This window comes from Streptomyces smaragdinus (genome assembly GCF_009604385.1).
GTDB classification, from domain to species: Bacteria; Actinomycetota; Actinomycetes; order Streptomycetales; family Streptomycetaceae; genus Streptomyces; species Streptomyces smaragdinus.
Genome location: NZ_WEGJ01000026.1, coordinates 1 through 57,671 on the forward strand (window position 1 = coordinate 1; position 57,671 = coordinate 57,671).

The window sequence follows — 57,671 nt, forward strand, 5'->3', positions numbered from 1 at the left end:
GGGCACGGGCGCCGGGTCGGGGCGGGGGGCGGCGTGGTGGTGGTGTGCGCGGTCGTCGTCGTTCATCTGCCTCACGCCCCTCACGCCCGGAAGACGTGGCGGCGGATGGCGGCCACGTTGGAGAAGATCCGGATACCGAGCACGACGACCACGCCGGTGGACAGCTGGGCGCCGACGCCGAGCTGGTCGCCGAGGAAGACGATCAGGGCGGCGACGACCACGTTCGACAGGAACGACACCACGAAGACCTTGTCGTCGAAGATGCCGTCGAGCATGGCCCGCAGTCCGCCGAAGACCGCGTCCAGCGCGGCGACGACGGCGATGGGGAGGTAGGGCTCGAACGCCGTGGGCACCTCGGGCCGGACGAAGAATCCGACGACGACTCCCAGGATGAGCCCCAGTACCGCGATCAAGACGTGACCTTCCCCGCCGGCCCGGCCGGCTGTGCGTTGCGTACGGTGAGGCCGGCCGCGGCCGGCAGACTGACCTTGTCCTGCGTCGAGATGCTGGTGCGGATCCCGTAGTTCTCCTGCAGCACGTACAGGTACCGGCCGTCCGCGCCGTTCTGGAAGGTGTCGCTGAGCCGGTCGCCGTCGCCGATCGCGAGCAGCGTGTACGGCGGGGCCAGCGGCCGGTTGTCGACGACGATGGCGTCGCCCGCGGCGCGGATCGCGGACAGGGCGGTGAGCCGCTGGCCGTTGACCGACACGGCCTCCGCGCCGGCGGCCCAGAGCCCGTTCACCACCTTCTGCAGATCGTGGTCGCGCAGTCGTCCGGTGTCGGTGAAGCCGGTCGACCGGCGCGGTCCGTCGCCCCCGGCGGAGGCGGTGGTCTCCGCGTCGTCCACGACGAGCCTGACGCCGGGACCCTCCACGTCGATCGCGCCGGAGAGCAGGCCGAGGCGCTCCAGGGCGGCGGCGCCCTCGTTGTCCAGGGCCTTCGAACGGCTGTCCTCGAGGTCCTGGCGCAGCCGGTCGACCTCGCCGTGCAGGTCGTCCGCCTCGGCCGTCTCGTCCTCGACGCGGTCGATGAGGTTGGCCCGCTCCTCGGCGATCACCGGGGCCGCGTCGTGGGCCTCGGTGGCGGCGACGGTGACGATCAGGGCGGCGATCATCAGTCCGGCGGCGACCACGAGGCGGGTGCCGGTGGAGCGGGGGGCGGTCTTCTCGCGGCGGGCCGCCTCGGCGTAGCCGTCGTCGAGGCTGTGCTCCATGATCTCCGTGAGCAGGGACATGGAGGCGTCCGGGCGCGGGCGCGCGCTGCTCCGTTCGGGTCCCTGCTGCGGCATGGCGCACATCCTGACACGGGCGGGGTGCGCGGACGAACTCCGGGTCACCGATCGGGACTGGCGTTCGAATGGCCGGCTGTACGCGTACGGCCGCGCGCACGACCGGCGCCGGATCCCGTCGGTTCGGGGATCCGGCGCCGGGACGGTCCGTACCGCTGGCTGCCGGAGTCCTAGCCGCCGGCGCCCTGGCCGGCGCTGTCCACGACCGCCGTCCACTCGTCCAGCAGCGCCTGGGCGGAGGCGTCGTCCGGGCCCTCCGCCCACAGATGGGTGACGGCCTCCGCGGGATCGGGCAGGACGAGCGTCCAGCGGCCGTCCGCCTCGACGACCCGGACCCCGTCGGTGGTGTCCACCGACCGCGTCCCCGCGGCCTCCACGACCCGCCGCATGACCAGACCCTTGACCGCCCACGGGGTGGCCAGATCACGACGCCGGACATGGGCCCGCGGGATGCGCGCGTCGATCTGGCTGAGGGTGAGCTGGGTCCGGGCGACCAGACCGATGAGCCGGGCGAAGGCGGCGGCGCCGTCGAACACGGAGGAGAACTCCGGCACGATGAACCCGCCGCGGCCGTCGCCGCCGAACACCGTGCCGTCCTGGCGCCCCACCCGGGTGAGGTCGTCGGGCGACGTGGTCGTCCACTCCACCTGGGTGCCGTGGTACGCCGCGACCTGCTCGGCGATCCGGGTCGTGGTCACCGGCAGCGCGACGCGCCCGCTGCGCCGCTCGGCGGCCACCAGGTCGAGCAGCACCAGCAGCGCCCGGTCGTCCTCCACGATCCGGCCCAGCTCGTCCACCAGCGACAACCGCTCGCCGACAGGGTCGAAGCGCACCCCGAAGGCGGCGCGCGCGGAGGCGACGATCTCGCCGAGGCGGACCAGGCCGGCCCGCCGGGACTCGGGCGTCTCCGTGGGCCGGGACTCGTCCAGGCCCGGGTTGATGGTGAGCGAGTCGACCTTGAGGCGGCCCAGCAGGCTGGGCAGGACCAGGCCCGCGCTGCCGTTCGTGGCGTCGACGACGACCTTCAGGTCCGACTCGGCGATGCCGGTGGTGTCCACGGCGCGCAGCAGGGCGCCGGTGTAGCTGTCGAAGACGCTCGCGGGGAAGCTGAGGTCGCCGATCTCGCCGGGGAAGGCGCGCCGGTACTCCTGGCGGGCGTAGACCCGGTCGAGCTTGCGCTGGGCGCCCTGGGACAGGTCGGCGCCCCGTTCGTCGAGGAACATGATGTCGACGGAGTCCGGCACCCCGGGCGTGGTGCGGATCATGATCCCGCCGGCGCTGCCCCGGGCGGTCTGCTGGCGGGCGACGGGCAGCGGTACGTTCTCCAGGTCCCGGACGTCGATCGCGGAGGCCTGGAGGGCGGAGATGACCGCCCGTTTGAGCGCGCGGGCGCCGCGGGAGTGGTCGCGGGCGGTGGTGACCGTCGAGCCCTTCTTGAGCGTCGTGGCGTACGCGCCGGCCAGCCGGACGGCGAGCTCCGGGGTGATCTCGACGTTGAGGATGCCGGAGACGCCGCGGGCGCCGAAGAGATGGGCCTGGCCGCGGGACTCCCAGATCACCGAGGTGTTGACGAACGCGCCCGCCTCGATGGTCTTGAACGGGTAGACCCGCACATTGCCCTGGATGATCGATTCCTCGCCCACCAGGCACTCGTCGCCGACGACCGCGCCGTCCTCGATCCGGGCCGCGCGCATCACGTCGGTGTTCTTGCCGATGACGCAGCCGCGGAGGTTGGAGTGCCGGCCGATGTAGACGTTGTCGTGGACGACCGTCTTGTGCAGGAACGCACCGGACTTGACCACGACGTTCGACCCGATGACGGTGTGCTCGCGCATCTCCACGCCGGACTCGACCTTGGCGTAGTCGCCGATGTAGAGCGGACCGCGCAGCACCGCGTCGGGGTGCACCTCGGCGCCCTCGGCGACCCAGACGCCGGGGGAGATCTCGAAGCCGTCGAGGTCGGTGTCGACCTTGCCCTCGAGCACGTCGGCCTGCGCCTTGACGTAGCTCTCCAGGGTGCCGACGTCCTCCCAGTAGCCCTCGGCGACATAGCCGTAGATCGGCTTGCCCTCCTTCATCAGCTGCGGGAAGACGTCGCCGGACCAGTCGACGGAGGCGTCCTTCTCGACGTAGTCGAAGACCTCCGGCTCCATGACGTAGATGCCGGTGTTGACCGTGTCGGAGAAGACCTGCCCCCAGGTGGGCTTCTCCAGGAAGCGCTCGACGCGGCCCTGGTCGTCCACGATGGTGATGCCGAACTCCAGCGGGTTGGGGACCCGGGTGAGACAGACCGTGACCAGGGCGCCCTTCTCCTTGTGGAAGGTGATCAGGTCCGTCAGGTCGAAGTCCGTCAGCGCGTCCCCGGAGATCACGAGGAACGCGTCGTCCTTCAGGGCGTCCTCGGCGTTCTTCACGCTGCCGGCGGTGCCCAGTGGTCGTTCCTCGTTGGCGTAGGTGAGCTCCATGCCGAGCTCCTCGCCGTCACCGAAGTAGTTCTTCACCAGCGAGGCGAGGAACTGCACGGTCACCACGGTCTCGGTGAGCCCGTGCTTCTTGAGCAGCCGCAGTACGTGTTCCATGATCGGGCGGTTCACGACCGGAAGCAGCGGCTTGGGCATGCTCGAGGTCATCGGGCGAAGACGTGTGCCTTCCCCGCCGGCCATCACGACGGCCTTCATGTCGGAGTCGTCCTCCTTGGCAGCAGACGGATTCAGCCCCTGGGGCGTCAGGAGCTGACCGACCTCACCGCCAAGTAGGCCACGGAAAGCACGGGCGGGCACCCGGTCGCGAGCTGCGCCGTCGTCGGCGGGCTAGTCGGCCGCGGCGTCCGCCCGGACCAGCCGGCGGACCTGAACCACGTAGAGGATCCCTGCCCACCAGTACAGCGCCGTACCCCAGCCAGCGAACGCCCATCCGAAAATAGCAGAGAGTGATTGCAGCCAGCCACTTCCGTCACTGAGGAGGAGTAGCGGGAAGGCGTACATCAGATTGAGTGTGGCGGCCTTGCCGAGATAGTTGACCTGCGGCGGCGGATAGCCGTGGCGGCGCAGCACCAGGACGGCGACGGCGAGCATCGCCTCGCGGGCGACCAGCAGCGCGGTGAGCCACCAGGGGAGGATCTCGCGCCAGGTCAGGCCGACCAGGGTGGAGACGATGTAGAGGCGGTCCGCGGCCGGGTCGAGGATGCGGCCGAGGCTGGAGACCTGGTTCCAGCGGCGGGCCAGCTTGCCGTCGAGGTAGTCGCTGATCCCGCTGAGGGCCAGGATGAGCAGCGCCCAGCCGTCGTTGTCCGGGCCGTCGAATTCCGGCCAGAGGATCAGCCAGAGGAACAGCGGCACGCCGACCAGGCGCGCCATGCTGAGGATGTTCGGGATGGTGAGGACCCGGTCCGTCTGGACCGCCGTCTCCTGGACCTCCACCCGGGGGCCTCCTGCTGTCGAATCGGCTGGCTGATCGCGTGTCGCAGGGCTGCGGCCGCACCCTGACATTACCGGCCCGCCCCGCCGCCCCGGCGCACGGGTCCCCGCTGGTCGGGGCCCCGGTTGGCCGCGTTCCGCGCGGAACGCCGGCGCCCGGTTGGTTACGCTGCCCAGGCGGCCCGCAGCCTTGCGCCGGTCAGCGGCGGCGCCGGCCGCCAGGACCTTGGAGGCAGGATGACCACCGTCACGTCCCCGCTCACCGGAAAGGCCGTCCCGCTCACCGCCGTTCCCGATCCCGTCTTCTCCCAGGCGATGGTGGGTCCCGGCACCGCGATCGACCCCGACCGCGCCCCGGGAACGGCCGTGGCTCCGGTGGACGGTGTGGTCGTCTCCCTGCATCCGTACGCCTTCGTGGTGGTGGACGCGGGAGGGCACGGGGTGCTGACGCATCTGGGCATCGACACGGTGCAGCTGAACGGGGAGGGCTTCGAACTGCTGGCGCACAAGGGTGACCGGGTGATCCGCGGGCAGGGGCTGGTCCGCTGGGATCCGGCGGCGGTGGAGGCGGCGGGCAAGTCCCCCCTCTCGCCGGTGGTGGCCCTGGAGGCGGGCGCCCGGGCGCTGTCCGCGCTGGTGGAGAGCGGCGCGGTGCGGGCCGGTGACAAGCTGTTCGACTGGAGCTGAACCGCCGGGCGCGGTACGGAAGGCTGAGGGTGATGGAGACGACCCTGCAGGGCGTGGGCGTGAGCCACGGGGTGGCGATCGGCGAGGTGCGGCGCATGGGCACGGCGGTGCTCGAGCCGCCGGCCAAGTCGGTCCCGGCGCAGGAGGCGCCGCGCGAGCAGGAGCGCGCCCGCCAGGCCGTCGAGGCGGTCGCCGCGGACCTGCTCGCGCGCGGCAATCTGGCCGGCGGCGAGGCGCAGGCGGTGCTCGAGGCGCAGGCGCTGATGGCGCGGGACCCGGAGCTGGCCGCGGACGTGAACCGGCGGATCAACGTGGGCAGTTCCGCGGAGCGGGCGGTGTACGACGCGTTCGCCTCGTACCGCGAGCTCCTCGCCGGGGCCGGGGAGTACATGGCCGGGCGGGTGGCCGATCTGGACGACGTGCGCAACCGGATCGTGGCGCGGCTGCTCGGCGTGCCGATGCCGGGGGTGCCGGACAGCGACGAGCCGTACGTGCTGCTCGCCCGTGATCTGGCGCCGGCCGACACGGCGCTGCTGGACCCGTCCCTGGTGCTCGGCTTCGTCACCGAGGAGGGCGGGCCGACCAGCCACAGCGCGATCCTGGCGCGGGCGCTGGGGGTGCCGGCCGTGGTGGCGCTGGCGGGCGCGGTGGAGCTGGCGGAGGGCACGGTCGTCGCGGTGGACGGCAGCACCGGCGAGGTGTTCGTGGCACCGTCGGCCGAGCGGCGGGCCGAGCTGGCCCGCCGGGCCGAGGAGCGGCGGGTGGCGCTGGCGGCGGCGACCGGGCCGGGGGCGACGTCGGACGGCCACAAGGTGCCACTGCTGGCGAACATCGGAGGTCCGGGAGATCTGCCGGCCGTGCTCGAGGCGGGCGCGGAGGGCGTGGGGCTCTTCCGTACCGAGTTCCTGTTCCTCGACGACGCCGCCGCGGCGCCCTCGAAGGACAAGCAGATCGCGGCGTACCGCGAGGTGCTGGAGGCGTTTCCCGGGGGCCGGGTCGTGGTGCGGGTGCTGGACGCCGGTGCCGACAAGCCGCTCGGCTTCCTGACCCCGGCCGACGAGCCCAACCCCGCGCTCGGCGTGCGGGGGCTGCGCTCGCTGCTGGACCATCCCGAGGTGCTGCGCACCCAGCTGGAGGCGCTGGCGGAGGCGGCGCGGGGGCTGCCGGTGTACCTCGCGGTGATGGCGCCGATGGTCGCCGACCGGCAGGACGCCGCGGCGTTCGCCGAGGCCTGCCGGGAGGCCGGGCTGCGGGCGAAGTTCGGCGCGATGGTGGAGATCCCGTCGGCCGCGCTGCGGGCGCGGTCGATCCTGCAGGAGGTCGAGTTCCTGTCGCTGGGCACCAACGATCTGGCGCAGTACACCTTCGCCGCGGACCGGCAGGTGGGCTCGGTGGCACGGCTGCAGGACCCGTGGCAGCCGGCGCTGCTCGACCTGATCGCCCTGGCGGCCGAGGCGGCCCGGGCGGAGGGCAAGAGCTGCGGGGTGTGCGGTGAGGCGGCGTCGGATCCGCTGCTGGCGTGTGTGCTCACGGGGCTCGGGGTCACCAGCCTCTCGATGGGTGCGGCGGCGCTCGCGTACGTACGGGCGGCGCTGGCCGGGCACACGCTCGCGCAGTGCGAGCGCGCTGCGGCCGCGGCGCGTGCCGCGGATTCGGCCGCGGACGCGCGCCGGGCGGCGCGGACGGTGCTCTCCGGCGAGTGACGCGGGCGCCCGGGTGCCGGGCGGGCGGGAGGCGGACGGCCCCGGCGCCCGCCCGAACCCGGGCCCGGGTCGCGGGCTCAGCCGCCGGGTTCGGCGTCCGGATCCGCCCCCGGCCGGGTGTCGGGCTCCGATCCCCTCGGCCGGCATCCCGGGGGCGGCGGCGGGACGGCATACCCCGCCCGGTAGTCGACGTCCGGCTCCGGGGGGATCGGCTCGCCCGTCGCCGCGTCCTCGCAGTAGGCGCTGAACACCTCGCCCTCCGACAGCGGCTGGAGCCAGCCGTGCGCCAGCCGCCAGCCCCGCACCTGCTCCCGGCCGCCCGCCGCGGCGGGGAGGCTGCGCATCACCACGCCCCCGGCGCCGTTGCGGGCGAACGCGACGGCCAGCACCGTACAGAAGTCGAGGGCGTCGGTCTCCTCGAAGACATGGCCCCCGGCGGGGTCGGGCTCGGCCTCCAGCACGGCGGTCAGCGCGCCGTCCCGCACGCTGCACACCAGATGGTGTCCGCCGGGGGCGAGCCCGTCGACCAGCCGGGTGAAGGCCGCGACCGCCCGGTCGAAGCCGGCCCGGGCGAGGTCCTCGCCGCAGTCCTCGCAGCTGCCCAGCACCGCCAGCTCCCGGGTGGCGCGCTCCCAGATCCGCATCCGGGCGTCCTCGTGCCGCAGGTCGTGCAGCAGCCGGGGCATGGTCTGGCCCTCGTACGTGACCGTGGCGCGCAGCGGCGCCAGCTGGGCGGTGTAGACGGTCCGGGACTCGCCGGCGCCGGGATCGAGTCCGCGGCGGTCGCAGTACGCCTCGTACTCCTCCGGGTCGAAGCGGGCGACCGTGACATGGACCCCCTGGCTCGCCAGGGCGCGCAGCAGGGCCGCCATCTGGTCCAGATACGTCCCGTGGTCGTCGAAGCCGAAGCCCGGGCGGGCCCGCATGGCCGCGAAGTCGTCCTCGTCGGTCAGGACGGCGACGATGCTGGGCGCCTCGCGGCGCAGCCGGCGGCGCGCGCTCCGGTCCGTCCGCCCGCCTTTGCGGCCCTGGCCTCGCCCGGGTCCGTCCGGACAGTTCTGTCGGGTATCCACGGCGATTCCCCCTCCACGTAGTGCCACTGTTCGCTACGCAGAGTAGTATTCGCCACTGACAATCCGTGATCCCCGCAGGTCGGACGGGGTGCTCAACCGCGCGACCGGCCCAGCTCCTCGTAGAACCGCAGCAGGTCGACGCGGTCCACGGAGCCGGGGTTGACGGCCTTCTCCAGCGCCGTGCCCTGCAGCAGCCGTTTGACGGGGACCTCGAGGCGCTTGCCGGTGAGGGTGTGCGGGACGGCCTCGACCTCGATGATCTCGTCGGGGACATGGCGCGGGGAGAGGTTCTCCCGGATCGTCTGTTTGACCCTGGCCCGCAGACCGTCGTCCAGGGCGGCGCCCGGAGCGAGGTGGACGAACAGGGGCATCCAGTAGCCGCCGTCCGGCTCCTCCACCCCGATGACCAGCGACTCGCGGATCTCCGGGAGGCGCTCGACGGCCTCGTAGATGTCCGCGGAGCCCATCCGTACGCCCTGGCGGTTGAGCGTGGAGTCCGAGCGGCCGTGGATGACCACGGTGCCGCGGGAGGTGAGGGTGATCCAGTCGCCGTGGCGCCAGACGCCGGGGAACATCTCGAAGTAGCTGTCCCGGTAGCGGCTGCCGTCGGGGTCGTTCCAGAAGCCGACGGGCATGGAGGGCATCGGCCGGGTGACAACGAGTTCGCCGACCTCGTCGACCAGCGGCCTGCCCGCCGGGTCCCACGACCGCAGATCGGTGCCCAGGCCCGGGGCCTGCAGTTCGCCGATGTACACGGGCAGCGTCGGCACGCCGCCGGCAAAGCAGCTGCACACGTCCGTGCCGCCGCTGACGGACGCGATCCACATGTCGGTCCCGGCGGCGGCGAACTCGTCGTGGATCCAGCGGAACCCGTCCGGCGGCAGCGGCGAGCCCGTCGTGGCGACGCACCGCACCCGGCTCAGGTCGTGGTCGGCGGCGGGGCGTACGCCGGCCTTCTTGCAGGCCATGACGTACGCCGCCGAGGTGCCGAAGAACGTGGCGCCGGTCCGCTCGGCCACCTGCCACTGGGCGCCGGTGGACGGATACCCGGGGCTGCCGTCGTACAGCACGACCGTACTGCCCACCAGCAGGCCGGAGACGAGGAAGTTCCACATCATCCAGCCGGTGGAGGTGTACCAGAAGAACCGGTCGCCGGGCCCGAGGTCGCAGTGCAGGGAGAGCTGCTTGAGGTGTTCGACGAGGATGCCGCCCTGCGACTGCACGATCGCCTTGGGCAGTCCGGTGGTGCCGGAGGAGTAGAGCACCCACAGCGGGTGGTCGAACGGGACCTGCTCGAAGGAGAGCTCCTCCTCGCGCGTGGTGAGGGCCGTCCAGTCCAGCGCGCCGCCGGGCGCCGGGGTGCCGAGCAGCGGGATGTGCACGACGGCCCGCAGGGTCGGCAGTTCGCGGCGCAGCTCGGCCACGGTGTCGCGGCGGTCGTGCTCCTTGCCGCCGTAGCGGTAGCCGTCGACGGCGAACAGCACGACGGGCTCGACCTGCTGGAAGCGGTCCAGCACGCTGCGCGCGCCGAAGTCCGGGGCGCACGACGTCCACACGGCGCCGACGGCCGCCGTCGCCAGCAGCGCGGTGACCGCCTGCGGGACGTTCGGCAGATAGCCGCTCACCCGGTCCCCGGGCCGCACCCCCAGCCGGCGCAGCTCGGCGGCCAGCGACGCGACCTGCGCCCGCAGCTCGCCCCACGTCACGGGGGCGGGGTCGCGGTCCTCCGTCACGTACAGCAGGGCCGGCTCGTCGGCGGCGCCGGGGCGCAGCGCGTGCTCGGCGTAGTTCAGCGTGGCGCCGGGGAACCAGCGCGCCCCCGGCATGCCGGCGGAGCCCAGCACCGTCTCGTACGGCGTGTCGAAGCGCACGCCCGCCCACTCGGTGAACGCCGCCCAGAACCGCTCGAGCTCGTCGACCGACCACCGGTGCAGCCGCGCGTAGTCCGCGCCGTCGCCCGCCGGCGCGGGGGCGCCGTGCCGGGCGGCCGCCCAGGCGTGGAAGCGGGTGACGCGGGCGTCCGCGATCCGGTCGGGCCCCGGCTGCCACAGGGGCTCGGGCGCGGCGGCGGGCTGCTGCTGGGTGGTGGACATGGCTGGCGGCTCCCGTGCGTACGCGTCGTGGGTGTCGTGGGTCTCCCCGCACGCGCGGTGGCGGGCGGACACGGGCCGGCGGCCCTCGGGCGGTCCCAGGCAGGACGATGTCACATGATCGATATGTACACCAGGGCACCCGCCTCCACCCCCGGGCCCGGGGCGGTGTGCCCCCGCCACATACCCGGTGGGCACGGCGAGTGACGACGGGAAGGCGGCTTCGCGGTGAACAGGGACTGAACTGTTTACGGTCCCCGGGCCGCGGATGGCACTGTGAGCTGCATGAAGGTTCGGTCCCTGGTGCGGGGTGCACGGCTGATCGGCTGGACGCGGGCGGCGCGGGCGCTCCGGTCGGCCCGCGCGACACGCCGCGACGACCGGGACCTGTCGCGGCCCGCTGCCGAGCGGGCCAGGGTCCCCGGTCTCCTGCGCGACGCCCGGCCGCGGCCCGGCGGCGGGACGATGCGGTTCGCCCGTTCGACGCTGGAGATCCGGGTGACGGTCGGCGGCGCGGTCTTCCTCGGCTGGGACGGCGCCGCGCCGGAGCCCTCGTACGCGCTGGCGGGCGACTGCCCGGAGCCCGACGCGCGGGCCCATCTGGAGCCCGACAAGGACGGCGGCTGGCAGGTCGTGTCCGAGCGGCTGACGGTCGCCGTCTCGCGGCACGGGGCGGTGGAGGTGCGGACGCCGGGCGGGCAGTTGCTGCGCCGGGAGCAGCCGCCTCGGTGGTGGGAGAGCTCCGCGGGGGACGTCCGCTGGGTGCTGCACTCGCGCGTGGCGCCGGACGCCCGGTTCTTCGGGCCGGGCGGACGCGCGGGCGGGGACTTCCGGCTCTGGAACACCGGCCCGGGCGGCGATCCGTCGCCGGTCACGATGCCGGTGCAGTTCGTCGTCGCCGACGACGGATGCCATCTGATGTTCGTCGACAACAGCTGGGACGGGCGGTGCGCGCTCACGCAGGGCGCGGAGGGCGGCGGTTCCGGCCACGACCGGCCGGGGCGCGGCGAGTTGCGGATGACGGGCGGCCCCCTGCGGTACTGGGTGCTGGCCGGTACGCCGGCGCGGCTGCTGCAGGGCTGGACGGCGCTGACGGGTGCGCCCGTGGTGCCCCCGCGGTGGGCGCTGGGCCATCAGCACGCCCGCCGGGGCGTCGCCGGCGCGGCGGAGGTGCGCCGGGTGACGGCCGGCTACCGGGAGCGGGGGCTGCCGCTGGCGGCGGTGCATCTGGACGCCGGCCACCGGGCGTTCGCCGCGGACGACGTCCGCTTCCCGCGGCCGGCGGAGCTCGCGCGGGAGTTGCGGCGCGAGGGCATACGGCTGGTGTCGGCCGTCGGCCCGGGTGTGCCCGCCGTCCCGGGTGATCCGGTGTACGACGCGGGGCTGGCGATCGACGCGTTCGTCCGCGATCCGGCGGGGCGGGCGGTACGCGGGGGGGCGCGGCCGGGGCCGGTGGTGTTCCCCGACTTCACCGATCCGCGGGTGCGCAAGTGGTGGGGCGGGCTGTACGCACAGCGGCTGGAGCAGGGCTTCGACGGCTTCCGGCACGACCTGGACGAACCGTCGTCCCTCGCGGCGTCCGGCGGCGGCACCCTCCCCCGCCGCGCCCGGCACGCGCTGGATGGCCGGGGCGGCGACCACCGCGAGGCCCACAACGTGTACGCCCTCACGATGGCGCGGGCCGGCTACGAGGGGCTGCGCGAACTGCGCCCCGACCACCGCCCGTTCCTGGTCTCGCGCGCCGGGTGGGCGGGCCTGCAGCGGTACGGGGGCGCCTGGTCCGGGGAGATGGCGACCGGCTGGCCGGGGCTGCGGGCGTCCCTCGCCCCGGTGATCGGGCTGGGGCTGTGCGGGGTGCCGTACTCGGGACCGGACACCGGCGGCCCGGACGGGCGCCCCTCGCCGGAGCTGTATCTGCGCCGGCTCCAGCTCGGCGCGTATCTGCCGCTGTTCCGCACCGTCGCGGCGGGCGGGGCCGGAGGCGGGGAGCCCTGGGAGTCCGGGCCGGCGGTGCTGGAGCACGTCCGCGACGCGCTGCGCGAACGGGAGCGGCTGCTGCCGTACTTCGCGACCCTCGCCGTGCAGGCGCAGCGCACCGGTGCCCCGTACGTGCGGCCGCTGTGGTGGCACGAGCCGCAGCGGCGGTCGCTGCGGGACTGCGCGGACGCCTTTCTGCTGGGCGACGATCTGCTGGTCGCGCCGGTGCTGGAGGAGGGCGCGCGGACGCGGTCGGTGCCGCTGCCGGGGGGACGCTGGTACGACACGCGTGACGGACGGTCGTACGACGGTCCGGGGCGCGTGACCGTACCGGCGCCCCTCGGCGAGGTCCCCGTGCTGGCGCGGGCCGGCTGCGTGCTGCCCGTCGCGGGGCCCGACGGGGGCGTGGAGCTGGAGGTGTGGGCGCCCGCGCCGGGGCGGGGCGGCGGCGGGACGGTCGCCGTCGGGGCGCCGGACGGCTGGGAGCCGGTGGAGGTCGAGCAGTACACCGTCAGGCGCGCGGGGCGGGTGCACGTCGCGCGGGCCGACGGCGGACGGCCGCGGTACCCGGTACGGGTGCGGGGCATCTGACCGTACGGGCGAGGGCCCGGCCTGGGACAATCGAGGGGTCATGCCGACCTCCGCCGCCGCGCGGCGCGCCCTGGCGCTGACCGTCGCGGCCCTGTGCGCCGTCCCGGCCGCGCCGCTCGCCGCCCGGGCGGCGGACCCGCGCGACGACCGGGCGCCGCCGGGATTCGCGGCCCTGGACGACGTGGCCCCCACGGTGCTGCAGGACATGCGCTACGCCGGCCCGCACAACTTCACCGGCGCGCCGGTGCCCGGCTACGACGAGCCCGTGTGCCTCCTCACCCGCCCCGCCGCCGAGGCCCTGGCCCGCGCGCAGCGGGCGCTGCGCCGCAGCGGCTACTCCCTGAAGGTCTACGACTGTTATCGCCCGCGGCGCGCCGTCGACCACTTCCTGCGCTGGGCGGCCGACCCGCACGACACCCGGATGCGCCGGGAGTTCTACCCGGCCGTGGACAAGGGCCGCCTCTTCGCGGACAGGTATCTGGCCGCCCCGTCCGGGCACAGCCGGGGCAGCGAGGTGGACGTCACCCTCGTCCCGCTCGGTGCGCCCGCCTCCGCCCGCTACCGGCCGGGGCAGCGGCTCGTGCCGTGCACCGCGCCGGACGGCGAGCGGTTCGCGGACAACTCGGCGGACATGGGCACCGGTTACGACTGCTTCGACCCCCTGTCCCGCACCCTCGACCCCCGCGCCGGGGATGCGGCGGCGGCGAACCGCGCGCTGCTGGCGCGCACCCTCGAGCGGGAGGGCTTCGTCAACTTCCCCGACGAGTGGTGGCACTTCAGCTTCCGCCCCGAGCCCTTCCCCCACACCGCCTTCGACTTCCCCGTCCGGCGCTCATCGGTTCACGGCGGCCGATAGGACCCCCGCGGCCGGCCCGTACGACTCGATCACCACCGGCGCCCCCAGCGCCTCCGACACCGCCGCCGACCACGCCCGGGGATCGCGCCCCGGATCGACGAGACGCCCCGGCACGGCACACAGCAACCGCTCCGTCAGCAGCGCCTGCCGCGAAAGGTCACCGGGAGGACCCACCGGAAGCCGTTCGACGGTCCGCCCGTCCACGTCGTACGCCCCGACCAGACGCAGCCCCGGACAGTCCGCCACCCGGTCCAGATGCGTGACCGCGAGCCCGTCCACTCCCCCGCAGACCCCGACGGCGTACGCGTGCGCCACCGCGTCGAAGTGCCCCACCCGGAACGCCCCCTGCCACCGCCCGGTCCCGTTGTGCGGCTCCGGCAGCACGGCCGCCAGCGCCGGATCCTCGGTGACCAGCGGCCCGGGACCGTGCCGGGTGGTGTACGTCCGTACGACACCGATCCGCCGGGCCGCCCCCGCCCGCCCGGCCTCCGCCAGCAGCGTCTCGGCGTTGGCGAAGGTCGTCGTCGACCAGGTGGTGTACGGATGGAAGCCGTGCCACTCGTCCAGCAGCACCCCCTGCGCCCCCTCGAAGACCACCGGCCCGCGGTCCAGCAGCCGCCCGAGATGGTCCCCGTCGACCAGCCGCACGGCCCGCCCGAACTCCGCGTACGCCGCCGCGCAGTCCTCCACCGGCGGCGCCCCCAGCGGCCCCAGCTCCGCGGTGAGCCGGTCCCGCAGGAGAATCAGCTTCCGCAGCAGCCGCAGCCGCGAGACACAGTCACCGGCCACCGGCGCGTCGTCCGGGTGCGCCAGCGCATAGGCCGCCGCCTCCCCGATCCCCATCCCGCACGACCCGTGCCGCCCCGCGCCCCGCGCGAGCTCCCGCAGCCGGCCCGCGGCGGCGTGGTACGGGGTGGTGAGCGGCGCCCGGCGGTCCACGGTGAGCAGCCGCAGCGGCGCCGCGATCCCGAGCGCCGCCAGATGGTCCGCCTCCGCCGCGAGGGCCGGCGGGTCGACCAGCGTGAACCGCGACAGATGGGTGACCGCCCCGGCGAGGGTGCCGGACCCGAACTGGGCGAAGGTGTGGTGCCGCCCGTCGGCGGTGACCACGTTGTGCCCGGCCTGCGCTCCCCCGTTGAAGCGGACGACCGCGTGCACCGGCTCCCCCCTGCAGAGACGGTCCACGACGGCGCCCTTGCCGGCGTCCCCGTATCCGAGGTCGACGACGATCGTGTGCTCGCTCACCGGTGTCCCCTGAACGATTCGAGGGCACGCCCGACGACCGGAGCCGCGTCCGAACCGACGTCCCTCAGATCGGCCAGCCCGCCCGCCAGATCGATGGCCTCCTCGCCGAGCCCGACGGTCAGCGCGATGGTCTCGCAGACGGCGTTCAGGTCGTCGAGCTCGACGACGTTCTGCCCGAGCAGCCCGCGCCAGGTGTCCAGCACGGCCCGGTTGCCGAAGTACGAGGTCCCGGCGGGCAGGATGTAGAACACCTCGTACGTCCGCCGCAGTTCGGCCAGGATCGCCGTGGTCGGGATGTCCTCGCCGATCCGGTCGCCGATCACGTCGCGCACCTCACGGGCCTTCACCCGGCCGTAGGGCATCTCGTCGCCGACGATGAACAGATAGCCCTTGCGGCGGCGCTTCTCCCAGCAGTCGAGGGAGGTGTGGCGGGCCATCGCGTACATCGCGAGCTCGTAGCTCTCGGTGGCCTGGCCGCCGCCCCCGCCCTCCAGCAGGATGTGGCCGAGGTCGTCGTCCATCCGGTTGTCCGACTCGAACTGGCCGAGCTGCAGCGGCACCCGGTCGCAGGTCGCGTCGCCGATGGCGCCGAACAGCAGCTGCGGGTCGCGTACATAGCCCTTGCGCAGCAGCAGCCCGAACAGGCCCGGCAGCTTGGCCTGGAGGACCTGCGGCACCCGCCGCATGGAGCCCGTCACGTCGAACAGCACCGCGATGGGCACGGACGCGGGATGCTCGGCGGAGTCGCGGCTCTCGCGGATCCGCAGCCCGTACGGGTCGAGCGACCGGTGCGCGCGCCAGTGGTGGCGCGGGGTGGCCGACATGTGGTGGTCGCTGTACGCGAAGGCGCCGACGCCCTGCGCGGCGCGGAACCGTTCGGCCGCGTCGTAGACGTCGTGGGACCAGCGTCCGCTTCCCATGGTGTTCCCCCTTCGATCGATTCACGTGGTCCGGCCGGTCAGCGCACGCTGTCCTCGCGGTCGGGCCGCAGCAGTGCGGGATGCAGCAGCCGGGCGTCGCCCGCCCGGTAGAGGCGGGCGCGGGGTCCGCCGCGGGAGCCGGCCCGGTCGGCGGTGGCGCCGGTGGACTCGACGAAGCCGGGGACGGAGAGCACCTTGCGGTGGAAGTTGCCCGCGTGCAGCTCGGCGCCCCAGACGGTCTCGTAGACGGCGCGCAGCTCGCCGACGGTGAACTCCTTGCTCAGGAACGCGGTCGCCAGCGGGGTGTACTCGATCTTCGAGCGGGCGCGTTCGAGTCCGTCGGCGAGGATGCGGCGGTGATCGAAGGCGAGCTCCATCCCCTCCGCCTCCGCGACGGGTGTCCAGCGCGCGTCGGCGGCGTCGCTGCCGGCGTGCGCCTCGGGCAGGTCCGGGGCGAAGGCCAGATACGCCACCGAGACGACCGCCATACGCGGGTCGCGGCCCGGATCGCCGTAGGTGCCGAGCTGCTCCAGATGCACCCGGCCCAGGCCCCGCTCCTCGTCCAGGCCCGTCTCCTCGGCGAGTTCGCGCGCGGCGGCCTCGTCGAGCGTCTCGGCCCCGGCCTGCACGAACCCGCCCGGCAGCGCCCACGCCCCGGCGAAGGGCTCTCCGCCGCGGCGGACGAGGAGCACATTCAGCACGCCCTCGCGCAGGGTCAGTACGACCACGTCGATGGTCACCGCGAACGGCGGGTACGCACCCGGGTCGTAGCTCGCGAGGTAGTCCTCGTCCGGCACAACCGCCTCCCAGTTCTTCTCACTTCGAGTCTTTCTCGATACGAGAATAACTCAGGGCGCACCGCTGGGGAAGAAGTCACGCGGATCAACTTCCGGGCAGGCCCACGACAACGGCCGCGCCCCGCTCGACAGCGGGACGCGGCCGTCACGGGAACGGACCGCTCACATGGCCCGCAGCCGTTCGATGAGCTGGCGCAGCAGGAACTCGTCGGAGGCGCGCGCCCCGTCGGCGGCGCCCGCCTCCTCCCCCGGTGCCGCGTCGGCGGCGTGTTCCGCCGGTCCCTGGACCGGCGGACGGGGCCGCGCCACGGGCTGGGCGTCGTCGTAGTACGACGCCGGTACCGCGGCCATCATCACTCGTCCGTGGCGCGCGGAGCGGCCGCCAGATGGTCGCCGACCCGCTTCACCAGGAGGGTCATCTCGTACGCGATCTGCCCGATGTCGGCCGCCGCCTCGGCCATCACGGCGAGACAGCTGCCGCTGCCGGCGGCGGTGACAAACAGGAACGCCTCGTCGAGTTCGACGACCGTCTGGCGCACCGCGCCCGCTTCGAACCGGGTGCTGATGCCCTTGGCCAGACCGTGGAAGCCCGAGGCGAGCGCCGCGAGATGTTCGGCGTCCTCCCGTTCGACGTCGCGGGACACCCCCATCGCGAGTCCGTCGCCGGACAGCACGAGGGCCATCCGGACGCTCGGGACCCGTTCGACGAGGTCGTCCAGCAGCCAGCTCAGCCGGTCCTGGTCGGTGGACTGGGGGCCCGGGGGGTCGTGCGGGGTCACGGGCTGTCTCCTTTCGGGGGGTGCGCGGTGGGGTCTGTCTTCGCGAGTTCGAGGGTGTCGGTGACGGGGTCGGTGTCGGACGGATGGCCGGCGGGTCCGGTGTCCGCGCGCCGTTCGGCGGCCTCGTTGGCGGCGCGGGCGCGCTGCCAGCCGCTCTGGATGGCGGACATGGTGCTGCGCACCTCGTCGGCGTCGCGCTCCTCGCGGCGCTTCCCGGCGACCGCCTGGGCCGCCTTGACCTGACCGCCGCCCGCGGGCCGCGGCGCACGGCGCGGCAGCGGCGACCGCCCGCCCGCCGCCGCGGCCGCCCGCCGGCGCCGGGACGGGGACGGGAGCGAGGGCTGCGCGGGAGCGGCCGGGGCCGGTACGGGCCGCTCCGGCGCGCCGTGCGGGTACGGCTCGTCCCGTACCGGCTGACGGGCCGGGGCCCGGACGGGGGCGGGCCGCGGCCGGCGCTGGGACGGACGCAGCCGTACCGTGCGCTCCGGGGCGAACTCGTGCTGCTCGACCGGCGCCGGCCGCCGCTTCGGCACCCGCAGCGTCTGTACGAGCGTCTCGTCGGCCTCGGCCAGCAGCTCCGCCGGGATGACCACGACGGCGGCGAGCCCGCCCTGGGGCACGCGCTCCAGCGTCACCCGCAGACCCAGCCGGCGGGCCAGCCGGCTGACCACGAACAGCCCCAGCCGGTCGGTGTCCGTCAGCGCGAACTCCGGGGTCTCCGCCAGCTTGAGGTTGGCCTGCAGCAGCGCCTCGTCCGACATCCCGAGCCCGCGGTCCGTTATCCGCAGCGTGTCCCCGCCGGTGCCGCTCACGTCCACCACGCACGTCGGCGGGGAGAACACCGTGGCGTTCTCGATCAGTTCGGCGATGAGATGAACCAGCCCCGCGACGGCGTGCCCCCGCACGGCCACCGACGGCAGCTCCCCGACCTCGACGCGCTCGTAGTCCTCCACCTCCGCGGTGGCCGCGCGGACCACGTCCAGCAGCGGGACGGGCCGGCGCCACTGCCGGGAGGGGGCGGCGCCGGAGAGGATGACCAGACCCTCCGCGTGCCGGCGCATCCGGGTGGTGAGGTGGTCCAGCCGGTACAGGTCGGCCAGTTCCGCCGCGTCCTTGGTACGGCGCTCCATGTCGTCCAGGAGGCTCAGCTGCCGGTGCAGCAGGGCCTGGCTGCGGCGCGCGAGGTTGACGAAGACCTCGCCGATCGCCTGGCGCATCTCCGCCTGCCGGACGGCGGCCTCGACGGCCGCCCGCTGCAGGGTGCCCACGGCCCGCTCCACCCGGCCGATCTCGCTGGCGGGGAAGACCGGCCGCGGCACCTCCGCGTCGACGTCGATCTCCTCGCCTGCCGCCAGCCTGCGCTGCACCCGGGGCAGTTGCACCTCGGCGGCCTCCCCGGCGTGGTGGCGCAGCGCGGACAGGTCGCGCGCCAGCCGCCGGCCGACCCTGACCGGCACCAGGACCGACACGGTCAGGGCGAACAGCCCGATCAGCCCCGTGACGGCCGCCTCGGTCAGCACCCGCGAGGCCCGCGGCTCCACTTGTGCCTTGTACCGTTCCAGGGCCTGTACGTCGAGCCGGGCCGTGTCGTCCAGGACCGTGCCCGCCGCCTCGGCCCACCGCTTGGCGTCCGTCCGGCGGGGCGCCGCGTCGGGGCCGGCGGCGACGGCGGTCTCCTCCAGCCGGCGCAGCGCGTCCGGGACGGACCCGTTCCAGTAGCGCTCGTAGGCCGTCCGGTCCGCGTCGGCCAGCAGCGGCAGATGGGTCTCGACCAGCAGCTCCCGCTGCCCGGCGTAGTGCCCGAACTCCCGCAGTTCGCCCGCGCCCATCCGGGTCGACACCAGCGCGGCGGTCAGCAGCGCGTCCTCACGTGCGAGCGCTTCCCGGGCCAGGCCCATACCGATGACGGCGCGGCTCCGGCGGTCGAGGTCCACGTCGTCGACGGTGCGCACGGCGGCGAGGAAGGCGGAGCAGGGGTCGATCAGATCGTTGTACGACGTGAAGGCCACCCCGCGGGCGAGCACCCCCGAGGCGACGCCCTGGCGCAGGGCGGCCAGCCCCCGCAGTCCCCCGACCGCCGCGTCCAGCCGCTCCGCCGCTCCGCCGCCGAGGGCGCCGCGTATGCCGTCGGCGCCCGCGTTGCGTTCGAGCACCGCGATCGTCCGGTCGGTACGGCCCTGGGTCTCCTTCAGTTCACGGGCGGCGGACTTGTCCATCGGGTCGGAGAGGAGCACCAGCGAACGGCGGCGTTCGTCCTGCACGGCCTGCATGACGTCCCCGGCCGGAAGGATCACTTTGTCGACAAGCGGCGCCGCCTCACGCAGACGCATCGCCTCGCGCGCCGTGAGGACCGTGGCGAAGCCGCAGATCGCGGTCAGTGACACAAGGGGCACAATGAGCAGCGCCACCATGGTACGACGGATCGACTTCCCGTGACGGCGCATGGACTCCCCAGGTCACTTCTGGCGCTCAGGTCGGTTCGGGTCGTGTACTGCGTGCTCATCCCCGTAAACGGCGCGAGCCTACTACTGCGCGCGGCGCAACTCGAAGGGGAGCCCTGTCGTTGGTACATGAGAACAGTTCGGATGCGGGCTTTTCAAACCGTGCCAAGAGGGGCAGTCAGTCTTGAGCCGGGCATCTCGCCCCGTCCCGATGGCCGGGACGGGACTAAGATCGGCGGGACGGCAGGGGGAGGAGACCCGATGGGCAGGGTGGACAGGTCACGGCCGCGCGGACCGCTCTGGGTCGAGGATCCGGTCGGCACACCGCGGCTGCCCGATCCCGTACGCACCGCGGCGGTCCGGGCCGTCATCATCGCCTCGGTGACCATCGTGCAGGCGATGGTGGCCTTTCTCGCCACGCTCACCGGATCATGGCTCGGATTCCCCATGGCGCTCAGCTCGATAGTGAGCACGGTGGTGGCGACCTGGGGGGTGCTGGACGTCTGGGTGACCCGGCAGGTGTGGAACCAGCGCAACGGCGTGGTGTCCAGCCCCAGCAGCGCGGCCCGTGCCCTGCGCCGGGAGCGCCGCCGCGAGCGCAGGCGCGCCCGCCGTCCCGCGCCCCGCGGCCGCCCCGCGAGACGGCTGAGCGAGGCCGCGTAGCGCGGCGAAGGACTCATGGCCGGCCCCCGGACGACGTCCCGGGGGCCTGTTGTTTTCGGCCGTTTTTCGACCCAACGGGGTTGAAATATATGGCCGTTCCACGCATCTTGACGCTTGTCGGGTGATCGTCCACGCACCCTCGAGGCGCGCTCGCCCTGCGGGCCTATGCGGACGGGGTGGTGGTCGGGGGGTGGGACATGCCGCTGCCGGCGTCGTAGCGGCGCAGCTCCGGGACGGCCCGGACGAGCGCCGCGACGGCGGCCGCGGTGAGCAGTCCGCCGGCGCAGATCACCGGGCGGGGGCCGAAGGCGGAGGCGGCGGTGCCGTGCAGGAGGTTGGCCAGTTGCGGGCCGCCGATCAGGACGACGGTGAGGGAGCCCTGGATACGGCCGCGCAGCGCGTCGTCGGTGTGCGCCTGGGTGATGGCGTTGCGGAAGGTGCTGAGGACGAAGTTCACGGCGCCGCCGAGGAAGAGGGCGGTCAGCGCCAGGGGCAGCGTGGACGCGAGGCCCAGGCCCACCACGGTGATCCCCCAGACGCCCGCCGCCGCGGCCATCAGCGCGCCGTGGCGGCGGGCGCGGGTGAACGCGCCGGAGAGCAGCCCGGCGGCGAACACCCCCGCCGGGTAGGCCCCGTAGAGCAGCCCCAGCTCGGTGCCGCCGCCGGCGGGGCCGCCGTAGGTGTGCCGGGCGAGTTCGGGGAACAGGGCCGTCGGCATGGCGAAGACCATCGCGGCGAGGTCCACCGCGAGGACGGCGACGAGGAGGCGGCTCGCGGCGAGATGGCGGAAGCCGGTGAGGAGCTGGGCGACGGTGGAGCCTCCCCTGCGTCCGGCAGGGGGCAGGGGAGGCAGCCGGAACACGGCGACCAGGACGGCCAGCAGCGCCACCGCGTCGCACAGGTACAGGGCGGCGAGTCCCGTCACGGGGATCAGCACCCCGGCCAGCACCGGGCCGAGGATCGCCCCGGTGTAACGGACCAGCGCGCTCAGGCTGTTCGCCGCGGCCAGCAGCTCGCGCGGGACGAGCCGGGGCACGGCCGCGCCCATCGCCGTCATGATCGAGCCGAACGTCAGCCCCTGGCAGGCCACCAGTACCAGCAGCACGGGCACCGACCGCCCGCCCAGCACCGCCTGCGCCCACAGTCCGGTGTACGTCAGGGCCAGCCCGGCGTACGCGGCGAGAAGCACCCGGCGCCGGTCCCGAACGTCGGCCGCGGCCCCCGTCCACAGCGCGGCGGCCACCAGGGCGACGAAGGACACCGCGGCGGCGGTGCCCACCGTCGCCGACGACCCCGTCACCGCGTAGAGCTGCGCCGGCACGGCCACCACGCTGAACGACCCGCCCACGGCCCCGATCACCGACGCCGTCCACAGCCGGCGGTACGGGGCGACGGCCAGCGGCCGGCGATCGACCGTGTACGCGCTGAGCCTCACCGGGCCGGGTCCAGCGCGACGACGTCGGCGACCGCGCAGGCCACGTTGTCGGGGGCGCCCGCCCGGTAGGCGCGGGCGACGAGTTCGCCGAGCGTCTCCCGGGGGCCGGCCCCGGCGGCCAGCGCATCGCGCAGTGCGTCGGCCGGGACGACGGCGGACAGCCCGTCGGAGCAGAGCAGATAGCGGTCGCCGGCCTCGGCGCCGTGCAGCGACAGGTCCGGCTTCGTGCGCCCCGTACCGGTCAGCGCCCGGGCCAGGAGGAAGCGCTGCGGGTGCGAGGCGGCCTCCTCCTCGGTGAGCCGCCCCTGGTCGACGAGGGCGCGCACATGGGTGTGGTCGTCGGTGATCCGGAACAGCTCGCCCCCGCGCAGCAGATGGGCCCGGCTGTCGCCCACGTGCACCAGCGCGAGCCGCGACCCGGACCACACCAGGGCGGTGAGCGTCGTGACGGCCCCGCCCTCCGGCGTGGACGCGGCGATCCGCGCGATGGCCCGATCGGCCTCCCCCACGGCCTCCGCCACCGCGCCGAGCAGCGCCTCCCCGGCCACGTCGGCGTGCTCGAGGGCCCGCAGCGCGTCGACGGCCGCCGCGCTCGCCCGCCGCCCACCGGCACCGCGCACGCCGTCGGCGACCGCCAGCAGCCCGGGTCCTGCGTAGACGGTGTCCTCGTTGCTCGTACGGACGAGCCCGGACTCGGAGCGGGCGGCGTACCGGATCCCGAGGACGGGCCCGCTCGTGTCCAGGGCACTCCCGCTCCCGGTCAGCGAGTCGACGAGAAACCCGGCGAGCCGCCCGCGGGCGGCGGTCTCGGCCAGCACCCGCTCCCAGTACCGCGAGACCGCGCCCGCCGCCTCCCCCGGCGCCATCTCGCACACCTCACGGATCTCCGTCAGCGGCATCCCGACCCGCCGCAGCCAGGCGATCAGCCGGGCCCGCTCGGCCTGCGCCGGCTCGTAGAACCGGTAGCCGGAATCCCCGTCCACCACGGCCGGCGGCAACAGCCCGAGCTCGTCGTACAACCGCAGCGCCTTGGCCGACAGCCCCACGGCCCGCGCGAACACCCCGATGGTCAGCAGTTCCGGCACCGCCACCTCCTCCTCGTTTCCCCTGATGCTGGGGCTTGCCCCGGGGGGAAGGTCAACCGGCCTATGCTCCCACCGGACAGACCTGCGGCAGATTGCGAGCCCCACCGTGATTCGAGACCTGTACGGAGTGCGGGAGCTGCCCGCCGAGGACGCGCCCGCGCCCCTGACGGACGAGGAGGAGCGGCGGTTTCGGGCCGTGTTGTTCGGCGAGCTCGGGAACACGATCGCCGATCAGGGCTGGGTCCGGTTTCCCGCCCATACGCCGCAGGACCGGCGCCGCCTGGTCGAGGTCGCGCACCGGCTCACCGCCCACTGGGGGCGGGAGGTGTTCGTCGAGGCCGAGGACGAGTGCCGGTTCAGGCTGTGCCTTGCCGGGTACGAGGTGCTCCCGGAGGCGTGAGTGTCAGTCCGGGGTGCGGCGGAAGAGACGCGTCGCCGTCACCTCGCCGTGGGTCGGGTCGGATTCCTCCGGCTGGTGGGGGAGGCCGGGGCGCAGGTGTTCCTCGATGCTGATGTACTTGAGGCCCGCCCTGAGGTCCGCGTCGTTGCGCAGGCGGATGACCAGGGGGAACTCCGCCAGGGCCGTGGTGTCGAAGAGGCCCGTGGTGTAGAGGAGCTGGACGCCCAGGGCGTCGGCCACCGCGCGCTGGAGCTCCAGGAGGTACGTGGCGTTGGCGCGGCCGATGGGGTTGTCCAGGAACAGGGTGCCCGCGTGGCGGTGGCGGTCGTGGCCGCGGTCGTTGCTGCGCAGGGCCGCCATCGTGCAGTAGAGGGCGATGGCGGCGGTGAGCAGCTGGCCGCCGGAGAACACGTCGCCCATCTGTCCGACGGGGACGCGCTCGGCGCGCAGCACCGCGTCCGGTTTGAGGATCTCGACGGAGACGCCCTTGGGCCTCAGGGCCGCCTCGACGGCTCGTAGCAGCAGGGACATCCCGTCGCGGCGCAGGTCGCCGTTCTTGCGGACGGCGGCGCGGGTGGCGTCGTCGATGACCTCGCCGAGCCGTTCGCCGAGGGTGAGCTGGTCGGGGTCGGTGAAGCGGATCCGCAGGAACTCCTGGCCCGACCACTCCCCCAGGCCCTCCGGGAGCTGGGAGAGGCGCTGGGCGGCGCGCAGCGTGGTGAGGGCGGATTCGACGAGGCCGCGGAGGCGGTCGACGATGCTGTCCCGGTTGCGTTCGAGCTGCTCGAGCTCGTCGGTGAGGACCCGCAGCCGGGGCGCGAACGCCTTGGCCCAGGCGGGGGCGTGCTCGGGCAGGGCGGCGGCGGGCAGTTCGCGGATCTGCTGGCGGGCGGGGGTGCGGACCTGCTCGTAGCGGGTGGAGTTGGCGTGCCGGACGAGGACGTCGCAGGTGTCGCGCAGCGCCGTCTCGGCGGCGGAGAGGTCGGCGGCGCAGCCGCGCAGGGAGCGGCGGGCCTCGGCGGTCGCCTGCCGGGCGGCGTCGAGGGGGCCGGGGTAGGGCTCCTCGTCGGTGTCCGGGTCGTCGTCGGCGGCGGTGCGCAGCAGGTCGCGGAGCTGGGCGGCGGTCTCCTCGAAGCCGCGGGCGGCGTCGTCGGCGGCGCGGTGGGTGTGCAGCAGCTCCTCGTGGGCGGCGGTGGCCTCCTCCAGGGCGGCGGTGTGGGCGGCCAGCTCGCCGCCGGCGGTGCGCAGCAGGGACTGGGCGTGGCCGGCGTCGGCGGGCAGCAGCTCGTCGGGGAGGTCGGCGTGGGCGTCGGCGCCCTGGGGGGCGAGGCGTTCGGCTTCGCCGCGGAGCCGGCCGAGCTGTTCGCTGGCGGACTCGGCGCGGGACTCCAGGAGGTGGACGAGCTCCTCGGCGCGGGCGGCGGCAGCCTGCCGGGAGGGGGCGTCGGCGCCGTCGGTGCCCTCGAGGAGCCGGCCGGCGCGGGTGCGGACCTTGTTGGTCAGGCGGCCGAGGTCGGCGAGGGCGGAGGTCTCCTCGCTCTCCGCGCGGGCCTGCTCGGCCCGGAGGTCGGCGCCGACGCCGACCCTCTCGTAGACCTGGGAGGCGGCGCGGTAGGCCTCGCGCAGCGCCGGCAGTGCGGCGCCGGTCCGCTCGCCGTCGGCGTCGGTGTCCTCGGCGGCGCCGGCGATCTCGGCGCGTTCGGCGCGCAGGGCGCGGGCGGTGCGGCGGGCGTCGTCGGCGGCGCGCTGGGCGCCGCGGCGGTCCTCGTCGGCGGCGCGGGCGCGGGCCAGACAGCCGGTGGCCTCGGCCTCGTGCCCGGCGGTGGCGTCGGCGAGTTCACGCAGGCGGGCCTGCCAGCGGGAGCGTTCGCGCAGCCGGTGGGCGAGGCCCGCGAGGGCGTCGGCGGAGCGGCGGGCGCGCTGGGCGGCCTCCTGCCGTTCGTCGCGGCCGCGGGCGGCGTCGGCGGCCGCCTCGGCGGTGGCGTCGCGGGCGGTGCGGTCCTCGGCCAGCGCCTCGTCGGCGGCCGCGGCGGCGGTGCGGGCGGCCTCGGCGGCGGCCGCCAGGTCGGTGAGGCGGCCGGCGGGGCAGCCGGTGCGCCAGGACGCCAGCCGGGCGGCGAGGGCGCGGTCGGCGGTGAGCCGGGCGGCGAGCGCGCGGATGTCCTCGTCGCGGGCGGTGGCCCGGTCACGGAGCTGGCGGCGCTCCTCGTCGGCGGCGCGCTCGTCGTGCATCGCCGGGTTCGGCGGTACGAGGAAGACTCCCGTGTCCCCGCCGGTGTCCGGGGCGGGGGCGATGAGGGCGGCCGCGGTGCCGACGGCGACGGCGGAGCGGGGCAGCAGGGAGGCGTCGGCCAGCACCTCGCGGGCGCGGGCGTGGGACGCGGGGTCGGTGATGACGACGCCGTCGACCAGCTCGGGCCGGGCGGCGAGGACGGCGGCGTGGTCGGCGGGGTCGACGGCCTGGGCGAGGTAACGCCAGCCGGGGAGGGCGGGGATGCCGTGCTCGCCCAGATACTCCACCGTGGCCAGCACGTCGGGCCCGGGCGGCAGCAGGCCCCCGTCGCCGAGCGCGCCGAGGATGCGGGCGTCGTCGGCGGCCGCGGTGCGCAGGTCGAACAGCCGCCGCTCGGCGGTGGTGTTGGCGTCCTCCAGCCGCTCGCGCAGGGCGTCGGCGTTGCGGTCGAGGTCCTCGGCGGTGAGGGCGTCGCCGCCGAGGAGCTCCGCCAGCCGGGGTTCGGCGCCCAGACCGCGGGCGGCGCGCAGCTCGTTGTCGTACGAGGCCTCCGCGGCGAGCACGGCGTCCGCGGCGCGGGCGGCGGCGAGTTCGGCGCGGGCCAGCCGGGCGGCGGCCTCCTGGGCCCGCTCGGCGGTGCGGGCCGCGGTCTCGCGGGCGGTGTCCCAGGCGGCGACGGCGGTCTTCTCCGCGTCGGAGGCGGCGAGCGCGGCGCGGGCGGGGTCGGACTCGGGGGCGGTGTCCTCGAGCCAGCCGGCGCGGACGGCGTCGGCGGTCTCCTGCTCGACCTCGGCGAGGCGCTGGCGCAGATGGCCGGCCTCGCTGCGGGCCCGCTCGGCGGCGGTGGCTGCGGCCGTGGCGGCCGTGTGGGCGGACTCCGACTCCGCCTGCAGGGTGGTGGAACGCTCCTCCTCCTCGTTGGCCCGTAGCTCACCGGCCCGGGCGGCCCGGTCGAGGGCGCGGACGAGGTCGCCGGCGGCCCGGGCGCGGGCGGCGAGCGCGGGGGCGGCGTCGCGTTCGGCCTCGTGGATGGCGGCGGAGACGCGGGCGGCGCGGTCGGCGGCGGCGCGGTGGCGCAGGACGGCCTCGGCGGCGAGCCACGCGGACTGCAGGGTGCGGGCGTCGGTCAGCTCGCGGCGCTGGGCGGCGGCGTCCTTCTCCGCGGCGGCCAGCGCCAGACAGGCGTGCCGGTGGGCGAGCTCGGCGGCGATCGCCTCGCTGCGGTCACGGGCGCGGCGGGCGTCGGACACCGCGTGCCCGGCGGCGGTGACCTGGCCGGCGAGGACGACGGCCCGGCCGCGCTCGGCGGCGGCGCGGGCGGCGAGGCGGCGGACCAGGGCGGCGGTGCGGCGCTCGGCCCCGGCGTGGATCTCGCGGACCCGGGTGCGGTGGGCGGTGGCCCCGGCGACGGCCTCGAGGAGGTCCAGGGAGCCGGCGGTGAAGTCGCGCTCCGCGGTGAGCTCGGCGCGCCGGCCCAGCTTGTGGGCGAAGCCGTGCACCAGGTCGGCGAGGCCGTCGGTGTCGCGGGTGTCGGTGACGGCGCGCAGCAGCAGGTCGGTGAAGTCGGAGTCGTTCTTCACCGCGAACAGGCCGGCCGCCTCGCCCTCGTCGGCGTTCATCTCCCGCTGGTAGCGGAACAGCTCCGGGTCCAGGCCCAGCTCGGTGAGGTGTTCGTTCCACCGCTCGTGGATCTCCTCCCAGGAGACCTCCAGATGCGGGTAGAAGCGGCCGGCCTCGGTCAGCGCGTCACGGAAGCCCTTCATGGTGCGCCGCCGGCCGCGCGCGCCCGAGACGCCCTCGAGGGCCTCGGCGGGCGACGGTACGAAGCTCGCCTCGGCGACGGGCAGCGCGTCCAGGCTCATCCCGGGGCCGGGACGGAAGGAGTACCAGGCCTCGGAGAACTTCCGCGGGTCGGTGGAGACCTGACGGCCGCGCCATTCGCTGACCTTGCCGACGACGATCGTCTCGCCGGTACGGGTGTGCTGCCACTCCAGCGCCACGTGCCCGCAGTCGTCGGCGAGGAGGAACTTGCGCAGCACACCGGAGCTGGCGCCGCCCAGGGTGTTGCGGTGGCCGGGCAGCATCACCGAGAAGATCAGCTTGAGCAGGACGGACTTGCCGCCGCCGTTCTCCAGGAAGAGCACGCCCGCGGGAGCCGGGCGGCGCGGCGGGCCGGCCGGCTCGTCGGCGAAGAAGTCGCCCTGCGCCGGTGCCGGTTCGGGCACCGGCTCGCCCACTCCGCGCAGGTCCAGCACGGTGTCGGCGTAGCGCGCACCGGCGGGCCCGATGGAGTAGAGGCGGATCCGGGACAGTTCGTACATGGCTCTCGCAGAAGGTCGGCGGGACGGCGGTCAGGCGTCGCGCTGGTCGGGGAAGAAGGGCAGGGAGGCGTCGGCGACCAGCTCCAGGTCCCCGGTCTCGTCGGGCGGGAGGAGGCTGGCGGTACCGTCGCCGACGGGGACGACGCCCAGCTCGAGCAGCTCGGCCATGGCGGCGCCGCCGGCCATGTCGCGGACCTGCAGCTGGTAGCGCGCGGTGGTGCGGTACGTGCCGCCGGCCTCGTCCGAGGTGCGCTGGAGGAAGCCGGAGTCGGTGAGGAAGGCGACGGCCTTGCCGATGATGCCGGTCGTCGAACCGGCCAGCCGGCGCGCGTCCTTGGTCGCGCCCGTGGCGCTGCGCCGCGCGTACACCCGCCAGGCGGCCTCCAGACCGGGGGCCTCGGTCGCCGGGTCGGTGTTCTCCCCGGTGGCCTCCGCGCGCTCCTCCAGCCGGCGGCAGGCCTGGCGGACGAAGGCGTCGACGCCGTTGACGGTGATCCGGCCGATGTAGCCGTCGTCGGCGAGGTCGTCGGGGCGGGGGAAGGCCATGGCGGCGACGGCCAGATGGGCCAGGCCGTGCAGGAACCGGTCGGCGGAGTCGGCGCCGGCCCGGCGCGCGTACTCGCCCATGCGGACGGCGAACACGGAGTCCTCGGCGGCGGTGACGGCCATCCCGGCGCGGCCCGACACCTCCAGCACGACGAGCCCGAGGCCGGTGGCGACGGCGTCCGCCAGCCGTGCGAAGGGCGGGTCCTCGCGGTAGCGGCGCAGCAGCTCGGCGTACTCCAGGTCGCGCGACGGCAGCAGCTTGGGCTGCAGTCCGAAGGCGACGAGCCGGGCGGCGTCGGCGGTGTCGGCGGGCGTCACGGGCGCGGGCGCCGCGTCGGCCGCCGTGCTGTGCTCGCTGCTCATCGGTGCTCCGTCCAGGTCGGGTTGCCGGGGGTCACGACGCGCCCTCCGTCCGGTCGGCGGCCATCCCGGCGGCGTCCAGCAGGGCCGTGCCGACGATGAGGTCGGCGCCGCCGAACTCGGGGTCGTCCAGCTCGGTGCCGTCGTCCACGGCGAACAGCAGCCGCTCCTCGCCCTGCCGGTACGCCGTGCCGACGGCGGGGGCGGCGGCGTGCACCGCGAGGAGGGCGACGAGGTAGGGCAGCGAGGGGTCGCGGCGGCGGGCCTCGGCGAGCAGGCCGGACAGCCGGCGCGGCGCGTCGGGCGGCAGCTCGAGGAGGTCCAGGGCGCGGGCCAGCTGCTCCTCGCTGAAGCGGCTGGCGTCGGGCGTGGCGATCAGGTCCGGCTCGGGCATCTCGGCGCCCAGGTGCTCGCGCTCGGCGGGCGGGGTGAACAGCATGTCGACCAGGTCCCCGACCCGTACGGAGTGCGGCGAGCGCAGCCCCGTACCGCGGGCGAACCAGGCGTCCGTGACCCGGACCGACCGCTCCAGCGCCAGCGGCAGCACGGGCGCGAGGAGCTGCCCGTACAGATCGAGCCCGGAGTGGGCGGCCGGGGTGGCGAACGCCTGCCGGTCCTGCTCGGCGCGGAACAGCGGGCCGGCGTCGAGCAGCCGGGACTGCAGCTGGGTGTGGCGGCGGATGCAGTCCTTGACGATGTCGACGAGCTCGGCGGCGCGCCGCTTGTGCTCGGGGTCCTCGGCCTCGTCGCGGGAGCGGCGGATGTTGGTGAGGATGGCGTTCTCGTGCCGGTAGCGGTCGGCGACGTGGTCCAGGGCCTCGCTTATCAGGTCGGGGACGGCCCGCAGCCAGTCCACCGCGCGGACGTTGCGCCGGGTGGCCTCCAGGGCGCGGCGCAGCGTCTCGGCGTACTGGACGGTGCGGTAGCGCGCCTGCTCGGCGGCGAGCTGGGCGTCGGCGAGCCTGCCCCGCTGGATCAGCACCTCGAGCTTCACCTCGGCGGCGATCTGGGCGCTGGTGACGTCGGTGTCGAGGGCGCCGACGAGAACGTTGACCGCCTCGTCGGTGGTACGGAGGTAGACCGCGCCGCCGGGGCCGGGCACCTCCTCGATCAGCTTGAAGTCGTAGTCCCGGCGCACGTACGAGCCGTCGGGCGCGAAGGTGCCGTACACCGCGCGGAAGCCGCGGTCGACGCTGCCGACGTTGATCAGATTGTCCAGCACCCAGCGGGCGACCCGCTCGTGCTCGGCCGCGGGGCGGCGCGGCGCCTGGGCGGCGGCGCGCGGCAGCAGCCGGGCGACCACCTGCTCGTGGTCGGCGCCGGTGTCGAAGTCCATCTGCAGGGTGACCAGGTCGATCGCCGCCAGCGCCAGCTCCGCCATGGCGTACCCGCCGTACTCCCCCGCGAGCATCGTCTTGCGCACGTCGAGGTCGTGCAGCGGCGCGGTGCAGGCGAGCGCGCGCAGCCGCCGGGCCAGGCCCTCGTCGGCGGCCGGGCCCGCGGCGGGCCTGGTCACGCCCGGGTGGGGCGGCCCGGTCTCGGTCGGAACGGTGGCAGGTGCAGTCACGTCGGACAGATTAGGCGCTGCCACCGACAACGATCGAAACGGCACGGATCAGACGGCTCACTGCGGCGCCCCGTAGCCGCCCCCGCCGGGCGTCTCGACGACCAGCACGTCGCCCGCGCCGGCCTCCGCCGTGTCGCAGCCCTCGAGCTCCGTGACCGTGCCGTCGGCGCGCTCGAGCGCGTTGTGCCCGGTGCCGCCCGGTTCGCCGCCGGCCATCCCGTACGGGGGGACGCGCCGGTGGTTGCTGAGCAGGGTCACCGTCATCGGCTCGAGGAAGCGGATCCGCCGGGTCACCCCGCGTCCGCCGGGCCAGCGGCCGTCGCCGCCGCTGCCGGGCCGTACGGAGAACTCCTCGACGCGCACCGGGTAGCGCCACTCGAGGACCTCGGGGTCGGTGAGGCGGGAGTTGGTCATATGGGTCTGCACGGCGTCGGCGCCGGCGAACCCGTCGCCCGCGCCGGAGCCGCTGGCGACGGTCTCGTAGTACTGGGCGCGGTCGTTGCCGAAGGTGACGTTGTTCATGGTGCCGGAGCCCTCCGCCTGCACGCCGAGCGCCGCGTACAGGGCGCCGGTGACGGCCTGCGAGGTCTCCACGTTCCCCGCGACGGTCGCCGCCGGGTGGGCGGGCGCGAGCATGGAGCCCTCGGGGATGCGGACGGTCAGGGGTTTGAGGCAGCCGCTGTTGAGCGGGATGTCGTCGGCGACGAGGGTACGGAAGACGTACAGGACGGCGGCCATGACGACGGAGCTGGGGGCGTTGGCGTTGCCCGGCTGCTGCGGGGAGGTCCCGGTGAAGTCGATCACGGCGCCGCGGGCCTCGCGGTCGACGTCGACGGCGACCCGGATGACGGCGCCGCTGTCCGTCTCGTAGCGGTACGAACCGCTGTCGAGCCCGGCGACGATCCGGCGGACGGACTCCTCCGCGTTGTCCTGGACGTGGCGCATGTACGCGCGGACGACGTCGAGGCCGAACTGGTCGATCATCCGCCGCAGTTCGCGGATGCCCTTCTCGTTGGCGGCGATCTGCGCCCGCAGGTCCGCGAGGTTGGCGTCGGGGGCGCGGGAGGGGTAGGGGCCGGAGGTCAGCAGGTCGCGGGTCTCGTCCTCGAGCAGGCGGCCGTCGCGGACGAGCAGCCAGTTGTCGAAGAGGACGCCCTCCTCCTGGATGGTGCGGCTGAAGGCGGGCATCGATCCGGGGGTGATGCCGCCGATCTCGGCGTGGTGGCCGCGGGAGGCGACGAGGAAGAGCAGCTCGCGTCCCTCGGGGTCGAACACCGGTGAGACGACGGTGACGTCCGGCAGATGCGTGCCGCCGTGGTACGGGTCGTTCACGGCGTACACGTCGCCCGGCCGCATGTCGTCCCGCCGGCGCCGCAGCACCTCCTTGATGGACTCCCCCATCGAGCCGAGGTGGACGGGGATGTGCGGGGCGTTGGCGATGAGGTTGCCGTCGGAATCGAACAGGGCGCAGGAGAAGTCGAGCCGCTCCTTGATGTTGACGGAGTGCGCGGTGTTCTCCAGCCGCAGGCCCATCTGTTCGGCGATGGACATGAAGAGGCTGTTGAAGACCTCGAGCATGACGGGGTCGGCGTCGGTGCCGACGGCGTGGGTCGCCGGCCGGGGGCGGACCCGGGTGAGGACGAGGTGTCCGTGGGGGTCGGCCGTCGCCTTCCAGCCGTCCTCGACGACCGTCGCGGCGTCCGCCTCGGCGATCAGCGCGGGTCCGGTGACGGTGTCGGAGGGACGCAGGGCGGAGCGTTCGTACAGATCCGCGTCGCGCATCGCACCGCCGGCGAACATCCGGATCCGGTCGGCCGGTACGAGGGCTCCCTCGCGGGGCGGCTGTTCGACGGCGTCCAGGGCCGCGGGCGGCGGGGTGGAGGAGGCTTCGACGGACACCGCTTCGGCGACGAGGGGCTTGTCGGTGGTGAAGCCGTAGCGCGAGCGGTGCACGGCGGCGAACTCGGCGGCCATCTCCCCGGCGCCCGCCAGGTCGACGGGGATCGAGGAGTCGGTGCCGGCGTAGCGCAGATGGACCCGGGCGGCGGTGCCGACCGCCTCGTCGGGGATGCCGTCGGCGTGCAGTTCGCCGCGGGTGACGGCGGCGAGTTCGGCGCACGTCTCGCGGATGCGCGGCAGTGACCCCTCGGTGAGCTCCGCCTCGACGGACTGCTCCCGCATGGCGGTCGCGGCGGCCACGCCGATCCCGTACGCGGAGAGGACGCCCGCCAGCGGGGGCACCAGGACGGTGTCGATGCCCAGTTGGTCGGCGACGGCGCAGGCGTGCTGGCCGCCGGCTCCGCCGAAGCTGACCAGCGCGTAGCGGGTGACGTCGTGGCCCCGCTGGACGGAGATCTTCTTCACGGCGTTGGCCATGTTGAGCACGGCGATGTCGACGAACCCGGCGGCGACCTCCTCCGGTGTACGCGTGTCCCCGGTCGCCTCCGCGGCCTCGGCAGCGAGGTCCGTGAACCCCCGGCGTACCGCCTCCGCGTCCAGCGGCTGGTCCCCGGCGGGGCCGAAGACGGCGGGGAAGTGGGCGGGCTGGACGCGGCCCAGCATCACGTTGGCGTCGGTCACCGTCAGCGGACCGCCGCGCCGGTAGCAGACGGGGCCGGGGACGGCGCCCGCGGAGTCGGGGCCGACGCGGTAGCGGCGCCCGTCGAAGTGCAGCACCGAACCGCCGCCGGCGGCCACGGTGTGGATGCTCATCATCGGCGCGCGCATCCGCACGCCCGCCACCTCGGTGCCGAACTCCCGCTCGTACGCGCCCGCGTAGTGCGACACGTCGGTGGAGGTGCCGCCCATGTCGAAGCCGATGACCCGCTCGTACCCGACGGCCCCCGCCGCCCGCACCATCCCGACGACGCCCCCCGCGGGGCCGGAGAGCACGGCGTCCTTGCCGCGGAAGTGGTCCGCCTGCCGCAGCCCCCCGTTGGACTGCATGAACATCAGCCGGATGCCGCGCAGTTCCCGGGCGACCTCGTCGACGTAACGGCGCAGGATGGGCGAGAGATAGGCGTCGACGACGGTGGTGTCGCCGCGCGGCACCAGCTTCATCAGCGGGCTCACCTCGTGCGACACGCTGACCTGCGGGAAGCCGAGGTCGCGGGCCGCGGCGGCGACTGCCCGCTCGTGCGCGGGATGGCGGTAGCCGTGCAGGAAGACGACGGCGGCGCTGCGGATGCCGTCGTCGTACGCGGCCCGCAGGGCGTCCCTCGCGGCGTCCAGGTCCAGCTCGCGGACCGTCTCCCCGCCGGCCGCGATCCGCTCGGGCACCTCGATCACCCGGTCGTAGAGGGCCTCGGGCAGCACGATGCGGCGGTCGAAGAGCCGGGGGCGGTTCTGGTACGCGATCCGCAGGGCGTCGCCGAAGCCCTCGGTGACGACCAGCACGGTGGGCTCACCCTTGCGCTCCAGCAGGGCGTTGGTGGCGACGGTGGTGCCCATCTTCACGACGGCGATCCGCCCGGCGGGAATCGGTTCGCCGTCGCGCAGCCCCAGCGTCAGCCGGATCCCGGCGACGGCGGCGTCCTGGTGCCGGCCGGGGTCGTGGGAGAGGACCTTGCGCGCGACGAGGCGCCCCTCGGGCGTCCTGCCGACGATGTCGGTGAAGGTGCCGCCCCGGTCGATCCAGAATTCCCAGCGTCCCGTCATCCCGGCATTGTCGCAGCGCGGCGGGCGAGGGGTTCACACCTGCTCCCGCGCGGCGGGCAGCCGGGCCGTGCCGTGCGCCGCGAGGAACGCGTCCACCGCCGCCGGCCAGCCGTAGCCCTCGGCGCGGCGGCGGGCGGCCTCCCGCCGCGCCGTCGCGTCCCGGGCGAGGAGCCGCTGCACGGCGTCCGCGAACGCGGTGCCGTTGTCCGCGGCGGTGTCCCCTGCCGGGCCGACGATCGCCGGGAGCGCGGACAGCGCGCTGGCCACCACCGGAGTGCCGCACGCCAGCGCCTCCAGGGCGGCGAGGCCGAAGGTCTCCACCGGGCCGGGCGCCAGGGCGATGTCGGCGGACGCCTGGAGGGCGGCGACCTCGGGGGCGGGCAGATGGCCGAGGAACTCCACCGGCAGCCGCGCCGCCCGCGCCCGGGCCTCCAGCCGGTCGCGCAGGGGGCCGTCGCCGGCGACGACGAGCCGGGCGCGCACTCCGCGCTGCCGGAGCTCCGCCAGCGCGTCCAGCGCCCGCCCCGGCCGCTTCTCCGGGGAGAGCCGCGAGCACATGAGCAGCAGGACGTCGTCCTCGCCCACCAGGCGTCCGCGCAGGGAGGCGCTGCGGTGCGCCGGGTGGCACCGGGTGAGGTCCACGCCGAGGGGCGCGCGCAGGATGTTGCGGGCGCCGATCCGCTCGAACTCGCGGGCCGCCCACTCGGTGGTGCACACGATCCGTTGGAAAGCGTGGGCGGAGCGCCGGTTGAGGGCGTCGGCGGCGCGTACGGCGGCGCCGCCGGGGACGCCCCAGGTGCCGAGGACGCCGTCGACGCTCTCGTGCGAGACCATCACGGCCGGTACCCGGGCGCGCCGGGCCCAGCCGCCGGTCCAGCGCAGGGTGGTGCGGTCGGAGACCTCGAGCCGGTCGGGCGCCAGCCGGTGCAGCAGCCGGGTCAGGGGGCGGCGTCCGACGAGGACGCGGTAGCCGCCGGTGCCGGGCAGCACGGGGCCGGGCAGCGTGATGACGCGGCCCTGTTCCGTCTCCCGGTCGCGGTACGCGGGGCCGGGCAGGACGAGCACCGGTTCGTGGCCGGCCGCGCGGTAGCCGGTGCCGAGTTCACGCAGGGCGGTGCGCAGTCCGCCGGAGGCGGGGGCGACGAAGTTGGCGAGGCGGACGATCCGCAGCCCGGCGGGTCTCATGCGGCGACCGCCGTCCGCCGCGCGAGGACCTCCTCGTAGCAGCCGATCAGCTGGTCGCCGACGGCCTCCCAGGTACGAGCGGCCACCGCGGCCCGCCCGGCGCGGCCGAACTCCGCGCGCAGCTCCGGGGCGTCCGTCAGCCTTTGGACCGCGTCGCGTACGGCCCCGGCGTCCATCGGCGGCACCAGCAGGCCCGTCCGCTCGTGCGCGACGAGGTCGAGGGGGCCGCCGGCGGCGGGGGCGATCACCGGGACACCGGACGCCATGGCCTCCTGCACGGTCTGGCAGAACGTCTCGAACGGGCCCGTGTGCACGAACATGTCGAGGGAGGCGTAGATGCGCGCCAGTTCGTCACCGGTGCGCATGCCGAGGAAGCGGGCGCCCGGCACGCTCTCGCGCAGCGCGGGGGCGCTCGGTCCGTCACCGGCCACCACGACCCGTACGTCCGGCAGCCGCGCGGCCAGGGACATCAGTTCGACGTGCTTCTCGGGTGCCAGCCGGCCGACGTACCCCACGAGCGTCCCGGCGCCGCCGGCCAGGCCGCGGCGCAGCTCCTCGTCGCGGCGCGCGGGGTGGAAGCGGTGCGAGTCGACGCCGCGCGGCCACATCCGCACCCGGGGCACGCCGTGTCCGGCCAGCAGGGCCATCGCGGCGGACGACGGGGCGAGGGTGACGGCGGCGGCGGTGTGCACGGTGCGGATCCGCCGCCAGGCCAGGGCCTCTCCGGCGCCCATGTAGGTGCGGGCGTAGGAGCCCAGGTCGGTCTGGTAGACGGCGACGGAGGGGATGCCCAGCCGCGTTGCCACGGCCGCTCCCCGGGCGCCCAGGACGAACGGGCTGGCCAGGTGGACCAGTTCGGCGCGGTGGGCGCTCAGCTCCGCGGCGAGGCGCCGGCTCGGCAGGGCGAGGCGAACCTGCGGGTAACCCGGGAGGGACACGGCGGGCAGCCGCACCACCCGGCAGGGCGGCGGGGGACCCTCGCTCGCGCCCTGCGGCGCCGCGGGGGCGACGACCAGGACGTCGTGGCCGCGCCGTACGAGGTGCCGGACGGTCTGCTGGGCGCAGTGGGCCACCCCGTTGATGTCGGGGGGAAAGGACTCGGTGACGACGGCGATACGCATACCCGTGTTCTGGCCGGTCCGGTGGAGGCCGGGGCCACGGCGAGCTGACGCCGGGGGGAACGTCCCGTGAGCAGTTGGGGCGCCTCGTCCCCAGAGGCCGTCACGCGTGGCGCGAGGGGCCCTCGGGGGTGATGCGGGTGCGTACCGCGGTCTGCACGCCGGCCTCCTCGGCCGGGTCGGTGGCCAGCCGGCGCAGCTGGTCCACGACCCGCGAGTCGGCGGTCTCCGCGGTACGGGCGGCCAGCTCCCGGGTGGTCTCCTCGCAGTCCCACAGGCACTCGACGGCGAAGCCGCGGCCGAACGCCGGATCGGTGGCCGCCAGCGCCGCGGCGGCCAGGCCCCGGAGCTGGGACGAGGCGGTCTCCCGGTAGATGTGACGCAGCACCGGCGCCGCGTCCCGGATGCCGAGCCGCCCGGCGCCCTCCGTCAGCGCCCACAGGGCCGTCGTGTCGGGCCCCTCCAGCCGCACCGTGCGCAGCAGCGCGGCGCGCACGGCCTCGGCGTCCCCGGCCCCGCCGCGCCGGGCGAGCATCACGCCCGCGGCCGTGCCCAGGGCGTCGGACCGGCCGACCCAGCGGCGGGCCCGGGCCACGGCCGCCGGTGAACTCATGCGACCGTACGCGGACAGCGCCGTCGCGGCGACATAGGCGGAGCCGGTGGCGGTAGCCAGCTCGATCAGGTTGAGGGCCTGCGGATCGGCGGTGGCGGCCAGATGGGCCAGCGCGGCGCCCCGGGCGCCGTCGGGTCCGCCGGCGGCGGCGGACAGCAGCTCCGGATAGTCGGTGGCGGTGCCGACGGCGGCCAGACAGCGGGCGGCGGCCGAGTGCCGCGGCCAGTCGGGGTTGTCCTCGTAGCCCTGCTGGGCCCAGCCCAGGACGGCGGTGACGCTCCAGTCGGGGCGCGGGCCGCCGGGGCGCAGCTGGCGCTGCCAGAGGGCGAAGCTGCGGCGCTCCTGGGCGCCGCGGACCCGTTCGCCCAGGACCGGGTCGTCGGCCCACAGATTCCACGGCCGGGGCTCGAAGGCCTCGGCGACGGCGGCGGCCAGGGCGCCGTCACCCTCCGGAGTCGCCGCGAAGCGCGCCAGGACGGCCGGGCCCAGTGAGCGCAGGCCCTCGTCGTCGTCGCGCACCGCGAGCTCGTCCAGGGCCCACTGCCAGGCGGCGCCGCGGGCCGCGTAGCGGCGCAGCAGCAGGAGGGCGTCGGTGCGGCCGTATCCGGCCAGATGGCCGAGGACCGACAGGGCCAGGCCGGTGCGCTGCTCGTCGGCCTCGTCCGACGCGGTGTCGTCGGCGTCGAAGAGGTGCTCCGCCACGGCGTCCAGGTCCGCGTCCAGGTCCCGCCAGAGGCGTGCGTAGTACAGGGAGCGGTTCTCCACCTGCCAGTCGCTGCGCGGGTCGTGCAGTACGCATTGCCGCAGCGCTTCGACGGCCTCCGCCCGGGGGGCGGCTAGGGCATGCAGGGTCCCGTCTCCGCGGCCCCTTTGCAGGAGCCCGAGCAGGGTGCCGCTGGGCGCTATGACTGGCTCGAACATGAGGTCAGCATCCGTGGTGGGGACTGGGCTGGCAACGGAATTATCCGCGAACGGACGTACCGGACACCACGTCCGGCACGTATGGGGCGTCCCGGCCGCGGCACCGGGGAAGCCTACCTGGACCCCGGCATTCCGCGGCCACGCCGACCTCCCGAGCAGGGCCTTTGGCATATGCCTGCGGCATCATCACTCCGAGTATTGCGAAATTGCTTACACATCGTCGCCCTCTGTGCGACAGTCGTAGCGGCCCCTTCTCCTTACGTACCCGGCCCCGCCGGGAGGCATCGGAGCGCTCATGGCGTCGCATCTCTCCCCCGACCGCTCCGCGGCCGAGCCGCAGGGCAGGGACGCCGTGGACGCGCTGCTGGAGCAGCTGCGCCGGTTACGGGGCGGAGTCGACGCCGTACGCAGCGAGGCCGGTGCGGCGGAATACGGTACCGCGGATCCCGGCGCCCGCTGGCGCCGCGCGCTGTGCGACCTCGCCGACCACCAGCTGAGCGATCTGGACGCCCAGATAGGGCAGCTGCGCGGGGACCGCCCCGCACCGCCGCAAAGGCCCGTGGAGTCCCTGCTGACCCGGGTCGGCAGCGCCGAGTGGGATCTGCTGACCGACCGCATCGACTGGTCCGGGGAGCTCCTCGGCATCTTCGGCCGGACCGCCGCCCAGGGCCCCCTGTCGCTGGACGAACTGCCGTCCGCCATAGCCCCCGCCGACCAGGACCGGCTCACCGCCCTGGTGACCGCCTGCCTCGTCGACGGCCGTACGATCGACGGCGAGTTCCTGGTCGTACGCCCCGACGGCACCGAGCGCACGGTGCACATGGTGGGCGAGCCGGTGCTCGACGCCGACGGCGCCACCGCCTCCGTCTGGGCCGTGCTGCGCGACGTGAGCGAACTGCGCCGCAGCCAGCGGGCGGTGGGCGAGACCCGCGACGCGATCGGCGCCCACGGGCGGCACACGCGGACGGAGCACCGGCTCGCGGCCGAGCTGCGCGACGCCGTCCTGCCCCCGTGGCGCGGCCCGCTGCGCTTCCCGCACGGCGCCCCGGCCGGCCTGGACCTGGCCGCGCACTACGTCCCCGCCCCCGGCGACAGCGCCGTGCGCGGCGACTTCTACGACGCGCTCCAACTGCCCGACGGCGGCACGCTGCTCAGCGTCGGCGGCCTCGCCGGCCACGGCATGGCCGTCCCCTCGGGGCTGGCGATGCTGCTCGGCGCCCTGCGCGGCATGGCGCTGACCGGGACGGACCCGGCCGGCCTCCTGGGCTGGCTGAACCGGCTGCTGGAGACCGCCGCCCAGCCCCTCCTGGGCACCGCGCTGTGCTGCCGCTGGGACCCGCCCACGCGCACGCTGACCTGGGCGCAGGCCGGCCATCCGCCGCCGCTGCTCCTGCGCGCCGGCGAGGGCCGCGCCCTGGACCGCCCGGACGGGGAGGTGCTGGGCGCCGGGGCGCAGTCGGCGTACACCCAGGCGCGCCACCGGCTGCGCACCGGCGACGTGCTCGTCCTGCACACCGCGGGACCGGCCGCCCCGCTCGACCCGCAGCTGCTCGCGCCGGCGGTGGCGGCCGCCGCCGGGGACGACGCGCAGGCCGCCCTGGGCGTGCTGACGGACGTCGCCTCGGACGCACCGGGGACGTGTCTGCTCCTCGCGCGCGTCACGGACTGAGGGCGCCGGGCCCCCGGCCCGTCAGGCCGGGGACGTCCTGCTCCGCGGCGCCGTCCGCGGCAGCGCGAACCGGATCTCCTCGCGCAGCTCGTGGATCTTCGGGTACCCCGCGTACTGTCCGGTCAACCGGTACATCTCACGCAGCCGGTCCCAGGTGCGGTGCGAGGAGTTCTCCCCGATGGTGAGCAGCGCGAGCCGGGCGTAGCGGTCGGCCTGCTCGGGGTCGTCCGCGATGAAGCAGGCGGACGCCATCGACAGGTAGTCGAAGATCTGGGACCGCTGTCTGCCGTCCGCCCGCAGCACCAGCGCCCGCGTCGCGTGCTCCTGCGCCCGGGCCGCGGCCGCCGGATCGTGCTCCGCCAGGGTGCGGTACGCCAGGGCCTCCATCCCGTGCAGATCCGCCTCGTCGAACATCTGCATCCAGCTGGGCGGCTCCACGTCGCCGTGGTCGCCGGCGAAGAGCTCCTCCGCCTCCCCCAGCGCCCGCCGCATCGCCTGCCCGTGGCCCTTGGCGGCCTGCGCCCACGCCTCGATGGTGCAGAGCATCGCGCGGGTTCGGGGCAGAGTCGTGCGCCCGGAGCCGGACTTGGCGAGCTTCATCAGGTCCAGCGCGTCGTCGGGGCGGCCCAGATGCACCATCTGGCGCGCGGCGCGGGACAGCGCCTCACCGGCCCGCGGCCGGTCGCCGCCCTCGCGCGCCGCGTGCGCGGCGATGACGAAGTACTTCTGGGCGGTGGGCTCCAGCCCCACGTCGTGGGACATCCAGCCGGCCAGCACCGCGAGGTTCGCCGCGACGCCCCACAACCGGCGTTGCAGCCCCTCGGGATGCCGGTAGGCGAGTATGCCGCCCACCTCGTTGAGCTGGCCGACGACCGCCTTGCGCTGCAGTCCGCCGCCGCGGGCCGCGTCCCAGGCGCGGAACACCTCGACGGAGCGCTCCAGCGCCGACACCTCGGCGGTGCCGACGGGCGTGGCCTCGTAACGGTCGTAGGAGGAGGGGGTCATCCGGTCGTAGGCGCCGGTGTCCGTGGGACGGGGCGGCCGGGACGGACCCGCCGCCGGGGTGGCGTGCAGCCACTCGTACATGGCACCGCTGAGAGCTGAGCCGGCGGCGAGCGCTGCGCCCGCGCCCACCAGGCCGCGTCGATTGAGCATGAGGTCCATTCCCGTGAATTCGGTGAGCACCTCCGCCGTACGCTCCGGAGCCCACGGCAGCCCGGCCGCGGAGCCCTCGGGCCGCCGCTTCCCGGTGCGCCCGGCCCGGACCAGACCGAGGTCCTCGATGGTCACGACACGGCCGAGGCGCTCGGTGAACAGGGCGGCCAGCACCTTGGGTACGGGATCACGCGGAATCTCGCCGGTCTCCATCCAGCGCCGCACCCGCGAGGTGTCGGTCGCCAGCTGCGGGTAACCCATGGCTCCCGCCTGCCGGTTCACGAGCCTCGCCAGCTCTCCCTTCGACCAGCCTGCCAGCGCGAAGAGGTCGGCCAGCCTGGTGTTGGGTTCCCTGCTCACGACAAGCCCCCAGGTTCCTCGGCTGAGTTGACAGTAGTCCCGCATCACTTGCCCAGCGACTATTCGCCAGGGTTCGCCAGGGTCCGCCAGATGGTGTGCCACCCGTTCCCTGGTGTGGTGTAGGGATGCGCGATCCGGCCGGTAGACCGGTGGCACATGCCAACCGCATTCCCCAGGGTGCGGTGTTCCTGTCACCGGCATCCGGTTCGTCCAACGAGCCGGACCGCCCCCGGTTCTGCCGGCCGGGCTCGCGCACCGCATTGTCCGCACGCGAAGGGACCGTTACGCCCATGTACGCAACATCTGCCTCCGCGCCCGCTCCTGTCCGTCCGCACCGGGCACAGCCGGCACCCCTGGGCAGTGGCGGGCCCTATCCCCCCGCGGGTCTCGCCGGGGCGGTCGCGGACGGCGCACGGCTGCGGCGGCCCGGGCCGAACGGCAGAGCGCCGGTCAGCGGCAGACTCGACCTGAGCGGCCCCCAGGGGGCGCCCCTGCGCGCGGCGATCGCCTCGGTGCACCGGGTCTGCCCCGACTTCAGCGCGGTGCAGGTGCTGCGCCGCAGCAGCCGCTCGGTGCTGCTGATCGGGACCACCGGCCGTACCACGGCCGTCGCCAAGTGCCTGATCGACCGCTCCCCCGCCTGGATCGAGCGCTTCCAGCACGAAATAGCGGCATACCGGGCGTTCGTCCGGCACCGCCCGCCCGTCCGCGTCCCGCGGCTCGTCGCCGCCGATCCGGAGCACGGCACGCTGGTGATCGAGCGGAGCCCGGGCCGGGTGGCGGCACTGCAGCGGCATCCGGTGGAGCCGCCGCCGCGGACGGACGTACGGTCGGTGCTGGGCGCGGTCTGCCGGCTGAACCTGTGGCGGCCGCCGCCCGGCGTGTTCGGCGCGCCGCTGGACTACCCGGAGCAGATGCGCAGGTACCACGAGTTCGGTCTGCTCACCGACCGGGACATCAGCGACATGCAGAGCCTGCTGCACGGTCTGGCGCACGGCCAGGGCCAGTTCTGCCACGGTGACGCGCTGCTGTCGAACATGCTGCTCTCCCCCGCCGGTCCGGTGCTGGTCGACTGGGAGCGCGCGGGCTGGTATCTGCCGGGCTACGACCTGGCGACCATGTGGGCGGTGCTGGGCGACGCGCCCGAGGCGCGGCGGCAGATCAGCCAGCTCGCGCAGGCCGCCGGCCCGGCCGCCCGGGACGCGTTCCTGGTCAATCTGATGCTGGTGCTCACCCGGGAGATCCGCACCTACGAGTCGGCGGTGCTGCGCACCATGCACGAGCCGGACCGGCCCACGGGCACGGACACCCGCCGCCCGGTCGCCCCCGCGACGGGCGAGGAGCTGCGGCTGCTGCTGCGCCGGCTGCACGACGACGCCGCGATGGCCCGCCGCGCGGTGCGCGCCGCGGTGGGGACGCGCTGACGCCGACACGTACCTTCTTCCGCCGATCGAGGGGCGGCGCCCGGTCCGGGCGCCGCCCTTCGGCGCGCACGCCCGTCCGGGCTCCGTCCGTCCCGCCAGGACGGTGACGTCAAGCGCGTACCCGCTGCGGATGATTGACGGATGGTCTGCCGACCGATAGTCCTGGACACCGATCACCATCGGTGACGTCACGCACACACAAGGTGAGGTGACGCCGGGGCGCGGAGGGCACTGGCTTGCGACTGTTCGTACCCACGATGGCGGCGGCCGCCCTGCTGGCCCCCGCCCTGCTCGCCGCGACCGTCCCGCCCGCCGACAGCCCCCCGCACGCACCGGCCGCCACCCCCCTGCGCCAGGCCTTCGCCGACGCCTCCGCGAGGCACGGCGTACCGGAGGACGTCCTGCTGGCCGTGTCCTACCTCGAGTCCCGCTGGGACGGCCACGGCGGCGCCCCGAGCGTGGCGGGCGGCTACGGACCGATGCATCTCACGGACCGGCTCGCGGGCACCCCGGACGCCCCCGCCACCCTCCCGCGGGCGGCCCGGCTCACCGGGCTGGCACCCGCGCTGCTGCGCCGCGATCCGGCGGCCAACGTCGCCGGCGGCGCCGCGCTGCTGGCGGAGCTGCAGGGCCGGCTGGACCTGCCGCGCAGCACCGATCCCGCCGACTGGTACGGCGCGGTGGCCGCGTACTCCACGGCCCGCGACCCGTGGGCGGCCAGGGAGTTCGCGGACGGCGTGTACGACGTGCTGCGCACCGGCGAGCGGCGGACCACCGACGGGGGCGAGCGGCTGGAGCTGCGCTCGCGGCGGGACGTACGTCCGCGTGAGGAGCAGCGGGCCCGCCTCGGCAGGGGGCAGCCGCCCGCCCAGGGGCGCGCGCAGTGCCCGCGCACGCTGGCATGCGAGTGGGTCCCCGCGCCGTACGAGGAGTTCAAGGGCGACGACGGACAGCCCGACTACGGCAACCACGATCTGGCCCGCAGGCCCGGCGACCTGCCGGTCCGCTACATCGTCGTGCACGACACGGAGGGCTCCTACGAGGGTTCGGTCCAGACCGTCCAGGACCCGAAGTCCGTGTCGTGGCAGTACACGATCCGCTCCCGCGACGGACATGTGGCCCAGCACGTACCGCTGGAGGCGGTCGCCTGGCACGCCGGGAACTGGCAGATCAACACGCAGTCCATCGGCATCGAGCACGAGGCGCGGCTCACCGAACCGGACGCCTGGTTCACCGAGGCGATGTACCGTTCGTCCGCGCGGCTGGTGCGGTGGCTGGCGCGGCGCTACGACATTCCGCTGGACCGCCAGCACATCATCGGACACGACAACGTCCCCCCGGGCGACCCCGGCTCGGTCGCGGGCATGCACACCGACCCGGGACCGTACTGGGACTGGGCGCACTACTTCGACCTGCTCGGCGCCCCCTTCAAGGCGACCGGCGGCTCCGGCGCCGTGACGATCCTCCCCGACTACGCGGCGAACCGGCCCCCGTACATCGCGTGCAGGGCGAAGGACGACGCCTGCCCGCCGCACGGCTCGACCGCGGTACGCCTGCACAGCGCGCCGGACGCGGACTCACCCCTGGTGAAGGACGCCGGCCAGCACAAGGGTGAGGGCCTCTCCTCGACCGGCGTCAACGACACGGGCGCCCGCGCCTCGACGGGACAGCAGTTCGCACTCGCCGGCCGCAAGGGCGACTGGACGGCGATCTGGTACCTCGGGCAGAAGGCCTGGTTCCACGACCCGGCCGGCGCCCGGACCGCGGTGCCCGCCCGGGCCGAGGTGGTGACCCCCCGGGCGGGACGGGAGTCGGTGCCCGTCTACGGGCGCGCCCTGCCGGAGGCGGCGGCGTACCCGGAGGGGATCAAGCCGGTCGAGCAGAAGGCCCTGCCGTACGAGCTGAAGGCCGGCCAGTCGTACGTGCTGGGCGGCGAGATGCCCGGCGAGCACTACTACGCCACGGAGTTCACCGGACCGCTGCAGCGCACGGTGGTGCGCGGCACGACGGAGTACTACCAGATCCAGTTCGGCCACCGCCTGGCCTACGTCAAGGCGGCGGACGTGACCGTCAGCCCTGCTGGAAGAGCTCCGCGGGAAGCGGCTTGAGCAGCTGGTAGAGGTCGTCGGTGATCGGCCGGTCCCAGGCGGCGATGGTGACGAGCACCCCGTCGCTGCGGTCGAACTGGACGCAGGAGATCCGGCTCTCGGAGCACTTGACGCGCTTGACGATCAGCAGGTTGTCCTGGTGCATCACCGGCGTGTCCTCGGTCGAGACGACCGTCACCGGCTCGTCGTTGCCCAGGGCCGCGAGCAGCTGCGCCACCTCGAACGGCACCTGGCCGTCGGCGAGCTCACGGGCCGGGGAACCGGCCGGCAGGTTTCCGATGATCATCGCGGGGCCGCGGCCGCCGAACAGGTCGTAGCGCAGGAACACGCCCTGGCACGTCCCGTCGGGCGCCGGCAGCAGACCGGCGCCCAGATCGCCCGGCCAGTCGCCGGGATCCATGGCGAGGACGTCGAAGTCCGGCCCGGCGGGCGTGGGGGCGCTACGGCGGCGGAGGAAGGACATGGACCCAATCGTACGGGCAGGCGGCGCGTCCGGACGCCGGGGTGGCGCGGTGTCCTTCCGCCGGAGTGTCACGGCGCCGCGGTGAGCGCGTCCGCCAGTCCCGTCGCGTCGGTGCCGACCTTCCGGTAGACGGCCGACAGCAGCAGCGACACCGTCCGCTCGTCGGTCCCCAGCTCCTGGGCGATCCGCGGCAGCGGTACGGCGCGCGCGGCCCGGTCGGCGGCGGCACGTTCGCGGCTGCTGAGCGTGTCGGTGTCCGTGGCGCGCAGCCGACGCGGACGCAGCCCCGCCGCGGCCAGCTCCCCCTGGGCCCGCTCGGCCAGTCCGTCCGCCCCGCAGCCCAGGGCGCCCTCCAGCCCCCGGTACAGCTGCTCGGCGGCCTCCCGGGGCCGGCCGGCGGCGCGCAGGGCGGAGCCGTACGCGACGAGGCCGACGGCGAGCTCGTAGCCGGCCGGGGAGCGCTCGAGATGGCCGACGGCCTCCTCCAGCAGCTTCACCCGCTCCTGCGGCGGCGCGACCTCGGCGCTGATGCGCAGCGCCTGTCCGACGGCGGAGGGGGCGCCGTAGCGGCGGGCCATGGCGAGCGCCTCGCGGGCGTGCCCGGCGGCCCGTTCCGGGGCGTCGTGCAGCTCGGCGCGGGCCAGGTGCAGCTGCCACGGGCACCAGGAGGGGTTGCGGATGCCGCGCGGGGACAGTCGGCGGCCCGCCGCGGCGAGCTGGGTGGCGGCCTCGCGGGGCCGGCCGACGGCGAGCAGCAGTTCGCCGTACACGGTCTGCGCGTCGGGGAAGACGACGGCGGTGCCGAACGGCTCGCAGAAGTCGTACGTGGCGGCCAGCCGCTCGGCCTCCCCGGCCCGGCCGCGGGCCAGGAGGATCTCGACCAGGACCGCCACGGAGTACCACTGGGCGGGGGTGCCGCGGCCGACGCGGTCGGAGAGCCGCAGTCCGTCGCGGGCGAAGTCCTCCGCCTCGTCCAGCCGGCCGCGGCGGTAGCGGAGGTAGCCCAGCAGGCTGTAGCCGAAGGACAGATGGGCGCCGCGCCAGCCGGCGCGCTCGAACGCCGCGATGCCCTCGGCGAACAGCTCCTCGGCGCGGCCGGGCCGGTCGGCGTACATGAAGGCGAGGGCGACCAGGACCGGGACCTCGAAGCCGCGCTCCTCGTCGGCCCAGTTGAGGCATCCCTTCAGCGCCCGTTCCGCGTGCCGGACGGCGACCTCGGCGGGCTCGGCGCGCAAGGTGGCGTCCCAGGCGCGCAGGCCGATGATGTAGCGCTCGGTCAGATCGCCGCCGCCGAGCCGGTCGGCGAGGCGCGCGAGGCGGCGGGAGCGGGCCGGGGAGTCCGGCTCGTCGGCGCGGAAGGCGTCCCACATGAACTGCTCGGCGCGCATCCGCAGCCGGGTGCGGGCGTCGGTGACCGACCGGGCGCCGGCGCCGATGACCGCGGAGGCCTCGGCGAGGCGGTCGGAGTGGGCGAGGGTCTGCGAGAGGCGGTAGATGATCGCGTGCCGCAGGGCCGGTTCGCCGCCGGGTTCGTCGAGGGCGGCACGCAGGTGGTTCACCGTGGTCGCCGGCTCGGTGAGCGTGGAGGAGCACCCCAGTTCGTACAGTACGGCGGCGCGGTCCTCGAGGGGCGGGGGTTCGCGCAGCGCGCGGGCCAGATAGCTGCGGGCGGCGTCCGGCGCCCCGGCGCGCAGCGTCTCGCGGGCGGCGGCGCGCAGCTGGTTGACGACCCAGGGGTCGGCCTCGGGATGGGTCTCCAGCAGATGGCGGGCGGCGGCGGCCGGTCCGGCGCCCCCGTCGACCAGGCACCAGGCGGCCTGCCCGTGCAGGGCGACGCGCACCGCGTCGGGGATGGCGCGGTAGACGGCGGTGGCGATCAGCGGGTGCACGAACTCCAGGGTGTCCGCGCCGGTCAGCACGCGGAACTCGCGCAGCCGGTCCGCGGCGTCGGCGGCCTCCTGCGGGCCCAGCCCCGCCACGTGCGCGGCCAGCGACGGCGGGATCTCGGTGCCGAGCACCGCGCAGGCCCACGCGAAGCGGACGGTGGAGGTGCCCAGGCGCTCGAGCCGGCGGACCAGCCCGCTGCCCTTGGCCGCGGCGGCCAGGTCGCGCAGCAGATGGGCGCTGGACTCGTCCGGCTTCAGGCCCCGGTCCAGGACGCGGGCGGTGAGCTCGACGGCCTCGAAGGGGTTGCCCGCGGTGACCGCCCAGCACTCGCGGCAGAACCCGTCGTCGGCCTCGGGCCCTATCCGGGCGCGCACCAGGTCGGCGACGGCGGGCGCGGTGAGCGGGGCAAGCCCGATGGGCCGGTGCCCGGCGCGGCCGGGAAGGCCCCGGAAGGACTCGGCGTACTCCGGGAGCTCCTCCGGCCGGTAGGCGGCGACGATCAGCAGCGGCAGCTCCTCGGCGCGCGGGGCGAAGGAGGTCAGCCAGCCCAGCGACTCGGCGTCGGCCCAGTGGGCGTCGTCCAGGACGAGGACCAGCGGCGCGCGGTGGGTGGCGAGATACGTCAGCACCCAGTCCAGGCCGTCGGCCAGGCCCTGCGGGTCCGGCGGGGCGCCGCCCGCGCCGGCTGCCAGGCCGAGCGCCGGGCCGACGATGCCGTACCAGCCACCGAGGGTCTCGCGCAGCTCCTCCTCGCCGAAGCGGGCGAGCTGGGGCTGCAGCAGCTGGCGGGCGACATGGAAGGCGACGCGCTGCTCCTGGTCGCCGCCGCGGGCGAACAGCACGGTGCAGCCGAGGGCGGCGGCGCGGGTACGGACCTCGGCGAGCAGCGTGGTCTTGCCGATGCCGGCGTGCCCGGCGACGGCGAGGACCCCACCGCGACGCGACTCGGTCCGGCCGGTGTACTCGCCGGCCAGCGCCCTTAAGGCGGCGTCGATCGCGCGCAGCTCCGATTCGCGTTCGAGTAGTTCGGTCTCACGCATACGGCACCACCTGCTCGCGCCCCGGGCGTGCGAAGAGCGGGCGCACGCTCCTTCCGTCGACCACCGAGCGTACGCCCTGGGGGACCGGGGGGAACCCCGTAGGCGGGGATTGCCCACGGACTATTCCCCGCCTTGCGTACGTGGCCGGAAACCGATAATGGCCGTCCGCGGCGCGGGGGTTCAGACGGTCCCGCGGTGGCGTTCGTGGTGGCGGGCGACCCGGGCGCGGTTGCCGCAGGCGGGCTTGCACCACTCCTGACGCGGGTGCTCCTTGACGAAATAACGTACACAGCGCGGACCCTGGCAGGCGCGCAGCCGGGTGCGGTCGGGACCGGCGAGGAAGGCGATCGCGTCGCGGGCCAGGACGGCCGCCAGCCGCCGCCCGGGCGGGGCGCCGGCGCCGGGCACCTCCCGCACCGTCGGGGGGCCGTCTTCCGGCCACACCAGGCGCGGGGCGCCGGGGACGGCCGCGGCGGCGGCGTTGAGCCTGGCCAGGGCCTCGTCGGCGGGGATCAGGGCGCGGGCGTCGGCGCGGCTGGCGGGGGCGGGGCTCACGGCGCGGGCGAAGAGGGCGCGGACGGCGGCGCGCAGGTCCCGTACGAGCTCCAGCGTCGCGTCGCCGGCGGGGAAGGGGGGCACGCCGAGGGTCTCGTGGTGTTCGGCGATCCACTCGGTGAGCCCGCGGGCGGTGGCGAGGTCGTCCGCCACCCCGCCGTGTCCGTCGTGGCGGACGGTGAGGGCGAGCCGCAGCGCGGGCCTGCCGTCCGTCGTCGCCTTCTCGCTCGTCATGCCCCTAATGTTAGCCTCCTCATCATCCATTAGGAGGTGCGCGGGGTGACGCTGGACTACTGGAACGCGGGGCTGGGGCGCGTCCCGGACGAGGTGGGGCGCCGGCCGGACGCCGAGGTGCTGATCCTGGCGGGCAACCGGCTCACGGAGCTGCCGGACCTCACCGGTCTGACCCGGCTGCGGACGCTGGACCTCGGGCACAACGAGCTCACGGCCGTCGGTCCGCTGCCGCCGGTCCGCGGCTTCCTGTATCTGCACGACAACCGGCTCACCGCGCTGCCGGAGTCCCTGGGCGAGCAGCGGGAACTCGGCTACCTCAACGTCGGGGAGAACCGGCTCACCGAACTCCCCGCCGCCCTCGGCCGGATGACCGCACTGGTCGAACTGCGGGCGCAGCACAACCGGCTGTCCGCGCTGCCGGAGTCCCTCGGGGAGCTCACGGCGCTGCGGGAGCTGTGGCTGCGCGGCAACGCGCTCGGCGCGCTGCCGGACGGGGTGGGGCGGCTGCGTGCGCTGCGCGAGGTCGAACTGCGGGACAACGCCCTGACCTCCGTACCCGGCCCGCTGGCCGGACTGCCCGCGCTGCGCCGGCTGGACCTGCGCGGCAACAGGCTGGGCGACCTGCCCGACTGGCTGTGCGGGCTGGGGTCGCTGGAGAAACTCGACCTGCGCTGGAACAAGATCGCCGACACCCACCCCGTCGCGGTGTCCCTGCGGGAACGCGGCTGCGTCGTCCTGGTCTGACGCGCTAGGTCAGATCGAACTCGCCGTCGCGGGCGCCCAGGACGAACGCCCGCCACTCGGCCGGGGTGAAGATCAGCGCCGGCCCCTGCGGGTTGCGTCCGTCCCGCATCGCGATGTAGCCCTCGACGAAGGCGATCTGGACGTCGCCGACCCCCTGGCTGCTCGACTGCCAGTCGGCGTCCGTAAGGTCGAGCGTGGGCTTCTCCCGCCCAGCGGGCGGTTGTTGTGTGGTGCTCTCGGCCACGTGCGTGCTCCTCCCGGTCCGTGTCCGGGAGTCAGCCTATCCATCACCCGGCGTGCGCGACAGGCCGCTTGACGCGGCCGGCCGGGACGGACCGCTGATCAGCTTGTCGGACTCCGACTGTCATTCGAGGGTGACGCGGGCGCCTCCGGGTGGACGCGGCCGGCCAGGTCGACGCGTACGGCGAAGTGGTCCGACGGCCACACCCCGTCCACCGGCCGGTCCGCGGCCCGCCGGACGGCGCGGACGCGGCCCTCGCCGTCCGGTCCCGGCATGCCGACCAGCACATGGTCGACGGCGGCGTCGTACAGCCCGTGCCGCGCCACATGCGGGTTGGCGTTGTCCCACGTCGCCCAGGGCGCTCCCGGCGGCAGGAAGCGCCAGGTGTCGGCCAGCACCTGCCCCCGTACGACGGGCGCCGTCTTCGTCCCGGACAGCAGCCGCATCTCGTCGGAGTCCCGGTCGGCGTTGAAGTCGCCCACGACGACCGGCGGGAAGGCGCCCTCGCCCCGGTGCGCGGCGACGAACCGGGCCAGCGTCCGCACCTGCGCGCAGCGTGTGGCGGAGGCGTGCTCGGGCGAGTACAGATGGACGGCGAAGAACGGGATGTCCCCCGCGGGCGCAGCGATCCGGGCGTACAGCGCGGTCTGCCCGTCCGGCGGGTCCTCCCCCGGCGGCAGCGGCTCGGCGGCCGTCCGCGTGATCGGCCAGCGGCTCAGCACCGCGTTCCCGACGTCCACCGACGGGTCGCCGATCCGGCGCTGCCAGCGGTCCGGGACCGGGGACGGGGACCACGCCCAGTGCATGCCGAGCTCAGCGGCGAGCCAGCCGGCGAAGTTGTCGCCGCCCTGCTGCCACACCTCCTGCAGACCGACCACGTCCGGCCGCTCCTCGCGCAGCACGGCGAGGATCGCCTTGGCCCGCTCCTCCCACGGCCCGAAGCGCCACCAGACGTTCCAGGTCATCACACGGATCATGACTGACGCCCCTACTCCACCGCCGTCACCGCCAGTATGCGTCCTCCCGGCGGACCGCCACTTGCCGCCCCGCGCCTGCGGGAGCAGCATCGGCGGGAGACACCGGACGAACGGAGGCAGACCATGACCGCTCCGAGTACCGGGCTGGAGCGCTTCGCGAAGCAGAAGGCGGTGCTCCTGACCACGTTCCGCCGCGACGGCCGGCAGGTCGGCACTCCGGTGAACATCGCGGTGGACGGCGACAGGGCGTACTTCCGCACGTACGCGGCCTCGGGCAAGGCCAAGCGGATGCGGCACACCGCGCACGTGCGGCTCGCGCCGTGCACGATGAGCGGCAAGCCGACGGGACCGGAGATCGAGGGCGAGACGCGGCGGCTGGCGGGCGCGGAGGCGAAGGCCGCGGGGCGCCGGCTGAACCGCAAGTACCCGTTCCAGCAGGGGCTGTTCCTGCGGCTGAGCTACGGGGTGATGCGCCGCGAGCCGGTCACCTACGAGTTCACGCCCGGCTGAGCCGGGGATCCGTCCTCCGCCAGGAACGCCTCGGCCTGCGCGGCCACGGCCGGGCCGTCGTCGACCCACGGGTAGTGCACGGTGCCGGGCCGGACGGCGAGCCGGGCGCCGGGCAGCAGACCGGCCGCCTCGCGGGCGGTCGCGGGGGTGGGGTTGGTGTCGTACGCGCCGGCCAGGATCAGCACCGGGGCGGTCAGCCGCGCGGCCTGTGCGCGCAGCGCCGGGACGTCGAAGGCGCCGGGTCCGTAGTAGATCTCCGCGGCCTCGTCGTTGGTCTGCCCGGGACCGGCGGCGGCGTGGCGGCGGGCGGCGGCGTCCCAGCGGCCGTAGAAGAACGGCTCGACGGCGTCCCAGAGTTCGCCGGTGTCGCCGCCCCGGCCGATCTCCTCCAGGGCGGCGTGCGCGGCCGGATACCAGGGCTCGCCGGTGCGCTGCCGTGCGAGGGCCCGCCAGCGGTCGGCGGCCGGGCCGAGGCCCAGGGCGCGCAGTACCGGGGTGAGGAAGACCATCCGGCGCACCCGCCGCGGGTGGCGCAGGGCGTACAGCAGGGCCAGGTTGGTGCCGGCGGAGTGTGCGAGCAGGTCGACGCGCTCCAGGCCCAGGTGGACGCGCAGCGCCTCGAGGTCGGGGACCTGACGGTCGCAGCGATAGGTCGACTTGTCGTCGGGTACGGCCGAGTCCCCCGTGCCGCGCAGGTCGAGCAGGACGAGGCGGCGGCTCGCGGTGAGGCCGCCGAGGTCGCCCAGATAGGCGGACGCCCGCATCGCGCCGCCGGGTACGCAGATCAGCGGCTCGCCGGTCCCGCGGACGTGGTACGTGAGTTCGGTGCCGTCGGGGGCGGTGAAGGTCGGCATGCGCGTGATCCTTCCAGCGGGCGTCCGGGGCCGGCAACGGGGTTCCGGGCGGCGCTTCCTGAGGTTCCGTCAGCTCGATCGGATACGTGCGCACTTCTTGACAGCAAGCCCCCGCCGGAAGAAAGTTTCACCGGAATGCCAGCCGCCGAAAGTAAATTTCAGACATGGGGTGGATCATGGGCGACACGACCGCGAACAGCGGACTCAGCCGGAGACAGTTCGGAGCGGGCGTTGTCGCGATGGGCGGAGGACTGATGGTGCTGGGCGGCGGAGCGACTCCCGCGGCGGCGGCGGACACCTCGGGCACGGCGCCCGTGCTGCGGCGCGGCAGCGCCGAGGACGCCCGCCTCCTCCAGCCGCATCTGGACCGCCTGGTGACGGACGCTCGCGCCTATCTCGGCCCGAGCCCCACCCACCCCTGGTACGCGGGCGCGGTGATCCTCGCCGGACGCGGCCGTACGGTGGCGCTGGAGCAGCCCATCGGCAAGGCACTGCGCTACCAGCGGTACGACGAGGCCACGGACACCGGCGTGGAGTTCCCGGCGGACCAGCAGATCGACATGTCGATGGACACCCTCTTCGACCTGGCGTCCGTCTCCAAGCTGTTCACGTCGCTGCTGGCCGCCCAGCTGATGGAGCGCGGCGAGCTCGACCTGCACGCGACCGTCGCCTCGTACATCCCGGAGTTCGGCGCCGCCGGCAAGCAGGACATCACGATCCTGCAGCTGCTCACCCACACCTCCGGGTTCAACTCCTGGATCCCCCTCTTCCGCGAGCCCACCTGGGAGGCCAAGCTCCTGCGGCTGTGGAACGAGAAGCCGCTCAACGCGCCCGGCTCGGCGTACCTCTACTCCGACCTCAACCTGATCTCCCTCCAGCTGGTCATGGAGAAGCTCACCGGCAAGAAGCTCGACGTCCTCCTGGCGGAGAACATCACCGGCCCCCTCGGCATGAAGAACACCGGCTACAACCCGGACCCCGGGCTCAAGCCGCGTATCGCCGCCACGGAGGACGCCCGGCTGCCGTGGTCGGGGATGGAGCGCGGGCTGGTGTGGGGCGAGGTGCACGACGAGAACGCCTTCTCCTTCGGCGGCGTCGCCGGGCACGCGGGCGTCTTCTCCACGGCGTGGGACCTGGCGATCCTGTGCCGCACGCTGCTCAACGGCGGGGCGTACGGCAGGACGCGCATCCTGTCGCAGGAGTCGGTGGACCAGATGTTCACCGACTTCAACACGGCCTTCCCCGGCAACGCGCACGGGCTGGGCTTCGAGCTCTACACGCACTGGTACATGGGCGCGATGGCCACCCCGCACGCCGCCGGGCACACCGGCTTCACCGGTACGTGCCTGGTCATCGACCCGTCCACGGACACCTTCCTGGTGCTGCTGGGCAACTCCGTGCACCCGGTGCGCAACTGGCGCTCCGGCAGCGCCCCCCGGGTCGCGGCCGGCACCAACCTGGCGCGGGCCGTGCCGGTACATCCGGTGGACGGCGAGACGGCGTGGTTCTCCGGGACCGCCAGCAGCACGGTCGCCACCCTCACGCTGCCCGAGGTCGAGGTGCGCGGCGCGGGCGCGGCGCTGCGGTTCGCCCTGTGGTGGGACACCGAGCCCACCTGGGACCCCGTGCGGCTGGAGGCCTCGGCGGACGGCGGCGCGACATGGGCGCCGGTGCCGTTCACCACGCGGGCGCCGGGCGGGGAGCCGGTGGAGCACGCCGGGGGTACGGCGGACGGCTGGTCGGGGCGCGTCTGGCACCGGGCGGAGGCGCCGCTGGCCGCGTGGCGGGGGCAGACGGTGCGGCTGCGGTGGAAGTACAGCACCGATCTGCGGTACGTGGGGCGCGGGGTGTATGTCGACGAGGTGCGGGTGGAGGACGGCACCGTCCTGTTCACCGACGCCCGCCCGGCGGACGCGGCGCGGATCGAGGCGGTGGGCTGGACGGCGTCGCGGGACTGACGGCACGGGTGCCGGGAGCCGTCGCGGGCTCCCGGCACGTCACTTGCCGAGGACGGCCATCGCCGCGTTGTGCCCGGGGATGCCGCTGACGCCGCCGCCGCGGACCGCTCCGGCGCCGCACAGCAGGACGTTGGCGTGGCGGGTCTCGACGCCCCAGCGGCCGGTGGTGTCGTCGCCGTACGGGAACGACAGGTCGCGGTGGAAGATGTTCCCTCCGGGCAGCCGCAGGTCGCGCTCGAGGTCCAGCGGCGTCCTGGCCTCGATGCAGGGGGCGCCGTCGGCGTCGGTGGCCAGGCAGCCGGCGAGGGGTTCGTCGAGCACCGCGTCCAGCTGGGCCAGGGTGGCGGCCAGGAGCGTCTCGCGGGCGGTGTCGTTGTCCTCGGCGAACAGCCGGGCGGGGGTGTGCAGGCCGAAGAGGGTGAGCGTCTGGTAGCCGGCGCGGGCCAGGCCCGGGCCCAGGATCGTCGGGTCGGTCAGCGAGTGGCAGTAGATCTCCGAGGGCGGCGCGGCGGGCAGCCGGCCGGCGGCGGCCTCGCGGTAGGCGGTCTCCAGCGCCCCGTACCCCTCGGCGATGTGGAAGGTGCCGGCGAACGCCTCTCGGGGGTCGACGCCGCGGTCCCTCAGCTTCGGCAGCCGGGTCAGCAGCATGTTCACCTTCAGCTGCGCGCCCTCCGCGGGCTCGGGCGCCTCGTCGCCGAGCAGCGCGGCAAGGGTCTGCGGGGAGGCGTTGACCAGGACGTTCGCCGCGGCGACGGTGCCCTCGCCGTCGCCGGTGCGGTACGTGACCTCCGCGCGCCGTCCGTCGGTGGCGACGGCGGTCACCTCGTGGCCGGTACGGATCTCGGCGCCGGCCGAACGGGCGGAGTCCGCCAGGGCGTCGGTGAGGGCGCCCATGCCGCCGACGGGGACGTCCCAGTCGCCGGTGCCGCCGCCGATCACGTGATAGAGGAAGCACCGGTTCTGCCGCAGCGACGGGTCGTGGGCGTGGGCGAAGGTGCCGATCAGGGCGTCGGTGAGGACCACGCCGCGCACCAGGTCGTCGGTGAACGTCTCCTCGACGCACTCCCCGAGGGGCCGCTCGAACAGGGCGTCCCAGGCGGCCGGGTCGGCCACCCGCCGCTCCAGCTCGGCGCGGGTGGGCAGCGGCTCGGTGAGCGTGTGGAAGACGCGTTCGGCGACGCGCCCGGTCATGCCGTAGAACCGCTGCCAGGCCGCGTACTCGCGGTCGTCGCCGGTCAGCCGCGCGAAGGACTCCCGGGTGGTGTCCGCGCCGGCCACCAGCAGCCCGGTGTCCTGCCCGCCGCGGGAGACGGGGGTGTACGAGGAGACCCGGCGCTTGCGGATCTCGAACGTCAGCCCGAGATCGTTGACGATCTTCCCGGGGAGCAGGCTGACGAGATAGGAGTAGCGCGACAGCCGGGCGTCGACCCCGGCGAAGGCCTGGGTGGACACGGCGGCGCCGCCGGTGCGGCCGAGCCGCTCGAGCACCAGGACGCTGCGGCCGGCGCGGGCGAGGTAGGCGGCGGCGACGAGGCCGTTGTGGCCGCCGCCGACGATCACGACGTCGTACGAGGTGGGCATGGCCCTTGGTAACACGGCCGGGCGGCGCGGGCCAGTACGCTCACCGGGTGAGGGCCTGGCGGCTCGTCAGCCGCTGGCGCAGTTCGCGGGCCTCCGCCTCGCGCCCCAGCTGCTCCAGGCAGTGCGCCTCGTCGCCGAGCGCCGCCAGGGTGTCCGGGTGGCGCGGGCCCAGGGTGCGTTCGCGGGCCCGGGCCACCTCGCGGTAGCCGTTGAGCGCGTCGGGCCAGCGGCCCAGCCAGCCCAGGGCCACGGCCGTCTCGCGGCGGCTGACGATGGTGTCGTCATGGTCGGGACCCAGCGTGCGCTCCCGCTCGTCGCACACCTCCTGCGCCGTGTGCAGGGCCTCCGCCCAGCGGCCCAGGCGCCCCAGGCTGACGCCGAGTCCGTGCCGGGCGCGCAGGGTCTCCGGGTGGTGGGGGCCGCTGTGCCGGGCGCGGTCGGCGATCAGCTGCCCGTAGTGCTCGAGCGCGTCGGCGGCGCGGCCCGTACGGCCCAGGCAGATGCCGATCTCGTAGCGGGCGGCGAGGGTGCTGGGGTGTCCGGCGCCGAGGGCGGTCGCGCAGTCGGGGACGAGTTCCTCGAACGTGGCGAGGGCGTCCCCCCAGCGGCCCTGACGGCCCTGGTCCAGCCCCGCCTCGTGCCGCCGGCGCAGATCGGCGAGCAGTCCGTCGGCGGCGGGCGTGCCGCCGGCCGGGGTCCAGACCGTCGTGAGCCGGGTGTACGCGCCGGACGGGTCGCCGCCGGGGCGCCGGGCGGCGAGCGGGCCGGGGGTCATGTCCGCGCTCCAGGCGGGCAGCCCCGCCGGGGCGGGCGGCCCCGCGGCGGGGGCGGGGGTGCGGGTCAGCCGGTCGACGATCTCGTGGGCGTCGGCGGGGCGTTCCTCCGGTTGCTTGGCGAGCAGGTCCAGGATGATCCGGTCCAGGTCCTCCGGGACGTCCGGGCGGTGCTCGCGGGGCGGGACGGGCTCGGTGTCGCGGTGGCCGATCAGTATCGACCAGGCGTCACCGGTGTCGAACGGCGGCGCGCCGGTCGCCAGTTCGTACAGCACGCAGCCGAGGGAGTACAGGTCGCTGCGGTGGTCGAGTCCGGAGCCGGCGATCTGCTCGGGCGACATGTAGTGCGGGGTGCCCATCGCCACCCCGGGGCCGGACACCCGCGCGGTGAAGCCGATGTCGTGGGCGAGCCGGGCGATGCCGAAGTCGCAGATCTTCACCGATCCGTCGGCGAGCCGCACGATGTTGGCGGGCTTCAGGTCGCGGTGCACGATGCCCTGGTCGTGGGTGTACGCGAGGGCGGCGGCGGTCTGCACGGCGATGTCGAGGACCTCGGCGACGGGCAGCGCCTGGTGGCCGTTGTCCCGCAGTACCTGGCTGAGGTTGTCCCCGTCGAGGAGCTCCATCACCAGATAGAGCAGGCCTCCGTTGCCGGGGTCCTCGCCGAAGTCGTGGACCACGGTGATGCCGCGGTGCTGCAGTCCGGCCGCGACCCGCGCCTCGCGGCGGAATCGTTCGCGGATGACTCCGGTGAAGGACTTCTCGTCGCGGTGCTGGCCGGCGCCGGCGGGCTTGAGGACCTTCACGGCGATCCGGCGGCCCAGCGACTCGTCGAGGGAACGCCAGACCTCGCCCATGCCGCCGCGGCCGATCAGCTCGATCAGCCGGTAACGGCCCTGGATGAGCCTGGTGTCCGTCATCTGTCCCCCACGTGCGTCTACGCGGCCGGGCCTCCTTCGCCCGCCCTGCCTCCCGCCGGTCCCGGCCCGGGATCCAGTATGGCGGCGTCGTCGCGCAGCCTGAAGGGTGACGGGCGGCTCCCCGGTCCGAGTCGCTCCATGGCACGCAGGATATGCCGTGGCGGCAGCTTCCAGCGCACCTCGGGCGGCACGGCGCGCAGGATCCGGCCGACGGCGGTGAGCCGGCGGGTGACGGTAGCGGGCGGCGGGGC

At 75.0% G+C, this 57,671-nt stretch carries 43 protein-coding genes (1 of these 43 running past the window's edge); 12 read left to right on the plus strand and 31 right to left on the minus strand.

Translation table 11 applies throughout. From position 1 onward, the window contains the following. Positions 1-80: 80 nt before the first annotated feature. The 4 genes from SRB5_RS25345 to SRB5_RS25360 form a co-directional block, all read right to left on the minus strand. Positions 81-413 carry a small basic family protein gene (locus SRB5_RS25345; RefSeq protein WP_153455741.1) on the minus strand — a complete coding sequence of 111 codons (333 nt, stop codon included), beginning with the start codon at positions 411-413 and terminating at the stop codon, positions 81-83. Further along, positions 410-1,297 (minus strand): DUF881 domain-containing protein, encoded by an 888-nt coding sequence (locus tag SRB5_RS25350; protein WP_153455742.1) that lies wholly within the window; start codon positions 1,295-1,297, stop codon positions 410-412. The genes SRB5_RS25345 and SRB5_RS25350 overlap by 4 nt, the downstream gene beginning before the upstream one ends. Before the next feature lie 161 nt (positions 1,298-1,458). Next, positions 1,459-3,966 carry a sugar phosphate nucleotidyltransferase gene (locus SRB5_RS25355; protein ID WP_153455743.1) on the minus strand — a complete coding sequence of 836 codons (2,508 nt, stop codon included), beginning with the start codon at positions 3,964-3,966 and terminating at the stop codon, positions 1,459-1,461. A gap of 132 nt (positions 3,967-4,098) precedes the next feature. Further along, a complete protein-coding gene (locus tag SRB5_RS25360; RefSeq protein WP_323378442.1) occupies positions 4,099-4,707 on the minus strand; it encodes a CDP-alcohol phosphatidyltransferase family protein in 609 nt (202 codons plus the stop codon). A 234-nt stretch (positions 4,708-4,941) separates the two neighbouring features. On the opposite strand from SRB5_RS25360, the gene SRB5_RS25365 reads away from it, so the two are divergent. Next, positions 4,942-5,391: a PTS sugar transporter subunit IIA gene (locus SRB5_RS25365; protein WP_153455745.1), complete on the plus strand. Its 450-nt coding sequence runs from the start codon at positions 4,942-4,944 to the stop codon at positions 5,389-5,391. 32 nt (positions 5,392-5,423) lie between these two features. Beyond that, the gene (gene ptsP / locus SRB5_RS25370) at positions 5,424-7,094 is read left to right on the plus strand and encodes a phosphoenolpyruvate--protein phosphotransferase (protein WP_153455746.1); all 1,671 of its coding nucleotides are present in this window, start codon (positions 5,424-5,426) and stop codon (positions 7,092-7,094) included. Between the two features lie 77 nt (positions 7,095-7,171). On the opposite strand, the gene SRB5_RS37225 is transcribed toward ptsP, so the two are convergent. Then, on the minus strand, positions 7,172-8,167 hold the full coding sequence (locus SRB5_RS37225; RefSeq protein ID WP_153455747.1) for a hypothetical protein: 996 nt from the start codon (positions 8,165-8,167) through the stop codon (positions 7,172-7,174). A 92-nt stretch (positions 8,168-8,259) separates the two neighbouring features. Beyond that, positions 8,260-10,260, minus strand: coding sequence for an acetoacetate--CoA ligase (locus tag SRB5_RS25380; protein WP_153455748.1), 2,001 nt, complete (start codon positions 10,258-10,260; stop codon positions 8,260-8,262). 282 nt (positions 10,261-10,542) lie between these two features. Here SRB5_RS25380 and SRB5_RS25385 point away from each other — a divergent pair, with 282 nt between their 5' ends. Next, entirely contained in the window at positions 10,543-12,825 is a 2,283-nt protein-coding gene (locus SRB5_RS25385; RefSeq protein WP_153455749.1) for a glycoside hydrolase family 31 protein, read from the plus strand. A gap of 40 nt (positions 12,826-12,865) precedes the next feature. Then, positions 12,866-13,681: a M15 family metallopeptidase gene (locus SRB5_RS25390; RefSeq protein WP_153455750.1), complete on the plus strand. Its 816-nt coding sequence runs from the start codon at positions 12,866-12,868 to the stop codon at positions 13,679-13,681. Here the strand turns inward: SRB5_RS25390 and SRB5_RS25395 are convergent. The 6 genes from SRB5_RS25395 to SRB5_RS25420 form a co-directional block, all read right to left on the minus strand. Continuing rightward, on the minus strand, positions 13,658-14,926 hold the full coding sequence (locus SRB5_RS25395; protein WP_323378443.1) for an adenylosuccinate synthetase: 1,269 nt from the start codon (positions 14,924-14,926) through the stop codon (positions 13,658-13,660). The genes SRB5_RS25390 and SRB5_RS25395 overlap by 24 nt on opposite strands. Further along, positions 14,923-15,846: a hypothetical protein gene (locus SRB5_RS25400; protein WP_153455751.1), complete on the minus strand. Its 924-nt coding sequence runs from the start codon at positions 15,844-15,846 to the stop codon at positions 14,923-14,925. Before SRB5_RS25400 ends, SRB5_RS25395 begins: the two co-directional genes overlap by 4 nt. Positions 15,847-15,884: 38 nt before the next feature. Further along, the gene (locus SRB5_RS25405; protein ID WP_323378444.1) at positions 15,885-16,643 is read right to left on the minus strand and encodes an NUDIX hydrolase; all 759 of its coding nucleotides are present in this window, start codon (positions 16,641-16,643) and stop codon (positions 15,885-15,887) included. Positions 16,644-16,805: 162 nt separating this feature from the next. Next, positions 16,806-16,997, minus strand: coding sequence for a hypothetical protein (locus SRB5_RS25410; protein WP_153455752.1), 192 nt, complete (start codon positions 16,995-16,997; stop codon positions 16,806-16,808). After that, positions 16,997-17,422, minus strand: a complete 426-nt coding sequence (locus SRB5_RS25415; RefSeq protein ID WP_456114916.1) for a roadblock/LC7 domain-containing protein — start codon at positions 17,420-17,422, stop codon at positions 16,997-16,999. The genes SRB5_RS25410 and SRB5_RS25415 overlap by 1 nt, the downstream gene beginning before the upstream one ends. Further along, a complete protein-coding gene (locus SRB5_RS25420) occupies positions 17,419-19,866 on the minus strand; it encodes a sensor histidine kinase (RefSeq protein WP_153455753.1) in 2,448 nt (815 codons plus the stop codon). Before SRB5_RS25420 ends, SRB5_RS25415 begins: the two co-directional genes overlap by 4 nt. Positions 19,867-20,124: 258 nt before the next feature. On the opposite strand from SRB5_RS25420, the gene SRB5_RS25425 reads away from it, so the two are divergent. After that, entirely contained in the window at positions 20,125-20,526 is a 402-nt protein-coding gene (locus tag SRB5_RS25425) for a hypothetical protein (RefSeq protein WP_153455754.1), read from the plus strand. Between the two features lie 163 nt (positions 20,527-20,689). Here SRB5_RS25425 and SRB5_RS25430 read toward each other — a convergent pair whose 3' ends face one another. Continuing rightward, positions 20,690-21,961 (minus strand): MFS transporter, encoded by a 1,272-nt coding sequence (locus tag SRB5_RS25430; RefSeq protein ID WP_323378446.1) that lies wholly within the window; start codon positions 21,959-21,961, stop codon positions 20,690-20,692. Further along, a complete protein-coding gene (locus tag SRB5_RS25435) occupies positions 21,958-23,046 on the minus strand; it encodes a MerR family transcriptional regulator (protein ID WP_323378447.1) in 1,089 nt (362 codons plus the stop codon). Before SRB5_RS25435 ends, SRB5_RS25430 begins: the two co-directional genes overlap by 4 nt. 106 nt (positions 23,047-23,152) lie before the next feature. Between SRB5_RS25435 and SRB5_RS25440 the strand changes: the two genes are divergently transcribed. Continuing rightward, entirely contained in the window at positions 23,153-23,446 is a 294-nt protein-coding gene (locus SRB5_RS25440) for a hypothetical protein (RefSeq protein WP_323378448.1), read from the plus strand. Positions 23,447-23,449: 3 nt separating this feature from the next. Here SRB5_RS25440 and SRB5_RS25445 read toward each other — a convergent pair whose 3' ends face one another. The 7 genes from SRB5_RS25445 to SRB5_RS25475 all read right to left on the minus strand — a co-directional run bounded on the left by SRB5_RS25445 (position 23,450) and on the right by SRB5_RS25475 (position 37,967). Beyond that, complete coding sequence (locus SRB5_RS25445) at positions 23,450-28,000, minus strand: hypothetical protein (protein WP_153455755.1); 4,551 nt, start codon at positions 27,998-28,000, stop codon at positions 23,450-23,452. A 30-nt stretch (positions 28,001-28,030) separates the two neighbouring features. Beyond that, entirely contained in the window at positions 28,031-28,909 is an 879-nt protein-coding gene (locus SRB5_RS25450) for a hypothetical protein (RefSeq protein ID WP_153455756.1), read from the minus strand. Positions 28,910-28,940: 31 nt separating this feature from the next. After that, positions 28,941-30,473 carry a hypothetical protein gene (locus SRB5_RS25455; RefSeq protein ID WP_323378449.1) on the minus strand — a complete coding sequence of 511 codons (1,533 nt, stop codon included), beginning with the start codon at positions 30,471-30,473 and terminating at the stop codon, positions 28,941-28,943. A 57-nt stretch (positions 30,474-30,530) separates the two neighbouring features. Next, entirely contained in the window at positions 30,531-34,130 is a 3,600-nt protein-coding gene (locus tag SRB5_RS25460; protein WP_153455757.1) for a hydantoinase B/oxoprolinase family protein, read from the minus strand. 33 nt (positions 34,131-34,163) lie between these two features. Further along, the gene (locus SRB5_RS25465) at positions 34,164-35,315 is read right to left on the minus strand and encodes a glycosyltransferase (protein WP_153455758.1); all 1,152 of its coding nucleotides are present in this window, start codon (positions 35,313-35,315) and stop codon (positions 34,164-34,166) included. Next, a complete protein-coding gene (locus tag SRB5_RS25470; protein ID WP_153455759.1) occupies positions 35,312-36,436 on the minus strand; it encodes a glycosyltransferase family 4 protein in 1,125 nt (374 codons plus the stop codon). The genes SRB5_RS25465 and SRB5_RS25470 overlap by 4 nt, the downstream gene beginning before the upstream one ends. A 100-nt stretch (positions 36,437-36,536) precedes the next feature. Continuing rightward, complete coding sequence (locus SRB5_RS25475; protein WP_153455760.1) at positions 36,537-37,967, minus strand: HEAT repeat domain-containing protein; 1,431 nt, start codon at positions 37,965-37,967, stop codon at positions 36,537-36,539. A 295-nt stretch (positions 37,968-38,262) separates the two neighbouring features. Here SRB5_RS25475 and SRB5_RS25480 point away from each other — a divergent pair, with 295 nt between their 5' ends. After that, on the plus strand, positions 38,263-39,636 hold the full coding sequence (locus SRB5_RS25480; protein ID WP_153455761.1) for a PP2C family protein-serine/threonine phosphatase: 1,374 nt from the start codon (positions 38,263-38,265) through the stop codon (positions 39,634-39,636). Between the two features lie 21 nt (positions 39,637-39,657). Here the strand turns inward: SRB5_RS25480 and SRB5_RS25485 are convergent, their stop codons facing one another. After that, positions 39,658-41,151 (minus strand): DNA-binding protein NsdB, encoded by a 1,494-nt coding sequence (locus SRB5_RS25485; RefSeq protein WP_323378450.1) that lies wholly within the window; start codon positions 41,149-41,151, stop codon positions 39,658-39,660. A gap of 290 nt (positions 41,152-41,441) precedes the next feature. Here SRB5_RS25485 and SRB5_RS25490 point away from each other — a divergent pair, with 290 nt between their 5' ends. Together SRB5_RS25490 and SRB5_RS25495 are read left to right on the plus strand one after the other, a co-directional pair. Then, positions 41,442-42,575: an aminoglycoside phosphotransferase family protein gene (locus SRB5_RS25490; RefSeq protein WP_153455763.1), complete on the plus strand. Its 1,134-nt coding sequence runs from the start codon at positions 41,442-41,444 to the stop codon at positions 42,573-42,575. Between the two features lie 257 nt (positions 42,576-42,832). Further along, entirely contained in the window at positions 42,833-44,683 is a 1,851-nt protein-coding gene (locus SRB5_RS25495; protein ID WP_153455795.1) for an N-acetylmuramoyl-L-alanine amidase, read from the plus strand. Here SRB5_RS25495 and SRB5_RS25500 read toward each other — a convergent pair. From SRB5_RS25500 to SRB5_RS25510, 3 genes are all read right to left on the minus strand, one after another. Then, positions 44,646-45,146 carry a hypothetical protein gene (locus tag SRB5_RS25500; RefSeq protein WP_153455764.1) on the minus strand — a complete coding sequence of 167 codons (501 nt, stop codon included), beginning with the start codon at positions 45,144-45,146 and terminating at the stop codon, positions 44,646-44,648. The genes SRB5_RS25495 and SRB5_RS25500 overlap by 38 nt on opposite strands. 68 nt (positions 45,147-45,214) lie before the next feature. Beyond that, a complete protein-coding gene (locus SRB5_RS25505; protein ID WP_153455765.1) occupies positions 45,215-48,073 on the minus strand; it encodes an ATP-binding protein in 2,859 nt (952 codons plus the stop codon). 180 nt (positions 48,074-48,253) lie between these two features. Further along, positions 48,254-48,862 (minus strand): CGNR zinc finger domain-containing protein, encoded by a 609-nt coding sequence (locus SRB5_RS25510; RefSeq protein WP_153455766.1) that lies wholly within the window; start codon positions 48,860-48,862, stop codon positions 48,254-48,256. A 51-nt stretch (positions 48,863-48,913) separates the two neighbouring features. Here SRB5_RS25510 and SRB5_RS25515 point away from each other — a divergent pair, with 51 nt between their 5' ends. Next, positions 48,914-49,606: a leucine-rich repeat domain-containing protein gene (locus tag SRB5_RS25515; protein WP_153455796.1), complete on the plus strand. Its 693-nt coding sequence runs from the start codon at positions 48,914-48,916 to the stop codon at positions 49,604-49,606. A gap of 4 nt (positions 49,607-49,610) precedes the next feature. On the opposite strand, the gene SRB5_RS25520 is transcribed toward SRB5_RS25515, so the two are convergent. Together SRB5_RS25520 and SRB5_RS25525 are read right to left on the minus strand one after the other, a co-directional pair. Next, a complete protein-coding gene (locus SRB5_RS25520) occupies positions 49,611-49,850 on the minus strand; it encodes a DUF397 domain-containing protein (RefSeq protein WP_323378451.1) in 240 nt (79 codons plus the stop codon). 98 nt (positions 49,851-49,948) lie between these two features. Next, complete coding sequence (locus tag SRB5_RS25525; protein ID WP_153455767.1) at positions 49,949-50,824, minus strand: endonuclease/exonuclease/phosphatase family protein; 876 nt, start codon at positions 50,822-50,824, stop codon at positions 49,949-49,951. Between the two features lie 123 nt (positions 50,825-50,947). Between SRB5_RS25525 and SRB5_RS25530 the strand changes: the two genes are divergently transcribed. After that, positions 50,948-51,334 carry a PPOX class F420-dependent oxidoreductase gene (locus SRB5_RS25530; protein ID WP_153455768.1) on the plus strand — a complete coding sequence of 129 codons (387 nt, stop codon included), beginning with the start codon at positions 50,948-50,950 and terminating at the stop codon, positions 51,332-51,334. Here SRB5_RS25530 and SRB5_RS25535 read toward each other — a convergent pair. Next, positions 51,313-52,188: an alpha/beta fold hydrolase gene (locus SRB5_RS25535; protein WP_153455769.1), complete on the minus strand. Its 876-nt coding sequence runs from the start codon at positions 52,186-52,188 to the stop codon at positions 51,313-51,315. The two genes, SRB5_RS25530 and SRB5_RS25535, sit on opposite strands and share 22 nt — an antisense overlap. Positions 52,189-52,352: 164 nt before the next feature. Between SRB5_RS25535 and SRB5_RS25540 the strand changes: the two genes are divergently transcribed. Then, positions 52,353-54,146 carry a serine hydrolase gene (locus SRB5_RS25540; protein ID WP_407703978.1) on the plus strand — a complete coding sequence of 598 codons (1,794 nt, stop codon included), beginning with the start codon at positions 52,353-52,355 and terminating at the stop codon, positions 54,144-54,146. A gap of 39 nt (positions 54,147-54,185) precedes the next feature. Here SRB5_RS25540 and SRB5_RS25545 read toward each other — a convergent pair whose 3' ends face one another. The 3 genes in view from SRB5_RS25545 to SRB5_RS25555 are tightly spaced (at most 40 nt apart) and all read right to left on the minus strand, a layout consistent with a single transcriptional unit that may run on beyond the window. Beyond that, positions 54,186-55,727 (minus strand): phytoene desaturase family protein, encoded by a 1,542-nt coding sequence (locus SRB5_RS25545; protein ID WP_153455770.1) that lies wholly within the window; start codon positions 55,725-55,727, stop codon positions 54,186-54,188. Positions 55,728-55,767: 40 nt separating this feature from the next. Continuing rightward, complete coding sequence (locus tag SRB5_RS25550) at positions 55,768-57,420, minus strand: serine/threonine-protein kinase (protein WP_153455771.1); 1,653 nt, start codon at positions 57,418-57,420, stop codon at positions 55,768-55,770. A 17-nt stretch (positions 57,421-57,437) separates the two neighbouring features. Beyond that, a protein-coding gene (locus tag SRB5_RS25555; protein WP_323378452.1) for an oxygenase MpaB family protein crosses the window boundary here: on the minus strand, positions 57,438-57,671 show its 3' end. The gene runs 705 nt beyond the window's last position; only the last 234 of its 939 coding nucleotides appear in the window; the start codon falls outside the window, past its right edge; the stop codon is at positions 57,438-57,440.

Excerpts from the sequence above, each read along its gene's own strand:
- SRB5_RS25350 (WP_153455742.1), bottom strand. The coding sequence starts at position 1,297 with ATGTGCGCCATGCCGCAGCAGGGACCCGAACGGAGCAGCGCGCGCCCG.
- SRB5_RS25355 (WP_153455743.1), bottom strand. The coding sequence starts at position 3,966 with ATGAAGGCCGTCGTGATGGCCGGCGGGGAAGGCACACGTCTTCGCCCG.
- SRB5_RS25365 (WP_153455745.1), top strand. The coding sequence starts at position 4,942 with ATGACCACCGTCACGTCCCCGCTCACCGGAAAGGCCGTCCCGCTCACC.
- ptsP (WP_153455746.1), top strand. The coding sequence starts at position 5,424 with ATGGAGACGACCCTGCAGGGCGTGGGCGTGAGCCACGGGGTGGCGATC.
- SRB5_RS25380 (WP_153455748.1), bottom strand. The coding sequence starts at position 10,260 with ATGTCCACCACCCAGCAGCAGCCCGCCGCCGCGCCCGAGCCCCTGTGG.
- SRB5_RS25385 (WP_153455749.1), top strand. The coding sequence starts at position 10,543 with ATGAAGGTTCGGTCCCTGGTGCGGGGTGCACGGCTGATCGGCTGGACG.
- SRB5_RS25390 (WP_153455750.1), top strand. The coding sequence starts at position 12,866 with ATGCCGACCTCCGCCGCCGCGCGGCGCGCCCTGGCGCTGACCGTCGCG.
- SRB5_RS25400 (WP_153455751.1), bottom strand. The coding sequence starts at position 15,846 with ATGGGAAGCGGACGCTGGTCCCACGACGTCTACGACGCGGCCGAACGG.
- SRB5_RS25410 (WP_153455752.1), bottom strand. The coding sequence starts at position 16,997 with ATGATGGCCGCGGTACCGGCGTCGTACTACGACGACGCCCAGCCCGTG.
- SRB5_RS25420 (WP_153455753.1), bottom strand. The coding sequence starts at position 19,866 with ATGCGCCGTCACGGGAAGTCGATCCGTCGTACCATGGTGGCGCTGCTC.
- SRB5_RS25425 (WP_153455754.1), top strand. The coding sequence starts at position 20,125 with ATGGGCAGGGTGGACAGGTCACGGCCGCGCGGACCGCTCTGGGTCGAG.
- SRB5_RS25445 (WP_153455755.1), bottom strand. The coding sequence starts at position 28,000 with ATGTACGAACTGTCCCGGATCCGCCTCTACTCCATCGGGCCCGCCGGT.
- SRB5_RS25450 (WP_153455756.1), bottom strand. The coding sequence starts at position 28,909 with ATGAGCAGCGAGCACAGCACGGCGGCCGACGCGGCGCCCGCGCCCGTG.
- SRB5_RS25460 (WP_153455757.1), bottom strand. The coding sequence starts at position 34,130 with ATGACGGGACGCTGGGAATTCTGGATCGACCGGGGCGGCACCTTCACC.
- SRB5_RS25465 (WP_153455758.1), bottom strand. The coding sequence starts at position 35,315 with ATGAGACCCGCCGGGCTGCGGATCGTCCGCCTCGCCAACTTCGTCGCC.
- SRB5_RS25470 (WP_153455759.1), bottom strand. The coding sequence starts at position 36,436 with ATGCGTATCGCCGTCGTCACCGAGTCCTTTCCCCCCGACATCAACGGG.
- SRB5_RS25475 (WP_153455760.1), bottom strand. The coding sequence starts at position 37,967 with ATGTTCGAGCCAGTCATAGCGCCCAGCGGCACCCTGCTCGGGCTCCTG.
- SRB5_RS25480 (WP_153455761.1), top strand. The coding sequence starts at position 38,263 with ATGGCGTCGCATCTCTCCCCCGACCGCTCCGCGGCCGAGCCGCAGGGC.
- SRB5_RS25490 (WP_153455763.1), top strand. The coding sequence starts at position 41,442 with ATGTACGCAACATCTGCCTCCGCGCCCGCTCCTGTCCGTCCGCACCGG.
- SRB5_RS25495 (WP_153455795.1), top strand. The coding sequence starts at position 42,833 with ATGGCGGCGGCCGCCCTGCTGGCCCCCGCCCTGCTCGCCGCGACCGTC.
- SRB5_RS25500 (WP_153455764.1), bottom strand. The coding sequence starts at position 45,146 with ATGTCCTTCCTCCGCCGCCGTAGCGCCCCCACGCCCGCCGGGCCGGAC.
- SRB5_RS25505 (WP_153455765.1), bottom strand. The coding sequence starts at position 48,073 with ATGCGTGAGACCGAACTACTCGAACGCGAATCGGAGCTGCGCGCGATC.
- SRB5_RS25510 (WP_153455766.1), bottom strand. The coding sequence starts at position 48,862 with ATGACGAGCGAGAAGGCGACGACGGACGGCAGGCCCGCGCTGCGGCTC.
- SRB5_RS25525 (WP_153455767.1), bottom strand. The coding sequence starts at position 50,824 with ATGATCCGTGTGATGACCTGGAACGTCTGGTGGCGCTTCGGGCCGTGG.
- SRB5_RS25530 (WP_153455768.1), top strand. The coding sequence starts at position 50,948 with ATGACCGCTCCGAGTACCGGGCTGGAGCGCTTCGCGAAGCAGAAGGCG.
- SRB5_RS25535 (WP_153455769.1), bottom strand. The coding sequence starts at position 52,188 with ATGCCGACCTTCACCGCCCCCGACGGCACCGAACTCACGTACCACGTC.
- SRB5_RS25540 (WP_407703978.1), top strand. The coding sequence starts at position 52,353 with ATGGGGTGGATCATGGGCGACACGACCGCGAACAGCGGACTCAGCCGG.
- SRB5_RS25545 (WP_153455770.1), bottom strand. The coding sequence starts at position 55,727 with ATGCCCACCTCGTACGACGTCGTGATCGTCGGCGGCGGCCACAACGGC.
- SRB5_RS25550 (WP_153455771.1), bottom strand. The coding sequence starts at position 57,420 with ATGACGGACACCAGGCTCATCCAGGGCCGTTACCGGCTGATCGAGCTG.